The 56,554-nt window shown below is 68.5% G+C and carries 51 protein-coding genes (1 of these 51 cut by a window edge); 29 read left to right on the top strand and 22 right to left on the bottom strand.

Features of this window, described 5'->3' with window-relative positions; all coding sequences use genetic code 11:
* Positions 1-830 carry the 3' portion of a hybrid sensor histidine kinase/response regulator gene (locus QFW81_RS00245; protein ID WP_280576537.1) on the top strand. 313 nt of this gene lie to the left of the window's left edge, so 830 of the gene's 1,143 nt are visible here — the last part of the coding sequence; its start codon lies off the left edge, out of view; it ends in the stop codon at positions 828-830.
* 182 nt (positions 831-1,012) lie between these two features.
* Here the strand turns inward: QFW81_RS00245 and QFW81_RS00240 are convergent, their stop codons facing one another.
* Entirely contained in the window at positions 1,013-1,393 is a 381-nt protein-coding gene (locus tag QFW81_RS00240; RefSeq protein WP_280576535.1) for a hypothetical protein, read from the bottom strand.
* A 192-nt stretch (positions 1,394-1,585) separates the two neighbouring features.
* Positions 1,586-4,081 carry an ATP-dependent helicase HrpB gene (gene hrpB, locus QFW81_RS00235; protein ID WP_280576534.1) on the bottom strand — a complete coding sequence of 832 codons (2,496 nt, stop codon included), beginning with the start codon at positions 4,079-4,081 and terminating at the stop codon, positions 1,586-1,588.
* 195 nt (positions 4,082-4,276) lie between these two features.
* Here hrpB and QFW81_RS00230 point away from each other — a divergent pair, with 195 nt between their 5' ends.
* Positions 4,277-5,068, top strand: coding sequence for a TatD family hydrolase (locus QFW81_RS00230; RefSeq protein WP_280576599.1), 792 nt, complete (start codon positions 4,277-4,279; stop codon positions 5,066-5,068).
* 9 nt (positions 5,069-5,077) lie between these two features.
* Here QFW81_RS00230 and QFW81_RS00225 read toward each other — a convergent pair whose 3' ends face one another.
* The 4 genes from QFW81_RS00225 to QFW81_RS00210 all read right to left on the bottom strand — a co-directional run bounded on the left by QFW81_RS00225 (position 5,078) and on the right by QFW81_RS00210 (position 9,462).
* On the bottom strand, positions 5,078-6,628 hold the full coding sequence (locus QFW81_RS00225) for an OmpA family protein (RefSeq protein WP_280576532.1): 1,551 nt from the start codon (positions 6,626-6,628) through the stop codon (positions 5,078-5,080).
* A gap of 100 nt (positions 6,629-6,728) precedes the next feature.
* Complete coding sequence (gene panE, locus QFW81_RS00220; RefSeq protein ID WP_280576531.1) at positions 6,729-7,688, bottom strand: 2-dehydropantoate 2-reductase; 960 nt, start codon at positions 7,686-7,688, stop codon at positions 6,729-6,731.
* A complete protein-coding gene (locus tag QFW81_RS00215; protein WP_280576530.1) occupies positions 7,688-8,500 on the bottom strand; it encodes an ABC transporter permease in 813 nt (270 codons plus the stop codon). Before QFW81_RS00215 ends, panE begins: the two co-directional genes overlap by 1 nt.
* Positions 8,497-9,462, bottom strand: coding sequence for an ABC transporter ATP-binding protein (locus QFW81_RS00210; RefSeq protein WP_280576528.1), 966 nt, complete (start codon positions 9,460-9,462; stop codon positions 8,497-8,499). The genes QFW81_RS00215 and QFW81_RS00210 overlap by 4 nt, the downstream gene beginning before the upstream one ends.
* Positions 9,463-9,555: 93 nt before the next feature.
* On the opposite strand from QFW81_RS00210, the gene QFW81_RS00205 reads away from it, so the two are divergent.
* On the top strand, positions 9,556-10,320 hold the full coding sequence (locus QFW81_RS00205; protein ID WP_280576527.1) for a ferredoxin--NADP reductase: 765 nt from the start codon (positions 9,556-9,558) through the stop codon (positions 10,318-10,320).
* A 187-nt stretch (positions 10,321-10,507) separates the two neighbouring features.
* Here the strand turns inward: QFW81_RS00205 and QFW81_RS00200 are convergent, their stop codons facing one another.
* Positions 10,508-11,083, bottom strand: coding sequence for a hypothetical protein (locus tag QFW81_RS00200; RefSeq protein WP_280576526.1), 576 nt, complete (start codon positions 11,081-11,083; stop codon positions 10,508-10,510).
* A gap of 166 nt (positions 11,084-11,249) precedes the next feature.
* Between QFW81_RS00200 and QFW81_RS00195 the strand changes: the two genes are divergently transcribed.
* The 5 genes from QFW81_RS00195 (at position 11,250) to QFW81_RS00175 (ending at position 15,594) form a co-directional block, all read left to right on the top strand.
* Positions 11,250-11,870, top strand: coding sequence for a hypothetical protein (locus QFW81_RS00195; RefSeq protein ID WP_280576525.1), 621 nt, complete (start codon positions 11,250-11,252; stop codon positions 11,868-11,870).
* Positions 11,871-11,880: 10 nt separating this feature from the next.
* Entirely contained in the window at positions 11,881-12,081 is a 201-nt protein-coding gene (locus QFW81_RS00190; RefSeq protein WP_280576524.1) for a helix-turn-helix transcriptional regulator, read from the top strand.
* On the top strand, positions 12,078-13,595 hold the full coding sequence (locus QFW81_RS00185) for an alpha/beta hydrolase (RefSeq protein WP_280576523.1): 1,518 nt from the start codon (positions 12,078-12,080) through the stop codon (positions 13,593-13,595). The genes QFW81_RS00190 and QFW81_RS00185 overlap by 4 nt, the downstream gene beginning before the upstream one ends.
* Positions 13,596-13,669: 74 nt before the next feature.
* Entirely contained in the window at positions 13,670-14,428 is a 759-nt protein-coding gene (locus QFW81_RS00180; protein ID WP_280576522.1) for an ABC transporter ATP-binding protein, read from the top strand.
* The gene (locus tag QFW81_RS00175; protein WP_280576521.1) at positions 14,425-15,594 is read left to right on the top strand and encodes an ABC transporter permease; all 1,170 of its coding nucleotides are present in this window, start codon (positions 14,425-14,427) and stop codon (positions 15,592-15,594) included. The genes QFW81_RS00180 and QFW81_RS00175 overlap by 4 nt, the downstream gene beginning before the upstream one ends.
* Positions 15,595-15,753: 159 nt before the next feature.
* Here QFW81_RS00175 and QFW81_RS00170 read toward each other — a convergent pair whose 3' ends face one another.
* The 5 genes from QFW81_RS00170 to rpmH all read right to left on the bottom strand — a co-directional run bounded on the left by QFW81_RS00170 (position 15,754) and on the right by rpmH (position 20,882).
* Positions 15,754-16,806, bottom strand: a complete 1,053-nt coding sequence (locus QFW81_RS00170) for an energy transducer TonB (protein WP_280576520.1) — start codon at positions 16,804-16,806, stop codon at positions 15,754-15,756.
* Between the two features lie 174 nt (positions 16,807-16,980).
* Positions 16,981-18,318, bottom strand: coding sequence for a tRNA uridine-5-carboxymethylaminomethyl(34) synthesis GTPase MnmE (gene mnmE / locus QFW81_RS00165; protein ID WP_280576519.1), 1,338 nt, complete (start codon positions 18,316-18,318; stop codon positions 16,981-16,983).
* A gap of 207 nt (positions 18,319-18,525) precedes the next feature.
* Positions 18,526-20,244 carry a membrane protein insertase YidC gene (gene yidC, locus QFW81_RS00160; RefSeq protein WP_280576518.1) on the bottom strand — a complete coding sequence of 573 codons (1,719 nt, stop codon included), beginning with the start codon at positions 20,242-20,244 and terminating at the stop codon, positions 18,526-18,528.
* A 13-nt stretch (positions 20,245-20,257) separates the two neighbouring features.
* The gene (gene rnpA / locus QFW81_RS00155) at positions 20,258-20,683 is read right to left on the bottom strand and encodes a ribonuclease P protein component (RefSeq protein WP_425603939.1); all 426 of its coding nucleotides are present in this window, start codon (positions 20,681-20,683) and stop codon (positions 20,258-20,260) included.
* A 58-nt stretch (positions 20,684-20,741) separates the two neighbouring features.
* Complete coding sequence (rpmH, locus tag QFW81_RS00150) at positions 20,742-20,882, bottom strand: 50S ribosomal protein L34 (RefSeq protein WP_024892171.1); 141 nt, start codon at positions 20,880-20,882, stop codon at positions 20,742-20,744.
* A 205-nt stretch (positions 20,883-21,087) separates the two neighbouring features.
* Here rpmH and dnaA point away from each other — a divergent pair, with 205 nt between their 5' ends.
* The 11 genes from dnaA (at position 21,088) to QFW81_RS00095 (ending at position 33,562) form a co-directional block, all read left to right on the top strand.
* A complete protein-coding gene (dnaA, locus tag QFW81_RS00145) occupies positions 21,088-22,410 on the top strand; it encodes a chromosomal replication initiator protein DnaA (RefSeq protein WP_280576515.1) in 1,323 nt (440 codons plus the stop codon).
* 710 nt (positions 22,411-23,120) lie between these two features.
* Positions 23,121-24,221, top strand: a complete 1,101-nt coding sequence (gene dnaN / locus QFW81_RS00140; RefSeq protein ID WP_280576514.1) for a DNA polymerase III subunit beta — start codon at positions 23,121-23,123, stop codon at positions 24,219-24,221.
* 109 nt (positions 24,222-24,330) lie between these two features.
* On the top strand, positions 24,331-25,443 hold the full coding sequence (recF, locus tag QFW81_RS00135) for a DNA replication/repair protein RecF (protein ID WP_280576513.1): 1,113 nt from the start codon (positions 24,331-24,333) through the stop codon (positions 25,441-25,443).
* Positions 25,444-25,601: 158 nt separating this feature from the next.
* On the top strand, positions 25,602-28,049 hold the full coding sequence (gene gyrB, locus QFW81_RS00130; protein ID WP_280576512.1) for a DNA topoisomerase (ATP-hydrolyzing) subunit B: 2,448 nt from the start codon (positions 25,602-25,604) through the stop codon (positions 28,047-28,049).
* Between the two features lie 175 nt (positions 28,050-28,224).
* Positions 28,225-29,016 carry a M48 family metallopeptidase gene (locus QFW81_RS00125; protein ID WP_280576511.1) on the top strand — a complete coding sequence of 264 codons (792 nt, stop codon included), beginning with the start codon at positions 28,225-28,227 and terminating at the stop codon, positions 29,014-29,016.
* 75 nt (positions 29,017-29,091) lie between these two features.
* Positions 29,092-30,303 carry a tetratricopeptide repeat protein gene (locus tag QFW81_RS00120; protein WP_280576508.1) on the top strand — a complete coding sequence of 404 codons (1,212 nt, stop codon included), beginning with the start codon at positions 29,092-29,094 and terminating at the stop codon, positions 30,301-30,303.
* A gap of 149 nt (positions 30,304-30,452) precedes the next feature.
* Positions 30,453-31,121, top strand: coding sequence for an energy transducer TonB (locus QFW81_RS00115; RefSeq protein ID WP_280576507.1), 669 nt, complete (start codon positions 30,453-30,455; stop codon positions 31,119-31,121).
* A 78-nt stretch (positions 31,122-31,199) separates the two neighbouring features.
* Positions 31,200-31,946: a MotA/TolQ/ExbB proton channel family protein gene (locus QFW81_RS00110; protein WP_280576506.1), complete on the top strand. Its 747-nt coding sequence runs from the start codon at positions 31,200-31,202 to the stop codon at positions 31,944-31,946.
* A gap of 24 nt (positions 31,947-31,970) precedes the next feature.
* Positions 31,971-32,399, top strand: a complete 429-nt coding sequence (locus tag QFW81_RS00105) for an ExbD/TolR family protein (protein ID WP_280576505.1) — start codon at positions 31,971-31,973, stop codon at positions 32,397-32,399.
* Positions 32,400-32,414: 15 nt separating this feature from the next.
* Positions 32,415-32,831, top strand: a complete 417-nt coding sequence (locus tag QFW81_RS00100; protein WP_280576504.1) for an ExbD/TolR family protein — start codon at positions 32,415-32,417, stop codon at positions 32,829-32,831.
* Between the two features lie 323 nt (positions 32,832-33,154).
* Complete coding sequence (locus QFW81_RS00095) at positions 33,155-33,562, top strand: ExbD/TolR family protein (RefSeq protein WP_280576503.1); 408 nt, start codon at positions 33,155-33,157, stop codon at positions 33,560-33,562.
* A gap of 9 nt (positions 33,563-33,571) precedes the next feature.
* Here the strand turns inward: QFW81_RS00095 and QFW81_RS00090 are convergent, their stop codons facing one another.
* From QFW81_RS00090 to cls, 3 genes are all read right to left on the bottom strand, one after another.
* Positions 33,572-34,324, bottom strand: a complete 753-nt coding sequence (locus QFW81_RS00090) for a pyridoxine 5'-phosphate synthase (RefSeq protein ID WP_280576502.1) — start codon at positions 34,322-34,324, stop codon at positions 33,572-33,574.
* A 29-nt stretch (positions 34,325-34,353) separates the two neighbouring features.
* Positions 34,354-34,620 (bottom strand): hypothetical protein, encoded by a 267-nt coding sequence (locus QFW81_RS00085; protein ID WP_280576501.1) that lies wholly within the window; start codon positions 34,618-34,620, stop codon positions 34,354-34,356.
* Positions 34,621-34,909: 289 nt separating this feature from the next.
* Positions 34,910-36,307 carry a cardiolipin synthase gene (gene cls, locus QFW81_RS00080; protein ID WP_280576598.1) on the bottom strand — a complete coding sequence of 466 codons (1,398 nt, stop codon included), beginning with the start codon at positions 36,305-36,307 and terminating at the stop codon, positions 34,910-34,912.
* Positions 36,308-36,412: 105 nt separating this feature from the next.
* Here cls and QFW81_RS00075 point away from each other — a divergent pair, with 105 nt between their 5' ends.
* The 3 genes from QFW81_RS00075 to QFW81_RS00065 all read left to right on the top strand — a co-directional run bounded on the left by QFW81_RS00075 (position 36,413) and on the right by QFW81_RS00065 (position 39,158).
* Positions 36,413-37,513, top strand: a complete 1,101-nt coding sequence (locus QFW81_RS00075; protein ID WP_280576499.1) for a PA0069 family radical SAM protein — start codon at positions 36,413-36,415, stop codon at positions 37,511-37,513.
* Between the two features lie 116 nt (positions 37,514-37,629).
* On the top strand, positions 37,630-38,721 hold the full coding sequence (locus tag QFW81_RS00070) for an ATP-binding protein (protein WP_280576498.1): 1,092 nt from the start codon (positions 37,630-37,632) through the stop codon (positions 38,719-38,721).
* Positions 38,718-39,158: a response regulator gene (locus tag QFW81_RS00065; protein ID WP_280576497.1), complete on the top strand. Its 441-nt coding sequence runs from the start codon at positions 38,718-38,720 to the stop codon at positions 39,156-39,158. The genes QFW81_RS00070 and QFW81_RS00065 overlap by 4 nt, the downstream gene beginning before the upstream one ends.
* Before the next feature lie 213 nt (positions 39,159-39,371).
* On the opposite strand, the gene QFW81_RS00060 is transcribed toward QFW81_RS00065, so the two are convergent.
* From QFW81_RS00060 to phhA, 5 genes are all read right to left on the bottom strand, one after another.
* A complete protein-coding gene (locus QFW81_RS00060; protein WP_280576496.1) occupies positions 39,372-40,073 on the bottom strand; it encodes a 2OG-Fe(II) oxygenase in 702 nt (233 codons plus the stop codon).
* 122 nt (positions 40,074-40,195) lie between these two features.
* On the bottom strand, positions 40,196-42,346 hold the full coding sequence (locus tag QFW81_RS00055; RefSeq protein ID WP_280576495.1) for a TonB-dependent receptor family protein: 2,151 nt from the start codon (positions 42,344-42,346) through the stop codon (positions 40,196-40,198).
* A gap of 17 nt (positions 42,347-42,363) precedes the next feature.
* Positions 42,364-42,528, bottom strand: a complete 165-nt coding sequence (locus QFW81_RS00050; protein WP_280576494.1) for a hypothetical protein — start codon at positions 42,526-42,528, stop codon at positions 42,364-42,366.
* Positions 42,529-42,572: 44 nt separating this feature from the next.
* The gene (locus QFW81_RS00045; RefSeq protein ID WP_280576493.1) at positions 42,573-43,769 is read right to left on the bottom strand and encodes an amino acid aminotransferase; all 1,197 of its coding nucleotides are present in this window, start codon (positions 43,767-43,769) and stop codon (positions 42,573-42,575) included.
* A 123-nt stretch (positions 43,770-43,892) separates the two neighbouring features.
* Entirely contained in the window at positions 43,893-44,783 is an 891-nt protein-coding gene (gene phhA, locus QFW81_RS00040; protein WP_280576492.1) for a phenylalanine 4-monooxygenase, read from the bottom strand.
* Between the two features lie 157 nt (positions 44,784-44,940).
* Here phhA and QFW81_RS00035 point away from each other — a divergent pair, with 157 nt between their 5' ends.
* Positions 44,941-45,417 carry an Lrp/AsnC family transcriptional regulator gene (locus QFW81_RS00035; RefSeq protein WP_280576491.1) on the top strand — a complete coding sequence of 159 codons (477 nt, stop codon included), beginning with the start codon at positions 44,941-44,943 and terminating at the stop codon, positions 45,415-45,417.
* On the opposite strand, the gene QFW81_RS00030 is transcribed toward QFW81_RS00035, so the two are convergent.
* Both QFW81_RS00030 and QFW81_RS00025 read right to left on the bottom strand, forming a co-directional pair.
* Positions 45,380-46,342, bottom strand: coding sequence for an SMP-30/gluconolactonase/LRE family protein (locus QFW81_RS00030; RefSeq protein WP_280576490.1), 963 nt, complete (start codon positions 46,340-46,342; stop codon positions 45,380-45,382). The two genes, QFW81_RS00035 and QFW81_RS00030, sit on opposite strands and share 38 nt — an antisense overlap.
* Positions 46,343-46,609: 267 nt before the next feature.
* Entirely contained in the window at positions 46,610-47,584 is a 975-nt protein-coding gene (locus tag QFW81_RS00025) for an integron integrase (RefSeq protein ID WP_280576489.1), read from the bottom strand.
* A gap of 249 nt (positions 47,585-47,833) precedes the next feature.
* On the opposite strand from QFW81_RS00025, the gene QFW81_RS17680 reads away from it, so the two are divergent.
* The 6 genes from QFW81_RS17680 to QFW81_RS00005 all read left to right on the top strand — a co-directional run bounded on the left by QFW81_RS17680 (position 47,834) and on the right by QFW81_RS00005 (position 56,032).
* Positions 47,834-48,373 carry a DUF6966 domain-containing protein gene (locus QFW81_RS17680; protein WP_425603938.1) on the top strand — a complete coding sequence of 180 codons (540 nt, stop codon included), beginning with the start codon at positions 47,834-47,836 and terminating at the stop codon, positions 48,371-48,373.
* A gap of 70 nt (positions 48,374-48,443) precedes the next feature.
* Positions 48,444-48,950: a hypothetical protein gene (locus QFW81_RS00020; protein ID WP_280576488.1), complete on the top strand. Its 507-nt coding sequence runs from the start codon at positions 48,444-48,446 to the stop codon at positions 48,948-48,950.
* A gap of 1,728 nt (positions 48,951-50,678) precedes the next feature.
* Positions 50,679-50,999: an energy transducer TonB gene (locus tag QFW81_RS17675; RefSeq protein WP_425603937.1), complete on the top strand. Its 321-nt coding sequence runs from the start codon at positions 50,679-50,681 to the stop codon at positions 50,997-50,999.
* 1,565 nt (positions 51,000-52,564) lie between these two features.
* A complete protein-coding gene (locus QFW81_RS00015) occupies positions 52,565-52,831 on the top strand; it encodes a hypothetical protein (RefSeq protein WP_280576487.1) in 267 nt (88 codons plus the stop codon).
* 2,357 nt (positions 52,832-55,188) lie between these two features.
* Positions 55,189-55,614, top strand: coding sequence for a hypothetical protein (locus QFW81_RS00010; protein ID WP_280576486.1), 426 nt, complete (start codon positions 55,189-55,191; stop codon positions 55,612-55,614).
* A 58-nt stretch (positions 55,615-55,672) separates the two neighbouring features.
* The gene (locus tag QFW81_RS00005) at positions 55,673-56,032 is read left to right on the top strand and encodes a hypothetical protein (RefSeq protein WP_280576485.1); all 360 of its coding nucleotides are present in this window, start codon (positions 55,673-55,675) and stop codon (positions 56,030-56,032) included.
* The last annotated feature ends 522 nt before the right edge of the window (positions 56,033-56,554 follow it).

Here is a 56,554-nt window from a genome sequence, read left to right as displayed (position 1 = left end):
CGGTGGATTACGTGACCAAGCCCTTCATGCCCGAGGAACTGCTGGCGCGGGTGCAGGCGCACATCGGCCTCAAGCTCACCCGCGACCGGCTCGAGCGGGTCGCACGCGAACGCCAGGAGCTGGTGAACCTGGTCGCCCACGACCTGAAGAACCCGCTCACCAGCATCTTCTTCGCCAGCGACCTGCTGATCACCGGGCAGACGCGCGAGGACCGCATCCCGCGCTACCTGCAGATGGTGCGCGACAGTGCCGAGGATGCGCTCGGCTACATCCGCCGCTACCTCGAGACCCAGGCTTCGGCGCGCTCGCAGGCGCAGGCCGGACCGGCCAGCGCGAGTCTGGCCGAACTGGTGTCGTGGGTGGAGCAGCGCTATGCCCTGCAGCTGGAGGACCGCGGCGCGCGCCTGCAGATCCTCGCCGTCTCGGAGGCGCACGTCGCGATCGACCCGCTGGTGCTGCGCCAGGTGTGCGAGAACCTGATCAGCAACGCCATCAAGTACGCTCCGGGAAGCGACATCGACCTGTCGGTGCAGCCGGGCGCGCCCGGCTTCCGCCAGCTGCGGGTCGAAGACCGCGGCCCCGGCATCCCGGCCGGGCAGCAGGCGTCGCTGTTCAAGCCGTTCTTCCGCGCCAGTCCCGGCGACACGGCCACCGACGCGGTGTCCACCGGGCTGGGGCTGTCGCTGGCGCGCCAGATCGTGGGCGCGCTGGGGGGAGAGTTGCGGTACGAGGACCGCGAGGGCGGCGGCGCGAGCTTCGTGCTCGAGCTGCCCGAAGCGACCGAAGCCGACGAAGCGGACCTGACACCCGCGTCCGAGCCCACCGGATAGAACGCACGAACGCGATAGAACGCACGAACGCGGCGGGCGTGCCGACCGCGCTCATCGTGGGGATCGATGCGTCATCCGTCCGCGTCCGGATGACGATGCCCGCCGGCCACTGACCCGGCGGCGGGCGTGCCGGAAGCATCGGGAGGCAGGCGCCCGACGCTGGCCGGATCCGTCGTTCCGGATCAGTCGTTGCTGCTGGTGTCCGCGCGCGCGGAGGCGCGCCGGCTGCCGGCGCTGCCCGATGCCGCCTTCTTGCGCGGGGCACGACGCGCGTCGATCCGCCGCGACTGGCCCTCGATCACCGCATCGTTGGCCTCCTGCTTGCGCCGGTGGCGGTGCACGGCGTACCACGCCACACCAGCGGCCGCCGCGGCGGCGACCAGCACGGCCGGGTTGCGCCGCACCAGCGTGCCGACCACGCGCGTGCCGGCCTTGGCCGCGCCCAGCGCCGCCCCGGTCTGCAGCCACTTGCCGGCACTGCCGGGCAGCGAGGTGCGCAGGCTGTCGCCGACCTGGCCGACCAGGTCCATCATCTTGCCGGAGTACGAATCGAGTCTGCTCATGGGGATCCTGGTGCCGCGAAGGGGATGGCGCCACAGTCTGCGCCGGCTGTCGTCGCCACGATGTGAGCGGTGGACTGCGCGCGCACGATGCATCCCGCCGTGTCGGCGCGGCACCCGGCACCGTTCTTCGCGCCGACCCCCACGGCTGTCGGCACCATCGGGGCGCCGGGGGCTGCGCGCGGCATCAGGCCGTCAGGTGCCCCTCGGCTTCGCGCGGTGGGTCGCGGGCGCGTTCCAGGGGTCTTCGGGCCAGGGATGGCGCGGATAGCGGCCCTTCATTTCACGGCGTACTTCGGGATAGGTGCGTTCCCAGAAGCCGCGCAGGTCGCGGGTGACCTGCAGCGGTCGGCCCGCGGGCGAGAGCAGGTGCAGGGTGAGCGGAACGCGCCCCTCGGCCACGCGCGGGGTTTCGGCCAGTCCGAACAGCTCCTGCAGCTTGACCGCGAGCACCGGCGGCGCCGGCGAGCCGTCGTGGGCGAGCGCGTATTCGATCCGCCGCTCCATGCCCGACGGCACGCCGATGCGCACCGGTGCGAGCTGGTCGACGCGCTGGCGCAGCGGCCAGTCCACCTGCGCGCGCAGGCCGTCGGCGAAGCCATCTGCCGACAGCGCATCGAGCCGCGTCAGGCCCTGGTACAGCGGCTTCAGCCACTGCGCGCGCGTGGTTAGGAGGGCATCGTCCGACAGGTCCGGCAGGCCGAGGTCGGGCATCCAGGCGCGCAGCGACTGCACCCGCGCGCGCCACTGCCGCAGCCCGTCGCTCCAGGGCAGCGCATCGAGCCCCAGGTCCGCCACCGCGTCGGCCAGAGCGCGCGCCGCGAGGCCCGGATCGACGCGCCCGGCGGGACGCGTGTCCAGCACGATGCCGTCGAAGCGGCGCACGCGCTCGGCCACCAGCGCGCGCCGGTCGGCATCCCAGCGCACTTCGTCGCGTTCGACGAAGTGCGAGGCGAAGTCGCGTCGCAGATGCGCCTCGTCGACCGGTGCGGCGCGCAGCACCAGCGAGTCTCGCGTGTCGAAGCGCAACTCGCTGGCCACCAGCCAGGGTTCGCCGCGCAGGGTGCTGTCGTCGGCCAGCCGCGCCATGCGTCCGTTCGCCAGCAGATAGCGCTGCGGGTCGCGCGGATGCGCGCGCGCGATGCGGTCCGGGAACGCGTGTGCGAGCAGGTCGCCCAGCGCATGCGGCGGCACCTCGTGCGGTGGCGGCTCACGGGTGCCGGTGCGCCGCCGCCACTGGCGCGCGGCGCCATCGATCGTCGCCAGCGTGCCGCGGTGCGCATCGCCCGCGCGACCGGTGCGCGATGCGGCCAATGCCAGCCAGCGTGCACGCCAGCCGTCGTCGCGCTGGCGCAGCGGATCGCGCGCCTCCACCAGGGCCGCCAGATCGCAGGCCAGCGCCCGTGCGCGGTGGTCGTGCGGCGCGAGCAGCATCGCCGCCAGGCGCGGATGGGTGCCCAGCGCCAGCATCGAACGGCCCGCGGGCGTGATGCGATGGTCGCCATCGAGCGCGTCGAGGCGCTGCAGCAGGTCGCGCGCGGCGGCCAGCGCGCCGGCCGGCGGCGGATCGACGAACCGCAGGTCGGCATGGCCCCAGGCCGCCAGTTCCAGCGCCAGTCCGGCCAGTTCGACCTGCACGATCTCCGGCCGACGCTGCGGTTCCAGCCGCTGCGACGCCGGCCACAGGCGCCAGGCCCAGCCCTCGGCCACGCGTCCCGCGCGTCCCGCGCGCTGGTCGGCCGAGGCCTGGGTGATCGCGACCACGTCCAGGCGCGAGAAGCCGCTGTTCGGGTCGTAGCGCGGTTCGCGCGCCAGTCCGCTGTCGATCACCACCCGCACGCCGGGCAAAGTGACGCTGGATTCGGCGACGTTGGTCGCCAGCACCACGCGGCGGCGGCCGTCCGGCGCCGGCTGCAGCACGCGCGACTGCTGCTCGACCGACAGCTCGCCGTGCAGCTCGAGCACTTCCGCGTCGGTGTCCAGCCGCGCGAGCGCCGTGCTCGCGCGCGCGATCTCGCGCCGCCCGGGCAGGAACACCAGCACGTCGCCCGGATGCCGTGCCAGCGCCTGCTCCACCGCGCGCCGCACCTGCGCCTCCAGCGCCTCGTCGCGCCGCGCGGGCAGGTGCTCGACCTGCACCGGGAATGCGCGCCCCGCGCTCGACAGGCGCGGCGCGTCGAGCAGGGTCGCCAGCCGCTCGCCGTCGAGCGTGGCCGACATCACCACGATGCGCAGGTCCTCGCGCAGCCCGGCCTGCACGTCCAGCGCCAGCGCCAGGCCGAGGTCGCCGGCCAGATGGCGTTCGTGGAACTCGTCGAACAGCAGCGCGCCGATGCCGCCCAGCTCCGGGTCGTCCTGCAGCATGCGGGTGAGGATGCCTTCGGTGACCACTTCGATCCGGGTACGCGCGGAGATGCGCGAGTCGAACCGGATCCGGTAGCCGACCAGGCCGCCGACGTCCTCGCCCAGCTGCCGCGCCATGAACGTGGCCGCGCTGCGGGCAGCGACGCGCCGCGGCTCGAGCATCACGATCCGGCGCCCGGCCAGCCACGCCGCATCGAGCAGCGCCAGCGGCACCTGGGTCGTCTTGCCTGCACCCGGCGGCGCTTCCAGCACCAGGCGCGGATGCGCGTCGAGGCTGGCGGCGATCTGCGGCAGCAGCGGCGTGATGGGAAAGGCGGGCGTGTCCACGCGCGCAGTGTACGAGCCGGTACCCCGGCACCCGGTAGACTGCGCGACCTGCGGCCGGATGCGTCCGCATGCCGCATGTCCGCCACCGGCGCGTGACGCGGGGACCGCATTGCCGCAGGCTGCGCCGTCGCTCCGCACGCAACGCGTCGCGGCAGTCGCCGCCCTGACTCCCACACTCTTCGAATGTCCAATCCCGTGCAGCTCATCGACATCGGCGCCAACCTCACCCACGACAGCTTCGACCGCGACCGCGATGCGGTCCTCGAGCGCGCACGCGCCGCCGGCGTGGCGCGCATGGTCGTCACCGGCGCCAGCCGCGAGCATTCCCCCAGGGCACTGGCGCTCGCCCAGGCGCATCCGGGCCTGCTGTCCGCGACCGCCGGCGTGCACCCGCACCACGCGGTCGAGTACACGGCCGAATGCGATGCCGAACTGCGCGCGCTGCACGCGCACCCGGAGGTCGTCGCCGTGGGCGAGACCGGGCTGGACTACTTCCGGGACTTCTCGCCGCGTCCCGCGCAACGACGCGCGTTCGAACGCCAGCTGCAGATCGGCGTCGACACCGGCAAGCCGCTGTTCCTGCACCAGCGCGACGCGCACGACGACTTCCTCGCGATCATGCGGCAGTTCGAGGGCCGGCTCGGGCCGGCGGTGGTGCACTGCTTCACCGGCACGCGCGAAGAACTGTTCGACTACCTCGACCGCGACTGGCACATCGGCATCACCGGCTGGCTGTGCGACGAACGCCGTGGCGCGCACCTGCGCGAGATCGTGAAGAACATCCCGTCCCACCGGCTGATGGTGGAAACCGACGCGCCTTACCTGCTGCCGCGCACGCTGGCGCCGATGCCGAAGGACCGCCGCAACGAACCGGCGTTCCTGCCGCACATCGTGGCCGAACTGGCGCGCGACCGCGGCGAGGACGTGGCCGTGACAGCCGCCGCGACCACCGCGACGGCGGCGGCGTTCTTCCGCCTGCCCGACTGACCGCGGCGGTCAGGACTTCTTCACCAGCTCCACGCGGCGGTTCTTCGCCTTGCCTTCGTCGGTGGCGTTGTCGGCCACCGGACGGTCGGCGCCGAAGCCGGCGGCCGACAGCCGCGCGGCGTCGATGCCCTGGCCGGTGAGCGCGCCCACCACCGACGCCGCACGCGCGTCGGACAGGCTGCGGTTGCGCTCGGCGGTACCGGTATCGTCGGTGTGGCCCTCGACCGCGAGCACCAGCGCGGGATCGGCCTTGAGCAGCGCCAGTACCTGGTCGATCTGCGGCTGCGACTCCGGCAGGATGTCGGCCCTGTCGGTGGCGAAATTGACCTGGATCGCGACCCGGCCGTCGGCATCGAGCTGACGCTTCAGCGCATCGGCCGGCAGCAACGCGGCGGTCTGCACGAAGCCCTCGCGCTCCGCGACCACCCAGCCGGCGTCGAGATAGTCCAGGCGCGCATGCACCCAGACCTGGCGGCCGTCGGGCAGGTCGACGCGGTACACCTGCGACGTGTATTCGTCCCAGCCGAAGCCGGTCGCGCCGCTGTAGAAGCTCTTCTGGTCGAAGGTGATGCGCTCGGCAGCCTCTTTGGGGATGCGGCCTTCGAACACTTTCGTGCCGCCGGCCTCGGCCATCATCGCCTCGAGGTTGCGGCGCACTTCGTGCATGGACTGCGCGTTCTCCGTGGTCCTGACGTGCGCGGCGTAGGTCCGGCCTTCCACCTGCTCGAAGTCGCTGCCGGTCCAGAACGGATACATGTCGAAGTCGCGCTGCACCGCCTTGTTGCCGCCGTCGTAGCCGTCCGGCAGCGCCAGGTACGGGAACGTGTCCTGCCACTGCGCCATGGCCGCGAACGGCCGTTCCTCGACGATCACCATCGCGGCGCCGTGCGAATGCGTCGACAGCTGCACCCAGACGTTTCGGTCCGCCTGGCGGATGACGTGCACGGTGGTCGGCGTGTCGGCGTCCAGGTTCACGCCCTCGATGAAACCGCCCCCGATCTCGGCCTCGATCTGCGGACCGTAGTAGAGATCGCGCTGCAGCGGGCCTTCGAACACCTCTTTGGCCCCCGCCTGGACGAGTACGGCCTCGAGGTTGCGGCGCAGTTCGAGCGGCGAGAATGCCTTGTCCGTATCCAGGTCGCGGTCGATGCCGAGCAGGCTGTTCCAGCTCGCGCCTTCCACCCAGTGCACGCCCTCGCCGAGGCGGAACGGGAAGCGGGCGAACGCGCGCTGGTCCGGGCGGTTGACCGGCCCGTAGCCCGCGGGCAGCGTGAAGAACGGCAGTGCGCCGAGCGGCGCGCTGCTGACAGGAACGGTGTCGATGTCGAACGGCACGATGGCGACGGGGTTGCCCGACTTGTCCTGCAGCGTACCGGCGTCGGCGGTGGCTGCAGCAGGCGCGTCGGCCGGCGTTGCGTCGTCCGCGCCGATGTCGGGATCGACCCCGGCGGCGTCGCCATCGGAAGCGCCCTGTGCGCTCGCGGGATCCGCAGCCGCCGTCGATCCGGGCGCAGGCTCCGCGCCGCAGGCGCTCAGCACCAGTGCCAGTGCGCAGGCCATTCCTCGCGTCGAATTCCGCATTCCGCTTGCTCCTGTCGGTGGAGCGCGGAGCGTACCCGATCGTGGTGTCGTCCGGCCTCGCAGGTGCGGCGCGGCCGCGTCAGTGCGTGCCGAGCGGCTCTATCGCCTGTCCGGAGGATCGCGCGTAGCACTGCAGGTGCACCCAGGCCGCGTGCAGCAGCGGCGCCGCGATCCCGGCCGCTCGCGCGCGATGCCAGAGGTCGCCGACGATGTGCGCCGCCTCCACCCGGCGGCCGGCTTCGAGATCGCGCAGCATCGAGGCCTTCACCTCGGATGCGGGGTCGAGCAGGCCCGCGCGTGCGGTCTCGCGCGCCTGCGCCGGTACCGGATGACCGGCGGCGGCCGCGACCGCGAGGCACTCGTCGTGCAGCGCCGTCATGACGTCCGTCCCGCCCTCGACGGCCGCGATCCCGCCGACGCTGGCGCGCATCAGGCAGGTCCCGGCGGCGAGCGCGGCGAGGAAGCTGAACTTGATCCACTGCGCCTGCGCGATGTCGTCGCTCGCGCGATGCTCGATGCCGGCGCGTGCGCACAGCGCGGCGAACGCCGCCACGCGCGCACTGGTGCCGCCGTCGCGCTCGCCGAACGTGATCGAGGCCGGGCGGCCGAGGTGCGCGATCGCGCCATCGTCTGCGAGCGCGGCGCTGATGAAGCACAGGCCGCCGAGCACGTTCGCGCGGCCGAAGTGCGCATCGAGCGCGTCGTAGTGCAGCAGGCCGTTGAGGATCGGCAGCAGGGTCGTGCCTTCGCCCATCGCCGGCGCGACGGCGTCGATCGCGGCGTCGAGGTCGTAGGCCTTGCACGACAGCACGATCAGGTCGAACGGCGCGTGCGCAGCCGCAGCCGGCGACGCCTCGGCGGTCAGGGTGCGCACGGCCAGGTCGGCGTCGCCCAGCGGGCTGCGGATGCGCAGGCCGTCGCGCGAGAGCGCCTGTGCGCGCGCCGGCCGCACGAGGAAGGTCACGTCCGCGCCCGACTGCGCCAGGCGGCCGCCGAAATAGCCGCCGGTGGCGCCGGCGCCGAGCACCAGCAGACGCATCAGCTGCGCAGCCCGACGCCCTTGTGCAGCAGCCACAGCGCGAGGCTGCCGAGGCCGGCGACGAAGGCGCCCATCAGCGCGAACGCGATCCACACCGGCACGTCGCTCACGCCGAGCAGTCCGTAGCGGAAGGCGTTGACCATGTAAAACACCGGGTTGAAGTGGGTCGCGGTCTCGGCCCACTGCGGCAGCAGCGTGACCGAATAGAACACGCCGCCCAGGTAGGTGAGCGGGGTGAGGATGAAGGTCGGCACGATGGCGACGTCGTCGAACTTCTTCGCATAGACCGCGTTGACGAAGCCGGCCAGCGAGAAGATCGTCGCGCCCAGCAGCACGGTGGCGAAGGTCACCAGCGGATGCGGGATCTGCACCCGGGTGAAGCACATCGCGATCAGCAGCACGATCACGCCCACCATCAGCCCGCGCAGGACCGCGCCGGCGACGTATCCGCCCAGGATCACCCAGCCCGGCATCGGGCTGACCAGCAGTTCCTCGACGTGGCGCCCGAACTTGGCGCCGAAGAAGCTCGACGAGATGTTGCCGTAGCTGTTCTGGATCACGCTCATCATCACCAGCCCGGGCACGATGAACTCCATGTAGCTGAAGCCGCCCATGTCGCCGATGCGCGAGCCGATCAGGCCGCCGAAGATCAGGAAGTACAGCGTCATCGTGATCGCGGGCGGCACCAGGGTCTGGCCCCAGATGCGCAGGATCCGCATCACCTCGCGGCGCGCGACGGTGAGCAGCGCGATCCAGTTGCGGCGCGCGACGCTGTCGGCCGATGCCGCGGCCGCGACGGTGCCGTTGCTCATGCCGCCTGCTCCCGGCGGGCCTCGGACCCGGTCAGGCGCACGAACAGCTCCTCGAGCCGGTTCGAGCGCGTGCGCATCGAACGCACCCGGATGCCGGCGGCGTCGAGCGCGGCGAACACGCGGTTGAGGTCCATCGCGCGCGGCATGTCGATCTCCAGGGTGTGGTCGTCGCTGGCCGCCAGGGTGGCGCCCTCGATCGCGGGCAGCACCGACGGCAGCCGGCCGTCGATGTCGAACACGAAACCTTCCACGTCGAGCTTGGCCAGCAGCGCGCGCATCGGCCCCTGTTCGACGATCACGCCGTGGTCGATGATCGCCAGGTTGCGGCACAGGCTCTCGGCTTCCTCGAGATAGTGCGTGGTGAGGATGATCGTGGTGCCGGCGGCGTTGATCTCGCGCAGCGTCTGCCACATGCCGCGGCGGATCTCGATGTCGACGCCCGCGGTGGGTTCGTCGAGGATCAGCAGGCGCGGGCGCGTCATCATCGCGCGGGCGATCATCAGCCGCCGCTTCATGCCGCCCGACAGCGTGCGGCTCATCACCTTCGCCTTGTCCCACAGGAACGCGCGCCTGAGTTCGGTCTCGGCACGCGCCAGCGCCTCGGCGCGCGGCACGCCGTAGAAGCCGGCGTAGTTGACCAGGATGTCGAGCGGCTTCTCGAACATGTTGAAGTTCAGTTCCTGCGGTACCAGGCCCATCAGCCGCATCGCCGCGTCGCGCCGCGCGTGCAGGTCGACGCCAAACAGCGAGACCTCGCCGGCACTCCTGTTCACCAGCGAGGAGACGATCCCGATCAGGGTGCTCTTGCCGGCACCGTTGGGGCCGAGCAGGGCGTAGAAATCGCCCGGCAGCACGTCCAGCGAGACGCCCCTGAGGGCCTGCACGCCGTTGTCGTAGGTCTTGCGCAGGTCGCGGATCCGCAGCGCGGGCGCGCCCGTCGCCGGGTCGGAAACAGGGGTCATACCGTCGTGGGGGCCTTGGCCGCGGTTCGCGGCGAGGGGCTAGTATAGGCGCCCCATCGGCCCGCTCCCGGGCCAGAGCGTCCCACGTCCGTCTTGGCCATCGTCCAGTTTCCGCTCAAGCTCACCGGTCGGCGCATGCTCGCGCCTTCGGTGGCGCACCTGACCTTCACCCGCGACGACGGCCAGCCGCTGGACTTCATCCCGGGGCAGTTCATCCAGGTGCATTTCCACTATGCCGATGGCACGGCCACCAAGCGCTCCTACTCGCTGGCGACCATCCACGACCACGCGCTCGGACCGGGCGATGCGGTCGAGATCGCGGTGAGCTACGTGCCCGGCGGTGCGGCGACGGCGCTGTTCGAAGGCCTGGACGAAGGCGGCACGGTGCAGGCCAGCGGGCCGTTCGGCCGCTTCTGCCTGATGCCGGCCGACGACAACCGTCGCTACCTGCTGATCGGCACCGGCACCGGTGTGACGCCTTACCGCGCGATGCTGCCGCTGCTCGCGCAGGCGATGGCCACGCGCGGAGCGGAAGTGGTGCTGCTGTTCGGTGCGCGCACGCCCGAGGAACTGCTGTACGGCGACGAGTTCCGCGCCTTCGCCGACGCGCACCCGGGTTTCCGTTTCGTCCCCTGTTTCTCGCGCGAGCTCCCGGAGCCCGGCTCGGCGCAGGCGCATGCCGACGTGCGCCACGGCTACGTGCAGCAGTTCCTGGCCGAGTTCGCGCCCGATGCCGAGGGCGACATCGCCTACCTGTGCGGCAACCCGAACATGGTCGACGCCTGCTTCGAGGCGCTCAAGGACGCGGGGCTGCCGGTCCCGCGGATCCGGCGCGAGAAGTACGTCAGCAGCAAATAGCCGCGCCCGGATTCCCGGCCGCACGCCGCGCTTGCGACGCTCACACGCCATGCGAGCCATGACTCGCCACCATGGCGTGTCGGCGTAGCGCGGGAAGTACGTCGGCAGCGAGTTGCCAACAAGGCGAACCGGCTCAGGTGCGGGCGCACCGCGCCACGCTGCAGCGAGCGCTCGCGCGGGACGTCCGTCAGGGCGCTTGCGGCAGCGTCTGCAGGGCCGCCATCGACGGCGGCTCCCACTGCATGAGCGACTGCTCGACTGCGGCGCCGTGCGCCTGCAGCCACGCGCCGATGTCCAGCGCCGCCGTCTCCCCGTAGGCACGGCGCGAGCGCACGACGATCAGCCCGGCGCCGTCGTGCAACAGGAGCCTCGCGAATGCAGCCTCCGCCATCGGCCCCCCGCCCAGGATGGCCACCATGAGGTGCTCCGCCGGCTGCGCTGGCGTCGCCGGACGCGAATCCGTGCGCAGGATGACCCCGGCGCCCTGGTAGTTGGCGAGCACACCGTTCGCGAGCCCCGCCAGCGCTTCGCCATCGGTGATCTGCGGACGCGGGATCAGCGTCACCATGTCTTCCCAGCGCGCCAGATCGTCATGGCCGGGCGGCGTGTATTCGTTCTGGCCGTCCTTCGACCAGCGGTGCTCGTAGGTGACGCCGTCCAGCACCAGCGGCTCGCGCGGGGCCGCGCCCGCGATGCCGGCAACGGCCAGCAGGACGCCCGCCAGCCAGCCGTTCCACGCGCGGCTTCGGATTCCGATCGGCATGATTCCACTCCCTGGATGATCGGCAACGACTGTAGCGCACGCGGCAGGTGGCGCCGCGTGTCCGACCGGACGCGTGGGACCCGGGCGGAGCCCTTCTGTGTCAAGGTCGCTTGACACGCCAGGTCGCGCGCGCCATCCTCTGTCAAGCATCCTTGACACACCCGACATGCCGTCTCCCATCAGCCATCCCGATCGACCGGCCCGCCGGCGCGTGCGCGCGAGCGGCGTGATGTTCGCAGCGGCCGCGCTGATCGCCGGCGCCGGCATCGCCCTGCCCGTCCTGGTCCCGGGAACGCCGCGCGCGGTCGCGGCGATCCTGGTCAGCGCCGGACTGATACTGCTGGCGCTCGCGCTGGCGTGGCGCGAGGGCACGCTAGACGGCTGCGAGGCCGCGAGCCCCGCCCTGCGCCGCCGCTACATGCGCGGGCTGATGGGGTCGATGGCGGCCTACGTCGCGATCCTGTTCGCCTCGGTATGGCTGCTCCGGCAGATCGACGCGGCGCCGCTGCGGGTGGCGGTCGCGCTGGCGCCGGTGGTGCCGATCGGGTTCGCGGTGCGCGCGATGGTCCGCTTCATCCGCGACCTGGACGAGATGCAGCAGCGGATCGAACTCGAGTCGATCGCCATCGCCACCCTGACCGTGTCGATGCTGTACATGACCGGCGGCCTGCTGCAGCAGGCGCAGCTGCTGCAGGTGTCCGGCGGGGTGGCGATGATCTGGGTGTTCCCGCTGGTGTGTTTCACGTACGGTCTGGCCAAGGCCTTCGTGATGCGGCGCTATCGTTGAGTGCGCCGGCATGAGGAGCCGGATCCGCGAGCTGCGCGAAAACCGCGGCTGGTCACAAGCGCAGCTGGCCGAGCGTCTGGAGGTTTCAAGGCAGACGGTCAACGCGATCGAGACCGGCAAGTACGATCCGAGCCTGCCGCTGGCATTCCGGATCGCGGCCGAGTTCGACGCGACCATCGAATCGATTTTTTTCCCGGAGGCATCCGCATGAAGTCCGCGCTGTTCCCACTTTCCCTGATCGCCGGCGCGCTGCTGCTCGCCGGCTGCGACGGCGGCGCCCGCCAGCAGCCCGGCCCGCGCGCCGACGACCAGGGCAGGCTGCGCTACGGCGAGCTGACGTTCGAGCCCTGCGCGCTGAGCGCGCCGGGCGGCGACGCGGTCGAGGCCCAGTGCACCACGCTCGAAGTGCCCGAGAACCACGATGCGCCGGATGGGCGACGGATCGAACTGGCGATCGCGCTGGTACCCGCGCGCGGGATGGCGGAGTCCGACCCGATCTACATGATCGCCGGCGGACCGGGACAGTCGGCGCTGGAAAGCTTCCCGATGGTGCGCGACGCATTCTCGGACGTGCGCCGCAACCGCCACATCGTGCTGGTGGACGCGCGCGGGACCGGCGGGTCGAACCCCCTGCACTGCCCGGCCTTCAGCGACGAGGACATCATCGCCGACCCTGCAAACGACACGCCCGAGGCGCTGGTGCGCCTGACCGCGGCCTGCCGCGACCGCCTGCAGCAGGACGCGGACCTGCGCTACTACACCACCGGCGAGCACGTGCGCGACCTGGACCTGGTGCGGCGCGCGATCGGCGTGGAACGCATCAACCTGGTCGGTGTCTCGTACGGCACCCGCGTGGCGCAGCAGTACGCCGCGGCCTACCCGCAGCACACGCGCAGCATGGTGCTCGATTCGGTGGTGCCCAACTCGCTGGTGCTCGGCCAGGACCACGCCCGCAACCTCGAGGATGCGCTGGACGCGCAGTTCCAGCGCTGCCGCGCGAGCGAGACCTGCCTGACCAACCTCGGCGATCCGCGCCAGCAACTGAGCCTGGTGCGCGAACGGCTGCAGGCCGGCGGCATCGCCCCGGTGCGCTATCGCGACCCGGTGTCCGGCGAATGGCGCGAGGAAGTGCCGCGCTACGCGCATCTGGCCAGCCTGCTGCGCCTGTACGCCTACCAGCCCTCGATGGCGGCGACCCTGCCGCTGGTGCTGCACGAAGCCTCGCAGCAGCGCTACGAGAGCCTGCTCGCGCAGTCGCGCATGCTGAGCACGCAGATGGGCGAAGCGATGGCGATGGGCATGGGCCTGTCCGTGAGCTGCAGCGAGGACGCCTCCGAGTTCGATCCCGACACCGCGGACGACGGTACCGTGCTCGGCTCGCTGCTGGTGGAGACGCTGCGCGAGCAGTGCGCGATCTGGCCCAGGGGCAGCCGCGTCGACAGCTTCCGCCAGCCGCTGGGCGGCGACGTGCCGGTGCTGGCGATCAGCGGCGAGCTCGATCCGGTCACGCCTCCGCGCTACGGCGACGAGGTGGTGCAGACCCTGCCCAACGGCCGCCACCTGGTGCTGCCCGGCCAGGGTCACAGCGTGCTCGGCACCGGCTGCATGCCCAAGCTGTTCGCCCAGTTCGTCGAGACCACCGACGCGGCCGCGCTCGATGCCGGCTGCCTGGACCGCCTGAGCGCGCAGCCGCCGTTCGCGGGCAACTACGGCTGGGAGCCGTAGGCGCCCTCCGCCGATCCGCGCGCGATCCACCGGATCCGATCCACCGGACACATTCCACGCACCACGGGACCTCCATGATCCTCCTCGAGAACCTGCACAAGTCCTTCAAGGCCCGCACCGGCACCGTGCACGCGGTGAAGGGCGTGGGCTTCGAAGCCCGCGACGGCGAGATCACCGGCCTGCTCGGCCCCAACGGCGCCGGCAAGACCACCACCCTGCGCATGCTGTACACGCTGATGCGGCCCGACCAGGGCCGGATCGTGGTCGACGGCACCGACGTGGTCACCGATCCGACCGCCGTGCGCCAGCGCCTGGGCGTGCTGCCCGACGCACGCGGCATCTACAAGCGCCTGACCGCGCGCGAGAACATCGCCTACTTCGGCCGCCTGCACGGGCTGGACGAGGCGACCATCCGCGCGCGCACCCAGGCGATGGCGAAGACGCTGGTGATGGAGGACTTCCTCGATCGCCGCACCGAAGGCTTCAGCCAGGGCCAGCGCACCAAGACCGCGATCGCACGCGCGCTGGTGCACGACCCGAAGAACGTCATCCTCGACGAGCCGACCAACGGACTGGACGTGATGACCACGCGCGGGCTGCGCGGCTTCCTGCGCCAGCTGCGCGACGAGGGCCGGTGCGTGATCTTCTCCAGCCACATCATGCAGGAGGTCGCCGCGCTGTGCGACCGCATCGTGGTGATCGCCCACGGCGAGGTGCGCGCGATCGGCTCGCCGGACGAACTGCGCGCACAGACCGGGCTGGCCGACCTGGAGGACGTGTTCGTGCGCCTGGCCGACCTCGAAGCCGAAGCGGACATGGGGGCACGCGCATGAAGTCGATCTGGACCGTGGCGAAGAAGGAACTGCTGGACCTGTTCCGCGACCGCAAGACCGTGGCGCTGGGCCTGCTGGTCGGACCGATCGTGATGCCTGCGCTGATCCTGGGCATCGGGATGCTGGCCGAAAAGAAGATGCGCACCCAGCTCGAATCCACGCTCGAACTGCCGGTGGTGGGCGCCGAGCACGCGCCGAACCTGGTGGCCTTCCTCAAGGGCCGCAACATCGAGGCCAAGGACCCGCCGCCCGATCCCGACCAGGCGGTGCGCGACCAGGACCACGAGGTGGTGCTGAAGATCGATCCGGAATACGGCGAGCAGTGGCGAGCCAGCCGCGCGGCGCGGGTCGAACTGATCTACGACAGTTCGCGCCAGGATTCGCAGGTGCCGGTGAACCGGCTGCGCGGCGTGTTGCTCGAGTACAGCCGCACGGTCGGCGTGCTGCGCGGAATCAACCGCGGGGTCAGCCCCGAGGCCGGCTTCGCCGTGCAGATTGGCCAGCGCGACGTGGCCACGCCCGAGGCGCGCCGCGGCATGCTGCTCGCGTTCCTGCCGTACCTGCTGATCCTTTTCAGCTTCCTCGGCGGTGCGGCGCTGGTGATCGACGTCACCGCGGGCGAGCGCGAACGGCAATCGCTGGAGCCGCTGCTGGCCACGCCCGCGGCGCGCAGCGCGATCATGAGCGGCAAGATCCTCGCCGCCACCCTGTTCGGCATGCTCTCGCTGCTGCTGATCGTGGTCGCGTTCAAGCTCGCCTTCCAGCTCGCGCCCGGCCCGCTGCAGCTGGTGGACGTGTCGCTGCCGGTGATGGCCAAGCTGTTGCTGGTGCTGCTGCCGATGGTGCTGATCGGCACGACGCTGCTGACCTTCATCGCCGCCAGCGTGAAGTCGGTCAAGGAAGCGCAGAGCTACATGAGCGTGCTGATGTTCCTGCCCCTGGTGCCGACGATCATGCTGATGGTCAATCCGGTGAAGGACGAGCTGTGGCAGTTCGCGGTGCCGTTCCTGGCGCAGAACCAGATGATCCTCAAGCTCATCCGCAGCGAGGCGATCTCGCCGCAGGAATGGGGCGTGTACCTGGCCGCCGGCTTCGGCCTGGGCCTGGTGCTGTGGCTGCTGGCCGCGCGGCTGTACCACCAGGAGAAGCTGGCGATCTCGGCCTGAGGCGCGACGCCGACGCGGGCCGGCAGCGCGGGCGGAACCGCATCCGTCGCGCGCAGGCCCAATCGCACAGGACCCGCCGTGGGCGAGCGCGCCGGGTCTCCGGAAAAGAAGAAGCCCGGCATTCGCCGGGCTTCGTCGTTCCGGTGCCGCTCGTGCCCGTTACTGCGACGGGTTGAAGTTGATCGTGCGCCGGGTGGTGACCGCGGACGGCACCGGTTCGAAGCGCCAGCGACGCACGGCATTGAGCGCCTCGCGGTCGAACGTGCGCGCCGGATCGGCGCGCACCACGCGCGCGGCGCTGACGGATCCGTCGACCGCCACCGTGAATTCCACCTGCACTTCGCCACCCGTGCCGGCACGCAGTGCATCGGGCGGATAGCGCGGTGCCGGGGTGCTGATCGCGCGCAGTTCGGTCGCGCTTGCGGCCGGCCGGTTGGCCGGGGCCGGGGCCGCCGCCTGCTGCCGTGCGGCCTCCTGGCGCGCGGCCTCCTGCCGTGCCGCTTCCTGGCGCGCCGCCTCCTGCCGCGCGGCTTCCTGGCGTGCCGCTTCCTGGCTGGCCTGCTGCTGCTGCGCCAGGTCGCGTGCCGCCTGTTCCTGCGCCAGGCGCTGTTGTTCGAGGCGCTCGCGTTCGAGCTGCTGCTGGCGCTGTTCTTCCTGCTCGGCGGTCAGCTGTTCCTGCTCCGCGCGCCGGTCGGACTCAGTCTCGGCGCTGGCGATCGTGGTCTTGAGCCGCTCCACCGCCGGGTAGGAGGAATCGGTCTTCTCGATCAGCGCCAGCAGGCGGCGGGCTTCATCGAAATCGCCGCGGTCGCGGCTCTGCTCGGTCGCGATGACCGTCATCGGCAGCAGGTCGACCAGCGCGCTGGACACGCCCGCATCGGCCGGCTCCTTGTCGCGCAGGGCGAGGTAGTACTCCATCGCGTTGTCGCCGCCGGGCGCATACAGCCGGCTTTCCTGGTAGGCCTTGGACGCCGCGGTGCGCAACTGTTCGGCGCTCAGCGCCGCAACCTCGGCCGACACCGCCTCGGCCGGCGCCTGTGGCGTGGCCGGCGCGGTCGCCGCGGGCGTGCCCTCGCCTGCGGCCGGGGCGGCGGCCTCGGGCGCTTCCTGCTTGCACCCGGCCAACAGCACGCCCAGCCCCAGCGCGAGCGCGATTGCGGACGGGAGACGACGCGGCCCCCTCCGGCCCGTCGCGGTGGTGTTCGTGGACATCGATTTTCCCCTGAGATGACGGATCACGTACGCGCGTAGGACGCGACAGGCCGTGGCGTTTGTCAACTCTCCGGCCGTGGGCACGGAGTCTGAGGGGCCGGGGGCGGCGAAACTGTGACGTACTTCGCGGAAGGCGGCTGGCGCGCGGACAGGCGGCGTGGTGACGCCGCGCGTCTACTTGCCGATGCAGAAGCTGGCGAAGATGTGCCCGAGCAGGTCGTCGGGGAGGGTCCGTCCGGTGATTTCGCCCAGCGCGTCGTGCGCCAGCCGCAGGGCCTCGGCAGCGAGGTCGAGCTGCTCCGCCTGCAGCGCGCCGGCGGCATCGTGGCAGGCGACGGCGGTCCGGCGGAGCGCCTCGACGTGGCGCGCGCGCGCGCTGAAGGCGCCTTCGCCGGCATCCAACCCGGCGGCAGCATTACGCAGACGCACATGCAGCGCGTCGAGTCCGGCGCCCGTGCGCGCGGAAACGGCGAGCCCGTCGGTGGCAGGTAGTGAGCCCGCCGGCAGCAGGTCGGACTTGTTGTGCACCCGGATCTGCTGCGGCACCGCCTCCAGATCTCCGGCGAGCGCGCGCAGCCCGGCCGCCGGCTCGCGCGCATCGACCACCACCACCGCCAGGTCCGCGCGCGCAAGCTCGGCGCGTGCCCGCCGCATGCCCTCGCGCTCGATCGCATCCCCGCCCTCGCGCAGGCCCGCGGTGTCGACCAGGGTGAGTTCGACCCCGTCGATGCGCAGCGTCTCGTGCAGCAGGTCGCGGGTGGTCCCGGCCAGTTCGGTGACGATCGCGCGCTCGCTGCCGGCCATTGCATTGAGCAGCGAGCTCTTGCCCGCGTTGGGCGGTCCGACGATCACCGCGTGCAGGCCGTCGCGCAGGCGGCGCCCGCGCTCGGCGGCGGCGAGCAACGCCTGCAACTGCGCGCGTCCCTCGTCCAGCCGCTGCCGCAGCGCCTCGCCGCCGAGGGTGTCGAGCGGTTCGTCGGCGAAATCGATCGCCGCCTCCACGTGGATCCGGATCGCCAGCAGCGTGGCAGCCAGTGCGTCCACGCGCGCCGAGAACTCCCCCTCCAGCGAACGCCGCGCGGCGCGCGCGGCGCGCGCGTCCGAGGCGGCGATCAGGTCGGCCACCGCCTCGGCCTGGGCCAGGTCGAGGCGGCCGTTGAGGCAGGCGCGCTCGCTGAACTCGCCGGGCCTTGCATCACGTGCGCCGAGCGCGCGACAGCGCGCGACCAGCTGCCGCAGCACCGGCGGGCTGCCGTGCGCCTGCAGTTCCACCACGTCCTCGCCGGTGTAGCTCGCCGGCGCGGCGAACCACAGGGCGATGCCGTCGTCGATGACAACGCCCGCCTCGTCGCGGAATCGCACATGGTGGGCGTGGCGCGCGCGCAGGCGTCGGTCGCACACGGCGTTCGCGATGCGAACGGCGGCGGGCCCCGACAGGCGCACCACGCCGATCCCGCCCGCGCCTGGGCCTGTGGCGATGGCGACAATGGTGTCTGTGGGAGGCGGGGTCATCGGAGGGAATCGGGAATCGGGAATCGGGAATCGGGAATCGGGAATCGCCAGAGCGTAGCGCGAACGGGTCGCGTGCCTGCCGGGTCCGCAGCGCGCCAGTCGCGCGTCGCGCCCGGCGCCACAAGGCGCGCGAATCCCCGCCGCACGACCTGTCTCCCGCCCCACAAATGCGAAGCCCGCCGGGCGGCGGGCTTCGGAGACATCCGATCAGGCCTTGGCCGGCGGCGCGTCGGCGTACTTCTTGAGCATGTACCACTGCTGCAGCAGGCCAAGCCCGCCGTTGGTGACCCAGTACAGCACCAGGCCGGCCGGGAAGAACACCATCATCACGCCGAACACCACCGGCATCATCTGCATGATCCGCTGCTGCATCGGGTCCATGCCGGTCATCGGCGAGAGCTTCTGGGTGGCCCACATCACCGCGATGTTGAGCACCGGCAGGATGAACCACGGATCGCGCGCGGTGAGGTCCTGGATCCAGCCCATCCACGGCGCGTGGCGCAGTTCCACCGACTCCAGCAGCACCCAGTACAGGGCGAAGAAGATCGGCATCTGCAGCAGCACCGGCAGGCAGCCGCCGGCCGGGTTGATCTTCTCCTTCTTGTACAGCTCCATCATCGCGACCTGGAACTTCTGCTTGTCGTCGCCGTAGCGCTCCTTGAGCTGCTGCATGCGCGGCTGGAACTTGCGCATCTTGGCCATCGACTTGTACTGCGCCGTCGCCAGCGGGAACAGCAGGATCTTGACCAGCACCACCAGGCCCACGATCGCCCAGCCCCAGTTGCCGAACAGGCGATGCAGCTTCTCCAGCACCCAGAACAGGCCCTCGCCGAGCCAGGCCATGGCCGAGAAGCGGCTGTAGTCGACCACGCGCTCCAGCCCCGGCACCTGCTGGGCCTGGATCTGCTCGACCAGCTTCGGACCCACCCACAGGCGCGCCGAGCTGGTCGCCTGCTGCCCCGGCGCGACCACGACGGGTGCGGCCGCCATTTCGCGGATCAGGTAGCGCGGCGCGCCGCTGCTGGTGTCGGTGTCGAGCGCGATCGCGTTGCGCGCAGCGCCGTCTGCGTCGGGCAGCCAGGCGCTGAAGAAGTGGTGCTGGACGAAGGCGATCCAGGTGTTGCTGTCGGTGGCGTTGACCGGGCCATCTTCGTAGTCGGTGAACCAGCGCCGCAGGTAGCCCTGTCCGTCGCCGAACCAGGTCGCGCCGGTGAGACTGAAGGACTCGGGATTGGTCATGCCGCGCTTGACGTCCGGCGTGCCGCGCAGCAGCTGGCGATACGGGAAGCCCTGCCAGGCGGCGTCGCCGGCATTGACGACCTCGTCGCGCACGGTGACCGCGTAGTGGCCGCGGGTGAGGACGTAGCTGCGGCGGATGGTCACGCCATCGGGGCCCTGCCACACGAACGGCACCACCAGTTCGTCCTGGCCCGGCGCCAGCGCGAAGCGGCGCTCGCCGGTCGCGGGCACGAAGCCCTGCTGGTGGTTCGGCGCGGCACCGCCGGTGCTGACCCAGCCGCTCTGCGCGGCGTAGTAGCGTGCCGGGTCGTTGTCGAACAGCACCACCGGCGGGCTGCCGGGTTCACGGCTGCGCGGATAGCCCAGCAGTTCGGCGCGCACCACGCTGCCGCCATCCACCATCAGGCGCAGGACGTCGGTCTCGACCTCGACCGCGCTGGACGCCGCCGGCGCGGCGCGGGTCTCGGCGGACGCGCCGGGCGCCTGCGGCACGGCCGGCGCGTCGGGCACGGTCGCGGGCGCGGTGGCGGTCGGCGCGGCCGGCACCGCGGCCGTATCGGTCGGGGCGGCGGCCGTGGTCGTGGGCGCGGCCGGCGGCGGCGCGGCCTGTTCCTTGTTCCACTCCATCCACAGCAGCACCGCCACCATCAGCCAGGCGAGGATCAGGAAGGTGCGGGTCTGGTTCATCGGACAGGCAGGCTCATTCGCCGTGGGAACGCGGCGCGACAGGGGAAGGCGGGAATGCCGGGCGGGAATCCGCGGCCGGCATTGTGCCGTCCGCGGCTGGGGGCGGCAACGCACCGGCGCGGCGCAGCAGTGCGGTGAATGCGTCGCGCAGCGCTTGCGGCGAGGCTGCCGCGGCCGCAGGACGCGCGACCAGCACGTAGTCGCCGGCGGCCAGCACCGGCCGCAGCTGGCGGAAGTGCGCGCGCAGGATGCGCTTGATGCGGTTGCGGCCGACGGCGCGCGGATCGACCTTGCGCGAGACCGCGAGGCCGAGTCGCGACACGTCGGCGGCGTGCCAGTGCAGCGCCAGCATCGGGACGGCGACGCGGCGGCCGTCGCGGAAGATGCGGTCGAAGTCGGCGCGCGCCCTCACCCGCGCCGTTCGCGGGAAGCGCGCCATGGTCATCTCGGACAGGAGGCCCGGCCGGGAACGGGGCCGGGGGCAGGCGCGTCGCGGCTCAGGCCGAGAGGCGCTTGCGGCCCTTGGCGCGGCGGCGGGCAAGGATCTTGCGGCCGTCGGCGGTCTTCATCCGCGCACGGAAGCCGTGGTCGCGCTTGCGCTTGAGGTTGCTGGGCTGGTAGGTGCGCTTGGTGGCCATGGCGGTCTACGACGATGCGGCGGGCGGAAAGAACCGGCGATTCTAGCGGCGCGCGTCGGCACCGGTCAAGCCGGGGCGGGATCGAGACCGCGTCGCGCGGATGCGCGCCCCGGGTGCCGGTGGTAGTCTGCCCTCCCCTCGCCACCCCGACGCCCGGCCCGCACACGCGCGCCGGCCGCTCCCGTTTTCGCCGTCATTGACCGCTATGGATGCCTGGCCCCGCTGCCTCGAACGCCTGGAAGCCGAACTGCCGGCCGAGGATGTGCACACCTGGCTCAAGCCGCTGCAGGCGCGCAGCCACGACAGCCGCACCGTGCTGTATGCGCCCAATGCCTTCGTGCGCGACGAGGTCGAGAGCCGCTACCTGGGGCGGATCCGCGAACTGCTGATGCATTTCGCCGGCAGCGGCGAGGTGGCGCTCGAGATCGGCTCGCTGCCGCGTGCGGCGAGCGCGGCTGCTGCGGCAGTGGCCAGTGCGGCACCCGTGCCGCTGCCCGAGGCCTTCGCCGGGCATCTCGATGGGCACTACACGTTCGACAATTTCGTCGAGGGCCGCAGCAACCAGCTCGGTCGCGCCGCCGCCTGGCAGGCCGCGCTCAAGCCCGGCGACCGCGCCCACAATCCGCTGCTGCTGTACGGCGGCACCGGCCTGGGCAAGACCCACCTGATGTTCGCCGCCGGCAACGCGATGCGCCAGGCCAACCCGGCTGCGCGCGTGCTGTACCTGCGCTCGGAGCAGTTCTACAGCGCGTTCTTCCGTTCGCTGCAGGAGAAGAGCACCGACCGCTTCAAGCGCCAGTTCCAGCAGGTCGATGCGCTGCTGATCGACGACATCCAGTTCTTCGCCGGCAAGGACCGCACCCAGGAAGAGTTCTTCCACACCTTCAATGCGCTGTTCGAGAGCCGGCAGCAGATCATCATGACCTGCGACCGCTATCCGCGCGAGGTCGATGGCCTCGAGCCGCGGCTGAAGTCGCGGCTGTCGTGGGGGCTGTCGGTGGCGATCGACCCGCCCGACTTCGAGACCCGCGCGGCGATCGTGCTGGCCAAGTCGCGCGAACGCGGAACGATGGTGCCCGACGAGGTCGCGTTCCTGCTGGCCAAGAAGATGCACGGCAACGTGCGCGACCTGGAAGGCGCACTCAACTCGCTGGCCGCGCGCGCGAATTTCACCGGCCGTGCGATCACGGTGGAGTTCGCGCAGGAAACGCTGCGCGACCTGCTGCGCGCGCAGCAGCAGTCGATCGGCATTCCCAACATCCAGAAGGTGGTCGCGGACTACTACGGCCTGCAGATCAAGGACCTGCTGTCCAAGCGCCGCACGCGCTCGCTGGCGCGCCCGCGCCAGGTGGCGATGGCGCTGGCCAAGGAGCTGACCGAGCACAGCCTGCCGGAGATCGGCGATGCGTTCGCCGGCCGGGACCACACCACCGTCCTGCACGCCTGCCGCCAGGTCCGCAACCTGATGGAGACCGACGGCAAGCTGCGCGAGGACTGGGACAAGCTGATCCGCAAGCTGTCCGAGTAGAGGTGCCCGGCCGACGACCGGCCCGTAGCCCGGATAAGCGCAGCGCATCCGGGTCCGCGTCGACTGGGGTCGTCAACACTTGGTCGTCAGCCCGAACGGACCTGGGACGGAACGCAGACGATGCGTCGCCAGTCCGGGGCGACAGTCGGGGCGCGACGCGACGGCATGCCACGGATGACACGTCGCTCCGCGCGTCTTACGGCCCCCTGGCGGGTCGCACCCGCTCCGGCGGGCGTGGGGACACACATGCTTCGCGCGCCACCTGTTCAATCCGCTTCCTGGCGCCGGGCGACGCCGTCCATCCGGGAGCGGCCACGCTGCGGCATCGGCGGCTGGCCCGTGCGCCCGCTCCCTGCCCACACCCCCCGGCAGCGAGACCGCGAGCAGCCCCGGGGCCGATGTCCTCCATTGCGAAACATCTGTATCTCTGCGGTGGCCATGCGATGCGGCCCCGCGGTCTGCAACCTTCGCTACACTAGATCTTGTGGTGTCCGTGGACAGCGTTCGTACAAGCTGTGGACAACGCGAGGAGCTCGAATCCATCCACAGGCTGCGCGGGCCGCGGGGGACGAGTTACCCACAGCGCGGAACACCTTTAATTTCTATGTAAATCAGGCACTTGAACAACTTGTGCCCGTTGTGCAGGCCCCCCAGCACCACCGCTTTTAAAGTTCTTACCGTTCAAAAGCCTTGCTAGAAGGAACCCCCGGATGCGTTTCAGCCTGCAACGCGAAGCCCTCCTGAAGCCGCTCGCCCAAGTAGTCAACGTGGTCGAACGCCGGCAGACGCTGCCGGTCCTGGCCAACCTGCTGACCCAGGTCTCGGATGGCCAGCTCTCCCTGACGGGCACCGATCTCGAGGTCGAGATGGTCGCGCGCAGCAATGTCGACGACGCGCAGGATGGCGAGAGCACGATTCCCGCACGCAAGCTGTTCGACATCGTTCGCGCCCTGCCCGACGGCAGCAAGGTCACGCTTTCGCAGGTGGGCGACAAGATCACCGTGCAGGCGGGCCGCAGCCGGTTCACGCTGTCCAGCCTGCCGGCCAACGACTTTCCTTCGGTGGACGAAGTGGAGGCGACCGAGCGGGTCAGCGTGCCCGAGGCGGCGCTCAAGGAACTGATCGAACGCACTGCGTTCGCGATGGCGCAGCAGGACGTGCGCTACTACCTCAACGGCCTGCTGTTCGACCTTGCCGACACCCGCCTGCGCTGCGTGGCCACCGACGGTCATCGCCTGGCGCTGTGCGAAACCGCGCTCGACGATGCGGTGCCCACCAAGCGCCAGATCATCGTCCCGCGCAAGGGCGTCCAGGAGCTGCAGCGCCTGCTGGAGGGCGGCGACCGCACCGTGGTGCTGGAGATGGGCCGCAACCACATCCGGGTCAAGCGCGACGATGTGACCTTCACCAGCAAGCTGATCGACGGCCGGTTCCCCGACTACGAGGCCGTGATCCCGATCGGCGCCGACCGTGAGGTGCGGATCGACCGCGAGGCCCTTCGGGCATCGCTGCAGCGCGCGGCGATCCTGTCCAACGAGAAGTACCGCGGCGTGCGGCTGGAGCTTTCGCCGGGTCTGGTGCGGATCAACGCCCACAATCCGGAGCAGGAAGAAGCGCAGGAAGAGGTCGAGGCCGACACCAAGGTCGACGGGCTTGCCGTCGGCTTCAACGTGAACTATCTGCTCGACGCCCTGAGTGCCCTGCGCGACGAACACGTGGTCCTGCAGCTGCGCGATGCGAACTCGTCTGCCCTGGTGCGCGAGGCGAGCAGCGACAAGTGCCGCCACGTGGTGATGCCGCTGCGCTTGTGACCGACCCCCTGTTCCACGTGGAACCCCCTGCTTCGCCCGGCGCTCGCCGGGCGAAGTCGTTTGGTGGGGCTGGGTTGGTGGCCTGCGACGTTCCACGGGAAACCGCGCCATGCGTCTGACCCGGCTGACGGCGCGCGGGGTGCGCAACCTTGCGCCGCTGGAACTGCTGCCTTCTCCCGGGCTGAACCTCGTGCTTGGCGCCAACGGGGCGGGCAAGACCAGCCTGCTGGAAGCCGTGCACCTGCTCGCATACGGCCGTAGCTTCCGCGGGCGGGTCCGCGACGGACTGATCCAGACGGGGCTGGGCGCATTGGAGGTGTTTGCCGAGTGGGAGGAGCCGCACGACGTGCGGCGGCGTGCGGGATTGCGCCACGAGGGTCAGGCCTGGACCGGGCGACTGGATGGCGAACCGGTCCAGCAGCTGGGGGACCTGTGCGCGGCACTGGCGGCCATCAGCTTCGAGCCGGGCAGCCATGCCCTCGTCACCGCCGGCAGCGAGGCCCGGCGGCGGTACCTCGACTGGGGCCTGTTCCACGTGGAACGTGATGGAGACCAGGCGTTTCGTCTCGTCTGGCGCCGTTATGCGCGTGCGTTGAAGCAACGCAATGCCCTGCTCAAGCAGCGTGCGCGATCCGACCAGCTGGACGCCTGGGATGCCGAACTGGTGGCCGCGGCCGAGCAGCTCGATCGACAGCGCAGCGCGTATGTCGAGCGCCTGCAGCCGAGGCTCGCGGCGTTGTCGATCGAACTGGTCCCGCAGTTGGGGGCAGGCCGGTTCGAGTACCGTCCGGGCTGGCGTCGCGACCAGATTCCGCTTGCGGACGCGCTGCTGCTGGCGCGGGAGCGGGATCTGGCCACCGGCTTCACGTCGGTCGGTCCCCACCGCGCGGACTGGCGCATCACGCACGAGGCCCGACCCGCCGGCGAGGCCCTGTCGCGCGGGCAGGCCAAGCTCACCGCGCTTGCCTGCCTGCTGGCGCAGGCGGAAGACTTCTCCGCGCAACGCGGGCACTGGCCGGTCTTCCTGCTCGACGACCTGGCCGCAGAACTGGACCAGGCCCATCAGCAGCGGCTGCTGGAGCGACTGCGGCAAAGCGGCGCCCAGGTGTTCGTGACCGGGACGCAGGCGCCGGCCGCCCTGGAGCTGGAAACAGGCGCGTCCGCCGTGTTTCACGTGGAACACGGGCGGGTCATGCCGCTGCCGAGCCCGCCGCCGCCCTGAACGCCAGCCTGGAGGGGGTGCCCGGGCGCCCGCCGACCCTCCCTCACGACGCGGGTACGACGTGCCCCCACGCGCTATAATCCCGCCTCAGTCCCAATAACTAATGTGTCGCGCCGCGTGGCGCTTCCTGCGCGCCGCGCGCCGTCACGGTGGTGCGAATGACCGAACATCCCGAAGTGCCCGGCGGCGAGCCCGCCCAGACCTACGACTCCAGCCGGATCACCGTGCTGCGCGGCCTGGAGGCCGTGCGCAAGCGTCCCGGCATGTACATCGGCGACGTCCACGACGGCACCGGCCTGCATCACATGGTGTTCGAGGTCGTCGACAACTCGATCGACGAGGCCCTCGCCGGCCACGCCGACGACATCGTCGTCACCATCCACGAGGACGGTTCGGTCTCGGTCTCCGACAACGGCCGCGGCATCCCGGTCGACATCCACAAGGAAGAGGGGCGCTCGGCGGCCGAGGTGATCCTCACCGTGCTGCACGCCGGCGGCAAGTTCGACGACAACAGCTACAAGGTGTCCGGCGGCCTGCACGGCGTGGGCGTCTCGGTGGTCAATGCGCTGTCGTCGAAGCTGATGCTCGACATCTGGCGCGACGGTTTCCACTACCAGCAGGAATACGCGCTGGGCGAGCCGGTGTACGCGCTCAGGCAACTCGAGGCGTCCCCCCGCCGCGGGACCACGCTGCGCTTCTGGCCGGCGACGGAGATCTTCACCGACACCGAATTCCACTACGACATCCTCGCCAAGCGCCTGCGCGAACTGTCCTTCCTCAACTCCGGGGTGAAGATCACCCTGATCGACGAGCGGGGTGAGGGGCGGCGGGACCTGTTCCAGTACGAAGGCGGCATCCGCAGCTTCGTCGAACACCTCGCGCAGCTGAAGACGCCGCTGCACCCGAACGTGATCTCGGTGACCGGCGAACAGAACGGCATCACCGTGGACGTCGCCCTGCAGTGGACCGACGCCTACCAGGAAACGATGTTCTGCTTCACCAACAACATCCCGCAGAAGGACGGCGGCACCCACCTGATCGGTTTCCGCTCGGCGCTGACGCGCACGCTCACCAACTACATCGAGCAGAGCGGGATCGCCAAGCAGGCCAAGGTGACGCTGTCGGGCGACGACATGCGCGAAGGCATGATCGCGGTGCTCTCGGTCAAGGTGCCGGATCCGAGCTTTTCCTCCCAGACCAAGGAAAAGCTGGTCAGTTCCGAGGTCAGGCCTGTCGTTGACAGCACGTTCGCTGCACGTTTGGAGGAGTTCCTGCAGGAACACCCCCAGGAAGCGCGCGCCATCGCCGGCAAGATCGTGGACGCTGCCCGCGCCCGCGAGGCCGCGCGCAAGGCCCGCGACCTGACCCGCCGCAAGGGCGCGCTCGACATCGCCGGGCTGCCGGGCAAGCTCGCGGACTGCCAGGAGAAGGATCCGGCGTTGTCGGAGCTGTTCATCGTCGAGGGCGACTCCGCCGGCGGCTCGGCCAAGCAGGGCCGCAACCGCAAGAACCAGGCGGTGCTGCCGCTGCGCGGCAAGATCCTCAACGTGGAACGTGCGCGCTTCGACCGCATGCTCGCCAGCGCAGAGGTCGGCACGCTGATCACCGCGCTGGGCACCGGCATCGGCAAGGACGAGTACAACCCCGACAAGCTGCGCTACCACCGCATCATCATCATGACCGACGCGGACGTGGACGGCTCCCACATCCGCACCCTGCTGCTGACCTTCTTCTACCGGCAGATGCCGGAACTGCTCGAGCGCGGCCACGTCTATATCGGCATGCCGCCGCTGTACAAGATCAAGCAGGGCAAGAGCGAGCTCTACCTCAAGGACGACAGCGCGCTGGACGCGTACCTGGCCGGCAACGCGGTCGAGGGCGCGGCGCTGGTGCCTGCGACGGGTGAGCCGCCGATCGAGGGCGCCGCGCTGGAGAAGCTGCTGCTGGCCTACGCCGGAGCGCGCGACGCCATCGCGCGCAATGCGCACCGCTACGACCCGCTGCTGCTCGAGGCGCTGATCGACTTCACTCCGCTCGATCCCGCGGCCCTGAGCGCGAATACCGACGAGCGGCACGAGCTCGAAGCGCTGGAGCAGCGGCTCAACCGCGACGGCCTCGGCCGTCCGCGCTACCGGCTCGAGTGGCAGGCGGCGCGCGAAGGGCAGCCGGCGGCGCTGGTCTCCCATCGCAGGCACATGGGCGTGGAGCTGGTGCAGGTCCTTCCGCTGTCGGCGTTCGAGGGCGGCGAACTGCGCGCGCTGAAGGAAGCGGCCGCCCTGCTGCACGGTCTGGTGCGCGATGGCGCCCAGATCCTGCGCGGCAACCGTGCCCAGCCGGTGGCGAGTTTCGCCCAGGCGCAGGCCTGGCTGCTGGAGGAGGCCAAGAAAGGCCGTCAGATCCAGCGCTTCAAGGGCCTGGGCGAGATGAACCCGGAGCAGCTCTGGGACACCACCGTCAACCCCGACACCCGCCGCCTGCTGCAGGTACGGATCGAGGACGCGGTGGCCGCCGACCAGATCTTCAGCACCCTGATGGGCGATGTCGTCGAACCGCGCCGCGAGTTCATCGAGGACAACGCGCTGAAGGTCGCCAACCTCGACGTGTGACGCGCCGTGACACCGGCGCGCACCCGGCCGTCACGGGTCAGGGTGCAGGCTCGCGTCTGGACGAATCGCAACGGACCCTGCGACCCGCGCATCGCCGCCATCTGGCGGGCGCGGTTGACGAAAAATTAAGACGGCCGCCGCCAAACTCGCGGCCTTCGCTTACGGAACAGGGTCAATGAAGCACGCTTTCGCCATGCTGGTCATCGTCGCCTCGCTCGCCGCGTGCGCGACCACGACCTCCTCCACGGGACGCACCCAGTACGTGGGCGCGGTTTCGCAGGAGCAGCTCGACCAGCTTGGCGCACAGGCCTTCAGCGAAGCCAAGCAGAAGGGCCCGCTCAGCAGCAACGCCAGCCAGAACACGTACGTGCGTTGCGTGGTCAACGCCCTCGTGCAGCAACTGCCCGCCGGCCAGCGCTCGATGGCCTGGGAAAGTGCGGTGTTCGCCGTCGACGAACCCAATGCCTACGCGCTGCCCGGCGGCAAGGTCGGTATCAACACGGGGCTGTTCAAGGTCGCGAAGAACCAGGACCAGCTCGCGGCCGTGGTCGCGCACGAGATCGGGCACGTGGTCGAGCGCCATCACGACGAGCGCATCACCCGCCAGATGGGCGCGGCCGGCGCGGTGCAGCTGCTCGGCGCGGTGGCCGGCGACTATGGGCAGCTTGCCACCCAGGGCGGCAGCGCGCTGGCCCAGACCGGGTTTCTGTTGCCGGGCTCGCGCGTCCAGGAAAGCGAGGCCGACGTGGTCGGCCAGCGGATGATGGCGCAGGCCGGTTTCGACCCGCGCGCCGCGGTCGCGCTGTGGCAGAACATGATCGCCGCCGGCGGTAGCCGGCCGCCGCAGTGGCTGTCGACCCACCCGGATCCGCAAAGCCGCATCTCCGAACTCCAGGCGCGCGCCAACCAGCTGGTGCCGACCTACGAACAGGCGCGTGCCGCCGGCCGCCGGCCGGCCTGCGGCTGACCGCGCTGCATCCCAATTACGAAACGATCCGTTCCAACCCTGCCGCGGATTCGCGGCACGAGCCAAGGTGAGCCCATGCCCAAGACCAATCTTCCGACCCGCCTCCTGACCGCGATGATGGCCACCGGCCTGATGGTGGCGACCACCTCGGCCCTGGCGCAGAGTTCGAGCCGGGCCGAAGAAAGGCGTGCCGAACGCGCCAGCAAGGGCGAGGGCGAAAGCGTGGAACGGCAACCGCGCTTCCCCGATGCGACCCGCGAGGAACCTGATACCAAGCCGTCGTCGCGTTCCAGCAGTACGCGGCTGGGCAAGCTCTCGGACGCGTACGAAGCACAGGACGTGGCGCAGACCCAGGCCCTGGCCGACGAGATCATCGCCGACCCGAAGTCCAACGCGTACGAGAAAGCACTGGCGGGGCGTATCGCCGGTGCGCTGCTGATCGGCCAGGACGACGCCAGGTCGCTCCAGTACCTGCAGGGCGCGCTCGAGGCCAATGGCCTGGGCAACGAAGAGCACTACGAGGTGATGAGCATCGTCGCCCAGCTGCATGCGCAGGAAGAGCGCTATGACCAGGCCCTGGCGACGATCGAACAGCTGCAGACCGAGACCCGGACGCAGGACCCGGACATCGCCGCGATCAAGGGCAACATCCTGCTGCGGCTGGAGCGCTACCCGGAAGCGATCGCCACGCTCAAGCCGCTGGCTGAATCCCCTGAGGCCAAGTCCGAGTGGCGCCAGATGCTGATGGCCGCATACGCCGACTCGGGCCAGGGCGGCGAGGCGACGAAACTCGCCGAGCAGATCGCGTCCAGCACGCCCGACGACAAGCGCTCCCAGCTCAACCTCGCCGCCACCTACCTGCAGACCGAGCAGTACGACAAGGCGGCAGCGGTGTACGAGGCGCTGCGTGCGCGCGGCGAGCTGACGGACGAACGCGAGTACCGCAACCTCATGGCCTCCTACCTGAGCCTGGACGACGGTCAGGCGAAGGCGATCGAGGTCATCAATGAAGGACTGGAGAAGAACATCCTCAAGCCCGACTACCAGACCTATGTCGCGCTCGCGCAGGCACACTATTTCGGCGAGCCGCAGCAGATCGACCAGGCGATCGACGCCTACGGGAAGGCTGCGCCGCTGGCGCCCAACGGCGAGACCTACCTCAACCTGGCCAAGCTGCTGGCGAACGAGGGGCGCCTCCCCGAGGCCAAGCAGGCCGCGCAGCAGGCGATCGACAAGGGCGTCAAGGCGCCGGACGAAGCCAAGCGCATCATTGCCCGCACCCAGTAACACGTTCGAGTGACACAATCGGGACAGGACACCGGTTGGTATCGCGCCAGCGGATTGGTATAAGCTTGGAAGTTCCCGTCGCCGAAAACCGGCGGCGGCATGACACGACCACGGGCAACCCGCTGCCCGGCCAGACTTGAGTTCAACGCATGACCGACCGCTTGCCGACGACCGACAAGAAAGACGAAGACGAAGGTCTGGACTGGGCGCGAATCGCCGGATTCACCCTGGTGGTGGCGATCCACGCCGCGGCCCTGTTGCTGCTGCTGGCGCCCGCCACGCCTCCCCAAGCCGAACAGCAGGACGACGATGCCACCCGCGTGGTGATCATCGAGCCGCCGCCGCCTCCCCCGCCGCCGCCGCCGCCGCCGCCGGAGCCGCCGAAGCCGCAGCCGATCAAGGAGCTGGTGCCGCCGCAGCCCACGCCGCTGCCGCCGCCGCCCGAAGAGCCGCCGGTGGTGTTCGACGACCCCTCGCCGGTCGACACGCCCGCGCCGCCGCCGGCACCGCCCGCGCCGCCCGCGCCGTCGCCTGACATCGGTGCCAGCGTGGACATCTCCTCGCGCAACATGAACCCGCCGCAGTACCCGCCGTCCGCCCTGCGCGCCGGCATCCAGGGCACCGTGATCCTGGTGGTCAGCGTCGATGCACAGGGCAACGTCACCGACGTGTCGGTGGAAAAGTCCAGCCGCAATCGCGACCTCGACCGTGCGGCGATGCAGGCCGCACGTCGCTGGCGCTTCAATCCCTCGATCGTCAACGGCCAGCCGGCCGCCGGTCGGGTGCGCGTCCCCGTCGACTTCAACCTCGGCGGCTGACCGGCCAGCTCCAACGCATTTCCAACCGCTCCACCCGTTCCACTTCCTACACTCAACAACATCTAGAAGGTAAGCGTCATGCTGCAGGAAACCACCGCCGCCCCGGTGACCGGAGGCAACAACGCCGAGGCCCTGACCCAGATGGGCTTCGCGAACCTGATGGAACACATGACAGTCGTGAACTGGATCGTGTTCCTGGTCCTGGTCCTGATGTCCGTGCTCTCGATCTACTGGATCATCTACAACTTCATCAAGAACATCCGCCTGAAGAAGAATTCGGACCGGGTGATCGCCACGTTCTGGGAAACCCCGAACGCGCAGGACGCGATCCGCTTCATGGAAGAGCAGCCCAAGAGCGAGCCGTTCTCGAAGGTCGCGCTTGATGCCGCCCAGGCTGCCGCGCACCACCAGCGCCACGATGGTTCGCGTCTGGCCGAGTCGCTGAGCCGCTCCGAGTTCGTCGACCGCGCGCTGCGCCAGGCCGTGACCCGCGAGTCGCTGGGCCTGGAAGCCGGCCTGACCGTGCTCGCCACCGTCGGTGCGACCGCGCCGTTCGTCGGCCTGCTCGGCACGGTGTGGGGCATCTACAACGCGCTGATCCGCATCGGTGCCACCGGCCAGGCCGACATCGGCGCGGTCGCGGGTCCCGTGGGCGAGGCGCTGATCATGACCGCGATCGGTCTGGCCGTCGCGATCCCGGCGGTGCTGGGCTACAACTTCTTCGTGCGTCTGAACCGCAGCACGAACAACAAGCTCGACACCTTCGCGCACGACCTGCACGACTTCTTCGCCACGGGCTCGCGCGTCGGCGACGTCGCCCGCTGATCGAACCACTGACGGAGACTCGACATGGCCTTCAGTTCAGGCGGTGACAGCGGTCACGACAAGGTCAACGCCACGATCAACATCGTGCCGCTGGTCGACGTGATGCTGGTGCTGCTGATCATCTTCATGGTCACGGCACCGCTGATGGCGCACAAGGTCAAGGTCGACCTGCCGGAGGCGAACCTCGACGAACGTCCAGAGACGGCGCCCGCGGCGCCGCCCCTGACGATCGCGATCACGTCGAACGGCAACCTGTACCTCAACGACCAGCCGGTCACGATGGACCTGCTCGACAGCACGCTGGCGGTGGAAGCGCAGAAGACGCCGCAACCACCGGTCAACGTGCGTGGCGATGCGACGACGCCGTACCGGACCGTCAACGAGGTGGTCAACCTTGCGCAGGCCAAGGGCATGCGCAAGGTGGGCTTCGTCTCGGCCCGCGAAAAGAACTGATCCGGAGAACGCACGATGGCTTTTTCATCAGGTGGTGGCGATGGCGCGCCGATGGCCGACATCAACATCATTCCGCTGTGCGACGTCATGCTGGTGCTGCTGATCATCTTCATGGTCACCGCGCCGCAGGTGTCCTATCCGATCGACGTCGACCTGCCGCAGCGTTCGCTCAATCCGCCCGAGAATCCGGTGGAACCGCCGGAGCCCATCCGCCTGCGGATCGACGCCGGTGGCACCATCTACTGGAACGACAGCCCGACCCCGGTCACGGCGTTGCGCCAGATGATGGACGCCGAGGTCCAGCGCGATGTCACCAACCAGCCGACGCTGGAGATCGACATGAGCGAGGATGCGGAGTACGGGATCCTGGCCAAGGTCCTGGCCTCGGCCAAGAACGCGCACATGCAGAAGATCGGTTTCGTCAAGAAGTAACCGCACGACCGACCGGCGTCGCCTGCAGCGCGCCGGCCGCTTACCGAAACGCAAGTTTGAACGCCGCCTCCGGGCGGCGTTTTTTTTGTCCGGCTTCCGGGGAGGCGTTCGCGGACTGTGGGTCGTGGACCGGAGCGGCTGGCCTTCTCTGCCGACCTGCCCATGGCCGTGGCCTGATCCGGCGCCCGCCAGCCTCACCGGGATGCCGGCGGCCGGCCCACGACCATCTCCGCCGGACAGACGCTGCGACCTTCGTCGGGATTGCCGCCGCGACTGCCGCGGCGTAGCGTCGGAGCCGTGTCCACCCGCGCAGGAGGTGTGTCATGGCATTGCGCAACCCGTCCGACCGGGCGCCGCCCGCGATGGCCGAGATCAACATCATCCCGCTGTGCGACGTGCTGCTGGTCCTGTTGATCATCTTCATGGTGACCGCCCCGGCGCTGTCGCACCAGATCGACCTCGACCTGCCGCAGGACACGATCAGGCCGGTCGCTCCGCCGGATCCGGTCGACCTCACCATCGACGCTGCCGGCCAGCTGGCCTGGAACGGCAACGCGACCGATCTTGAGCACCTGCCGGCCCTGATGCGCGAGGCCGCAGGCACCGCCGCATCAGGCCAGCCGTTGCTGCGCATCGATGCGAGCGGCGATTGCGACTACCAGGCGGTGGCCAGCGTGCTGGCCGCCGCCCGCAATGCGGGACTGACCAACATCGGGTTCGTCCGCCGCTAGAACGCAGGCTCAGCGCCCCGAGACGATCGCGAGGTAGCGACGCACGGTCGTGGCCAGCCCGTCGTACAGGGCTTCGCCGATCAGCGCATGGCCGATCGAGACCTCCTCCACGCCCGGCACCGCGTCGAGGAAGGCGCCGAGGTTGGCCTGGCTGAGGTCGTGCCCGGCATTCACCGCCAGCCCGGCAGTGGAGGCCGCGCGCGCCGTGGCGGCAAAGGCGGGCAGGACGGTCCCGGCGTGCCCGGCGGCGAAGGCCTCGGCGTAGGGGCCGGTGTAGAGCTCGATCCGCTGGGCGCCGATGGCGGCCGCGCGGGCGACGTCGCTGCCGGCGTCGGCGAACAGGCTGACCCGGCATCCCAGAGCCGCCAACCGCTGGACCAGCGGCTCCAGCCTCTCGCCGTCACGGACGAAATCGAAGCCGTGGTCCGAGGTCAGCTGGGCATCATCGTCCGGCACCAGGGTCGCCTGCGCCGGGCGCACCCGTTCGCACAGTGCGATGAAGCCGGCATAGCCGCTGCGCTCCGGGGCGAACGGATTGCCCTCGAGGTTGAACTCGACCCCGTAGGCGCGACACACCTCCGCGAGCGCGAGCACGTCGTCGTGACGGGTATGGCGCGCGTCCGGGCGCGGATGCACGGTGATGCCGTGCGCGCCGGCCTCCAGGCAGGTCCGCGCCGCGCGGACCAGGTCGGGTTCGTCGCCGCCGCGCGAATTGCGCAGCACCGCGATCTTGTTGAGGTTGACGCTGAGGCGGGCGCTCACGTGCCGTCGTACCTGCGGCGGACCACCGGTCAGGGCGTCCGCGGGTCTTCCATCGCCGGCGCCGGCTCAGCGCGGCGGGCCTCGGCCAGCTCCCGCAACCGCTGCAGTTCGCGTGGGTCGAGCATCTGCACATCATCGCGGCTGCGGGTGTCGATGCGCTGCGCGAGCAGGCCCAGGATCCAGAGCCCCAGCAGCACAAGCGCCGCGAGCAGGCTGACCACCACCACCGCCATCGACGCGGTCATGAAGGCGATCGCCAGGGCCGCGATCGCGAGCAACAGGAACAACCAGGGCATGGGCAGGCTCCGCTGCTGGGACACCGGCCAAGTCTACCCGCAAGCCGCGGCGAAGGACGCCGCCGGGGCACCGCCTGCCGCCGCTGGTCCAGTGGGTGGTGCCGGGGGAGTCGCGCGTCCCACGACGATGCGGGTGCGCGTCACCGGGTCCTGCTGGCCGGATTGCGTGCTTCCCGGTGTCGCGCGAAGGCGGACCGCGCGGCTGCCGGCTGCAACCGCCATGGGCTCGACCGCTAGAGCCCGGGTGCCAACCGGCGGGCCAGCCGCACGGGCCGACCTGGCGGGGAGGCTACAGCAGCGGCGACAGCAGCCGGGCCAGCGCCTCGGGCAGCCGCGCGGTCAGCAGGCCGCGATGGCGCCCCTGGCGGACCCGAGGCGCATGCGCGAGCTCGCCCTCGATCAGCTGCGCCAGCGACGCCGCGAGCGCGGCGTCGTCGAACAGCACCGACACCTCGAAATTGAGCCGGAAGCTGCGATGATCGAAGTTGGCGCTGCCGACCACCACCAGGTTGTCGTCCACCAGCAGCGCCTTGGTGTGCAGCATGCGCGGGCCGTACTCGTAGATTTTGACCCCCGCCACCAGCAGTTGCCCGAAGTACGAACGCGCCGCCAGCGTGACCAGGCGCGAGTCGCTCATGCGTGGCACCAGCAGGCGCACGTCGAGCCCGGCCAGGGCGGCCGAGGTGAGCGACATCATCGCCGCCTCGCCGGGCACGAAATAGGGCGTGGTGAGCCAGACGCGCCGCCTGGCCGCGTGGATCGCGCCGACGTGGGCGCGATGGATCGCTTCCCAGGGCGAGTCCGGTCCCGAGGTGACGACCTGTGCGCGCACCGGCCCGCGCGGCAGTCCGGGGGTCTGTCGCGCGACCTCGCCGATGAAGTCGCGCTCGCCGGTGGCATAGGCCCAGTCCTCGACGAACACCTGCTGCAGTTCGCGCACCACGTTTCCTTCCAGGCGCAGGTGCAGGTCGCGGTACGCGGCCGCGTTGACGGACTCGTTCTGGTCGTCGGTCACGTTCATGCCGCCGGTGTAGCCGATGCGGCCATCGATCACCACGATCTTGCGGTGGGTCCGCAGGTTGGTCCACGGCCGTTGCCAGACGCGGCCGAAGCGGGTGGGGTGGAACCAGGCCAGTTCGCCGCCGGCCTCGACCAGGGCGCCGAAGCAATGCCGCGCGCCCGACGCGCCGATCGCATCGAGCAGCAGGCGCACGCGCACGCCCGCCCGGGCGCGCTCGACCAGCGCGTCGCACAGCGCGTCGCTGCTGTGGCCGCCTTCCCAGATGTAGTACTCCAGGTGGATGTGGTCGCGCGCGCTGCGGATGTCGGCCACCAGGGCCTGGTACTTGGCCGCGCCGTCCACCAGCAGGCGCACGTCGGTGGCGGTGGTCATCGGCAGTTCGGTGGTGGCGCGCGCCATGCGCGCCAGCTCGGCGACCTCGTCGTCCTCTGCGAACGGCTGCGCCGGCAGGGCGCCGCGCACGCGCGCACGCCGCAGCCGCTGGCGTTCGATCCGCTGGGGGCCGAACACGTGGTAGACCAGGAATCCCACGTAGGGCAGCAGCGCCAGTCCCAGCAGCCAGCTCAGCGTGGCCACCGGCTCGCGCTTCTGCAGGACGATCCAGCCGCCCAGCAGCACCAGGTACAGCGCCCAGCCCAGGGTCAGGTACAGGCGCAGGTAGGGCATCCCGGCCAGCGCGTCCCAGCCCTGCTTGAACACCTCGAGGATCGGCACGGCGGCTCCATCGTCGCGACCGATGCGACGCCCGGGGCGTAGGCTAGCCGGATGTCGATGGCGACGAAAGCACGCGCGCCGGCGACCGCGCCGCTGAAGGGCCGCGGCGCGGCGTCCTACGTGCCTGGCCGTTTCGAAACCGCCACCACCCACGCCGAAGACGACGGCTGGGACAGCCTGCAGCGCCGCGACGAGACCGACCCGGACCCGCACCCGGACACCCGCGTCCACGAGGAACGCGCGCGCAGCGTCGTCAGCCGCAACGATTCGCCGGACATCGGCTTCAGCCAGTCGGTCAATCCCTACCGCGGTTGCGAACACGGCTGCGTGTACTGCTTCGCGCGTCCGTCGCACGCCTACCTCAACCTGTCGCCGGGGCTGGATTTCGAGACCCGGCTGTTCGCCAAGACCAACGCCGCCGAGCGCCTGCGCGCAGAGTTCTCGCGCAAGGGATACCGCTGCTCGCCGATCGCGCTGGGGATCAATACCGATGCCTACCAGCCGATCGAGCGCCGCTACCGGATCACCCGCAGCCTGATCGAGGTGATGGCCGAATACCGCCACCCCTTCAGCCTGATCACCAAGAACGCACTGGTCACGCGCGACCTCGACCTGCTCGCGCCGCTGGCGGAGCAGCGCCTGGCGACGGTGTACTTCTCGGTCACCAGCCTCGACAACCGGCTGTCGGCGAAGATGGAGCCCCGCGCCTCGGCGCCGCACGCGCGCCTGCGCGCGATGCGCGAACTGGCCGCGGCCGGCGTGCCGGTCGGGGTGATGATGGCGCCGGTGATCCCGGCGCTCAACGACCACGAACTCGAGGCGATCCTCGACGCGGCGTACACGGCCGGCGCGCGCGCGGCGGGGCATGTCCTGCTGCGGCTGCCGCACGAGCTCAAGGACGTCTGGCGCGAATGGCTGCAGCTGCACCATCCCGATCGCGCCGCGCACGTGATGAGCCTGGTGCGGCAGATGCGGGGCGGCCGCGACTACGACAGCGCGTTCGGTTCGCGCATGCGCGGCGAAGGCCCGTTCGCGGACCTGATTGCGCAGCGGTTCGAGCGCACCCGGCGACGACTGGGGTTCACGCGCCTTCCCGCGCTCGACACCACGCTGTTCCGGACGCCCGCGGCCAGCGGGGACCAGGGCCAGCTGTTCTGAACCGCAGTTGTGCGGCCGGCGCAACGCTGGCGCGTTCAGCGCGCTTGCACCGGCCCTGCACGGCGATGTTCCGTAGACTGTCGCCCGTGCGTCCTCCCGCGTCCTCCTCTGCCGCCGTGGAAGCCCTGTCCCCGACCGTGTATCGCCAGGCGTTCGACGGCGTCGACGCCGCGCTTGCCGTGCTGTCGCCGCATGGCGAATGGCTGTCCGCGAACCCCGCCCTGTGCCGGCTGTTCGCGCGTACCGCGGAGACGCTGGTGGGCACCCGGGCGCATGAGCAGCTGTTCGAGCCGTCGCTCCGCGACCGCATCGCCGCACTGTGTGCGGCGCCGCCGGCAGATCCGCTGCAGCGACAGGTCCTGGCGAGCGAGGAGGGCGCAGGCCCCGATCCCGCCTCCGAAGGGTCTGCCGCCTGGCGGGTCACGATGACCCGGCTTGCCGCGGACGGCGCCTGGCTGATGCAGTGCGAGGACATCGTCCCCGAGCGGCGTCGCGCGCGACAGGACGCGGAGGCGGCACGGCTGCAGGAGCACATCGCGCACGGCCTCTCGCATGACCTGCGCGCGCCCCTGCGCGGGATCGCCGGCTTCGCTGCCCGGCTGGACGAATCGGCGGCCGTGGCCGAGGCCGGCAAGCCCGACCTCGCGCGCATCCGCTCGGCCGCCGTGCGCGCCGAACGCCTGGTGCAGGCGCTGCTCGAACTGCTGCGCGCGTCGCGCCAGCCGCTGCGGACACGCGAGGTCGACGTCAGCCTGCTGTGCGAGTGGGTCGCGGCCGAACTCCAGGACGAAGATGCCATGCGCGCGGCCACCGTCGAGGTGCCCGCGGGCCTGGCCGCGCACGGCGACGAGCATGCGTTGAAACTGCTGTTGCGGCAGGTGCTGCACAACGCATGGAAATTTTCGGCCGCACGCGAGCGGGTGGAGATCACCATCGAGGGGGTGCGCGATGGCGATCGGCTGCGCCTGTCGGTGCGCGATCGCGGCTGCGGTTTCGACATGCGCTATGCTGACAAGCTGTTCCTCCCGTTCCAGCGCCTGCATGGCGCCGAACAGGGCGGCGGCGACGGGCTCGGCCTGGCGATCGCGCAGCAGGTGGCCGCGCGCCACGGCGGCCGCATCTGGGCCGAGTCGCATCCCGACGAGGGCAGCACCTTCTTCATCGAACTGCCGGCGGGGGCCGGCGAGGGCGGGGAACACAGGCCATGAACCAGAGCGACATCCTGCTGATCGAAGACAACCCCGACGATGCGGAACTGACCCGCATCGCCTTCGCACAGGCCGGGATCGATCGCCAGCTGGTGGTGGTCCGCGACGGGGCCGAGGCGCTGGACTACCTGTTCGCACGCGGCACGCACGCCGAACGCGACGCGCACGCACTGCCGGCGATCGTGCTGCTCGACCTCAACCTGCCCAAGCTCGACGGGCGCGAAGTGCTGCAGGCGATCCGTGGCGATGCGCGTACCCGCACGCTGCCCGTCGTGGTGCTGACCACCAGCGACGAGCCCTTCGACGTCGAAGCCACCTATGCGCTCGGCGTGAACAGCTACATCCGCAAGCCGGTCGCGTTCGAGCAGTTCGTCGACGTGGTCAAGCAGATCGGCCTGTACTGGCTGGTGCTCAACCAGCCGCGCGTCGCCGGCTGATCCGGGAGCCATGGCGCCGGTTGTTCCTTCTCCCGCCTGCGGGAGGAGGTGCCGAGGGCCGATGAGGGCGCGCCGCACTTGCTGGACTCGCGTGGCGATGCAATCTCCCGGATGCGCTGCGCTTATCCGGGCTACGCACGGTGGGATTCATGGAGAGTGCGGTCAGTCGAGGCGACCGCTCGCAGCTGAAGGCCGACCGCAGCCGCCTGCGCCTCAGGCGGGATACAGCGCTTCGGCGCGCTGGAACAGGATCCAGCTGGTGGCGATGAACTTGTCGCCGCCCTGCGGCCGGTTGCCGCGATGGGTATGGGTGAACGCGGTGGGCGCCAGCAGCAGGTCGCCGGTGCGCGGCACGACCTTGCGCTGCTGGAACAGGAACTCGGTCTCGCCGGCATCGAAGCCGTCGTTGAGGTAGACCGTCCACAGCAGGTGGCGGTGCAGCGTTTCGCAATCCGCCGCGCGCGGGAACAGTTCGCAGTGCCAGTACGGATAGCCGCCTTCGCCGGCGCGATACCACTGCAGGTTGATCGCGCCCGGACGCAGGCAGGTGCGCGCCAGCTGGCCGAGTGCGCGGTCGTCGAGTGCGGCGATGTCCTCGGCCGACAGGCGGCGCAGGCCGCCCTGGCCATCGGGCTGCTGCAGCATCAGCGGCGCCACCAGCGCCTGCGGATACTTGCGCAGGTAGGCCAGCAGCCCGCCGTAGACGGCGACGTTCAGGGCCTGGGCGACCTCGGCCCAGTCCGCGCGGTCGCTGATCGACAGGTCGCGGCTGCGCTTGAGTTCCGGGTACACCCCGCCGCCGACCTGGCCGGGCGAGAGCGCGTCGCTCGCGCGCATGCGCGCGACGATCGCATCACAGGCCTGCGCATCGAGCGCGGCGGGGAAGACCTCGATGAAATCGGCAGGCGCATCCATGCCTGGATTCTAGCCGCCGTGCGCGACGCGGGCGATGGCGGGTGCGGGCCAGGTCCCGATCGCCCGTGCGGACGGTGCACCACGTGGCCAGGCCACACGGCCGCGTCGGTTGCGCAGGATCCTCAGTCCATCCCCGACTGCCAGTCCCAGCGCAGCCCCAGCAGCAGGCCGCGCCCCGGGGCCGGCTCGTAGTAGCGGCCGTTGCCCTCGTTGACGATCACCGAGCCGATGTGGGCATGGTCGAACACGTTGTCGACGCGCGCGAACGCCCGCCACCTGCCGCGCGCCGTGTTCCAGGAACGTGCCGCTTCCGCGTTCGCGATCGCATGGCCCGGCGCCTGCTCGCTGCCGGTGTCGTTGACGCCGATGCGGTCCACGGCGACCGCTTCGAGCGCCAGCCGCCAGTCGCCAGGCTCCCACTGCAGCCGCGCCGAAGCCTGGCGGCGCGTGGTGCCGGGGATCGATGCGCCCGCGGGGACCTGCACCGAGGGATCGGTGCAGCCTGCGCCGGTGCAGATCGGGAACGTGTCGCGGAAGCGGGCGTCCAGCCAGGTCGCGGCGATCGCCAGCGACCAGTCGGCGCCGAAGGGCAGCACCGCGGCGATCTCGGCCCCCTCGCGGCGCGCGCGACCGACGTTGCGGTAGCTGCTGCGCCCGCCGACGTTGCGCGCCACCGCCAGTTCGTCGTCGGTGTCGGCGCGGAACAGCGCCGCCTCGATCTGCACGCCGCCCGCGGTGCGCCACTTCGTGCCGAGCTCGACATTCGTGCTGGTGGCCGGCGCGAGGTCGAACGCCAGGCCGGCGCCGCCGTCGGCGCGGTAACCGAGCTCGTTGAAGGTCGGGGTTTCGAAGCCGCGTCCCGCCGAAACGTAGAGTCGCCAGTCGGCATGCGGCGCGAACGTCAGGCCGAGCACCGGGGTGGTCTCGGCGTAGTCGACGCGGCCGCTGTCGTCGGGATTGTCGGCGCTGACGTAGCCGTCGCGGGAGCGGAAGCGCACCTGGCTGTGGCGCACGCCGGCGAGCAGCGACCAGCGCGGCGCGAACTGCCACCACGCCTGCGCATACCGGTCGACGTTCTCCACCCGGTTGCGTTCGTCGCGTCGCAGCGCGCCGCGCACGCCGAGCGCGTCGCCGACGAAATTCTCGTAGCCGCGACGATGCTGGCGCTGGCGGTCGGCATTGGCGCCGGCGGTGAATTCGAGCGTGCGCCCGGCCAGGCTGCCCGCCCAGCGCCAGCGCAGGTCGAGCCCGCCGTAGTCGTTGTCCAGGTCGATCACGCCGCCGGAACTGAGCGGATTGGACTGTGCGCCCACCGGCACCGACAGGAACTGCTCGATCTCGCGCCGGCCCGCGTACGCCATCGCTTCCAGTGCATGGCCGCCGCCGAGCGGCTGCTCGAGACGCAGGCCGAGCTGGTCCTGGCGCGCGGACTTGCGGGTGCCGTACTGCAGCGCCACGGCGGTGGCCTGGCGCGGGTCCGCGCGCACCTGTTCCGCGGTCAGCCCGAGCGGATCCTGCGCGTCGGGGGCGTCGAAGTGGTTGCCCACCAGCTGCACGCGACCACCGCCCGGCAGCGCCGCGTGCAGCTTGGCGTTGAGCGAGGTGCGGCGCGCGGCGCTGTGGTCGCGCCAGCCGTCGGTCTCGAAGCGACTGGCGGCAAGCGCGCCGCCGAGCATGTCGCCGGCGCCGCGCACGCTGGCCGACAGCACGCGGCTGTCGTCGCGCCCGGCGCTGGCCTGCACGTGGCCCTGCGTCGGGTCGACGCCGTCCGCGCTCCAGATCTGCACCACGCCGCCCGACGAGTTGCCGTGCAGCGCGGAGAACGGGCCGCGCAGCACCTCGATCCGCTCCGCGCCGGCGAGACTGAAATGCGAGACCTGGCCCTGGCCGTCGGGCATCGTGGCCGGGATGCCGTCGGCGTATAGGCGCAGGCCACGTACACCGAATGTGGAGCGCGCGCCGAAGCCGCGGATCGACAGCTGGGTGTCCTGGGCGAAGTTCTGGCGTTCGCGCGCGGCCAGGCCGGGCACGCCGTCCAAGGCTTCGGACACGCTCACGCCGGGCCTGGCGGCGGTGCCGTCGAGCGTGACCACGCTGAGCGACGCGGGCACGTCGAACGCAGGCACCGACTGCAGGCGCGCCGAGGTGACCTGCACGCGATCGAGCGTCACCGCGTCCGCCGTCGGCTCCACCGCACGGGCCGCCACGACGGGCAGGACGGCAAGCATCGCCACCGCCAGCAGGGCGACCCGACGCGCGCGACGGCGCGACATGGCGCCGACCGCGCGCATCAGAGCAACACCGGGAAGATCGTCATCGCCGCGCAGTCTCCGCGATGGGACATGAAAACGCCGTGGCCATGATCGTCGCAGACGACACGCGGGCCGTGCGAGGTCCATGCCTGCCGTGCGTCGAAGCGACCGCATGCTGCGACGAACGGTGGCGGCAGTTCCATCGCACGTCCATCGCAAGCGCGCATATGGCCCGCGCGCGCCGCTGTCAGCTGACGGCCGCGACCGCCTTCGCCACGTAATCGAGGTTGTCCGCACTCAGCGCCGCCACGCAGATGCGGCCGGTGCCGACGGCGTAGATGCCGAACTCGTCGCGCAGCCGTTCGACCTGTGCCTTCGACAGGCCCGAGTACGAAAACATGCCGGCCTGGCGCGCGATGAAGTCGTACTGCGATGCGCCGTTCGCGGCGAGCCGCTCCACCAGGCCGGCGCGCAGGGCATGGATCCGCGTGCGCATCCGGCCGAGCTCTTCTTCCCACTGCATCCGCAGCGCCGGATCGTTGAGCACGCCCGCCACCAGCGCGGCGCCGTGCGTGGACGGGCTGGAATAGTTGGCGCGGATCAGGCGCTTGACCTGCGACTGCACGCGCCTGGCCTCGTCGGCCGAATCGCTGACCACGGTCAGCGCGCCGACGCGCTCGCCGTACAGCGAGAACGACTTCGAGTACGAACTGGCGACCACGAAGTTGCGGATCGGCGAGGCGGCGAGCAGCCGGATCGCCAGCGCGTCCTCGTCGATGCCGCGGTCGAAGCCCTGGTAGGCCATGTCGATGAAGGGGAACAGCCCGCGCTCGTGCAGCAGCGCGACCACGCGCTCCCACTGCGCCGGCGTGAGGTCGGCGCCGGTGGGGTTGTGGCAGCAGGCGTGCAGCAGCACCACGGTGCCGGGCTCGAGCGCGACCAGGTCGGCCAGCATGCCGTCGAAATCGAGGCCGTGCGCCGCGGCGTCGAAATAGGTGTAGTCCACCACTTCGAACCCGACCGCGCCGAACACCGCGCGATGGTTCTCCCAGCTCGGGTTGCTGATCGCGATGCGCGCGGCCGGCAGCGCCTTCTTCAGCAGTTCCGCGCCCACGCGCAGCGCGCCGCTGCCGCCGATGGTCTGGGTGGTGATGGCGCGGCCCTCGCTGACCAGCGGCGACTCGCCACCGAACAGCAGGTCGCGCGTGGCGCGGGTGTAGTCGGGCAGGCCGTCGATCGGCAGGTAGCCGCGCGGCTTGCTCTGTTCGGCCAGCTGGCGCTCGACCTGCTGCACCGCGCGCAGCACCGGGATGCGCCCGGCCTCGTCGTAGTAGATCCCGACGCCGAGGTTGACCTTGGTGGCGCGGGTGTCGGCGTTGTAGGCCTCGGTCAGGCCGAGGATGGGATCACCGGGAACGAGCTCGAGCGGGGCGAAGAAGGACACGGCGGCAGTGGTCGCAGGCAGGAGGGAAGGGGGCCGCGCACGCGGCGAAAAACCGCGTGAGTCTAGCAGCCGTGCGTGCGCCCGGCCCGGTCGTTGCGGACGGAACCGTCTCGGCGCCCGCGCTCAGACGTCGCCGTCGTTCGCCCAACCCTCGCCCGTGCCGCGCTGGAACACGGTGTCGGTGTCCAGCACATCGCCCGCGGCGACCGACGGCTGCCCGGCCACGCGCGCATAGATCGGAGTGAAGTCGGGCGCGGTGGCGTCGATCAGCTGCTGGAAGCTGTCGATCACGAAGTAGGTCTTCTGGTAACTGTCGATGCGGTAGCGGGTGCGCATGATCCGCTCCAGGTCGAAGCCGATGCGGTTGGGCGCGGCGCTTTCCAGCGCGTGCAGCGATTCGCCCTTGGACGAGACGATGCCGCTGCCGTAGATGCGCAGGCCGCCGTCCTCGCGGATCAGGCCGAACTCCACCGTGTACCAGTACAGCCGGGTAAGCGCCTGCAGCGCGTCGGGACCGATGCCGTGCGCCTTGACGCCGCCCTGCCCGTAGGCCTGCATGTAGTCGGCGAACACCGGGTTCATCAGCAGCGGCACGTGGCCGAACAGGTCGTGGAACAGGTCGGGTTCCTCGATGTAGTCGATCTGTTCGGGCGTGCGGATCCACCAGGTGACCGGGAAGCGGCGGTTGGCCAGGTGGTCGAAGAAGTCGAGCTCGGGCAGCAGGCCCTCGACGCCGATCAGCTGCCAGCCGGTGGCCTCGCCCAGCACGGCGTTGAGCTCGGCGTATTTCGGGATCGCGTGCGGACTCATGCCCATCGCGTCCTGGGCCTGCAGGAACTGCGCGCTGGCGCGGCCCACCAGCACCTCGCGCTGGCGCGCGAACAGGGTGGCCCAGGTGGCATGGTCCTCGGCGCTGTAGTCGTCCCAGGGCTGCTCGACGATGCCGGTGGCGTAGACGGGCACCTTGCCCTTGTCGGTGTGCAGGTTCTCGACGCGGCGGGGCGGGGCGGACATGGCGATCTCCAGCGCGGGGTGGCCGTCGGAGCGGCCGGGATGGCGAGCGGCGACCCTTGAAGCGTAGCCGCATGCCTGCGCAACAGGCTTGCAAAGTTGCGCGCACAGGCCGAATGGGCGCAACATCATTGCCAGTCTGCCGCATTCAACGCACGAAATGACCGCAATCGCACTCGACCGCACCGATCTGCAGCTGCTGGCCGAGCTCCAGCGCGCCGGCCGCCAGACCAATGCCGAACTGGCCGAACGCGTGCACCTGTCGGCCTCGGCCTGCCTGCGCCGGGTGCAGCGGCTGGAGCGCGAGGGGGTGATCGCCGGCTACCGCGCAGAACTCGACGGTGAACGCCTGGGGCTCGGGCTGCAGGCCTTCGTGCGGGTGCAGCTGGCCAGGCACGATGCGGGCTCCGTGGCCACGTTCGCCGAACAGGTGAACCAGTGGCCGGAGGTGGTCGCCTGCCACGCGCTGACCGGCGACATGGACTACCTGCTGCACATCGCGGTGGTCGACCTGGAGCACTTCTCGCGCTTCCTGCTCGACCGGCTGCTGGCGCAGGCCGGCGTGGCCGACGTGAACTCCAGCTTCGTGCTGCGCACGGTCAAGGCGTTCCGGGGGCTGCCGCTGCCGTCGGGGTGATGTCGGAGCGCGTGCCGCCCGGCTCGCGCCCGCGATGGGCGCTGCGGAAGGTCTCGATCGCGCCGCGGTCCTGCAGGGTCACGAACACGCTGCGGCCGTCGGCGCCGCCGAAGGCGAGATTGGTCGGCTTCGACCCGGTGAGGACCACCTCGCGCAGCAAGGCGCCCTGCGGCGACACGATCGCCACCGTGCCCGCGCCATAGCGCGCGATGTACAGGTTGCCGTGTTCGTCGGCGCGCATGCCGTCGAGGCCATGGGCGTCGAAGGCGATGAGCAGGCGCTTGCCGGACACGTGGCCACGCGCATCGATGTCGTACGCCCAGATCCGACGTTGCTGACTTTCGTTGACGTAGAGATGGCGGCCATCGGGCGAGACCTCGATGCCGTTGGTCGTGCCCATGCCGGTCTCGAGCAGGTGTGCGCGGCCGTCGCGGTCGATGCGCCACAGCTGGCCGTCGCCATGCGACCAGCGCGGGTCGCTGGCGTAGAGGGTGCCGTCGGGCGCGATCGCGAGATCGTTGGGCTGGTGCATGCGTGGATCGTGCGAATGTACCGCCACCGCACGCGTGCGTGGCTCGATCCGCAGCACCGCATGGCCGGTGTAGTCGGCGACGTACATCCATCCGTCGGCGTCGAAGACGACACCGTTTCCGGTGCGCCCCGCCGGCAGTTGCACGAACAGTTCCGCGCGTGCGTCGCCGCTGTCACCCGTGACGCGACCGATCGTGCCCTCGCGCGCGAAGTTGACCGCGTACAGCACGCCGTCCGGACCGGTGGCGGGTCCTTCGATGCCTGCGGTGAACGTGCCGTCGACCACATGGTCGGTCGCGACGTAGAGCGGCACCGACATGGCGGGTGCAACGATGGCCGCGAGGATGAGCAGGAGCCGTCGCAGCGGTCCCGGACGCAGTTCGATGGTGGGCATGGCGCGCGACGCTAGCATGCGAATCGCGCGCTGTCGGCAGATTCGCGTCGATTGACGGGCGTGTCATTCAACGCAGCCACCCTTGCGCCATGCACCGGACTTCGGAGCCGTGCGTGTGCGCATCGAGCGGACGCAATGCCGCCATGCCATGCCCGATGCATGGCCGAATCGGCGGCGATGCGGGTCGACGGCACACGCCATCCGGGCATCGACCCTGGGACGCATCTGCCCGTGCCCGCGTCGACCCCAATGCCCCACGACAGCCGCTCAGCGGTCCAGCGGACTCAACACGCCGCCCGCGCCGCGGTTCAACACGTGCGTGTAGATCTGGGTGGTGGCGACATCCTTGTGGCCCAGCAATTCCTGGATCGTGCGGATGTCGTAGCCGGCTTCGAGCAGGTGCGTGGCGAAGGAGTGGCGCAGGGTGTGGGCGGAAACCGGCTTGTCGATGCCTGCGCGCAGCCGCCCGCGCCGGATCGCCCGCGACAAACTCGCGTCGTCCAGGTGGTGGCGCCGCTCGGCGCCGTCACGGGGATCGAGCGACCGACGCATGGCGGGAAACACGTACTGCCAGGCGAACTCGGACGGCGCCGCCGGATACTTGCGCGCCAGCGCATGCGGCAGCCAGACCGCGCCGAAGCCCGCGTCCAGATCCGCCCGGTGGAGCACGCGGGCGCGCTCGACCTCCTCGTGCAGCGGCGCGACCAGCGAGGCGGGCAAGAGGGTCCGCCGGTCTCGCCCGCCCTTGCCGTCGCGCACCGTGATCTCGTTGCGTCCGAAATCGACGTCCTTGACCCGAAGCCGCAGCGCTTCCATCAGCCGCATCCCTGTGCCGTACAGCAGCTGCGCGACCAGACCCGTCCGCCCGTCCATGCACGCCAGCAGCGACCGCACCTCCGCCTGCGACAGCACCACGGGCAAACGGGCCGGACGCTTTGCGCGCACGACATCCTCCATCCATGGCAGCCGCTCCCCAAGCACTTCGCGATAGAGGAACAGCAGGGCGGACAGGGCCTGGTTCTGGGTGCTTGCCGCCACCTTGTGGCGCACGGCGAGGCGGCTGAGGAACCACTCGACCTCCTGCCCACCCAGTTCCCGCGGGTGGCGGCGCCCATTGGCCAGGATGAACCGGCGTATCCACCCAAGGTAGGCACGCTCGGTCCGCAAGCTGTAGTGATGCACCCGCAACTTCCGGCGAACTTCGTCGAAAAGCCGCGGCCCACGCCCGTCCCTGGCGTCCATGGTTATCAGGCGCTTCCGTCGTGATAAGAAATATCCGCCGTTTCCGACGGGCCAGGAGTCAGCATGCCGGAACGGACCGAGGACCAGAAAGCCGGCTAACCCCTTATCCCGGGTAGGAAATCACCGAATTGACCGGTGGGAGACGAGGCTGAATACTCGGCGCTACACCCCGCTTGTGGGGTCTACTAGGTGTTAGGCCGCTCGGGCCAAGCATCAATCGCTGTGCTGGCTTCAGCTGCTGCACCTGGCATGCGCAAGCCTGCCACTCCAGTTGCACTCACAGCAAGTTGGTTCCCGACCGGTCCTATGGGCAAGCCGTTGGCTGGCGGCATTGCGCGCAGCAATGTCCTTCCCGCACCTGTGTGGGGCCAGCTTGCCGCGGCTGCGGTTTGGGGTACAGTTTCGGCAACAGGGCCCGGCAGTTCCGTCGCCGGCGCCCTAACTATTCGTTCAAGCCGAACCGGCTTCGCCGGTCGGCTTAACTCAGTTGTTAGGTGCCACATGGATCATGTCACCGATCTAGAAGAGAATCTCGCAGCAATGGCTGGACTGTTGGCTGCCGCTGGCGAGGACAAGTGGCGCAAGTACATTGCAGACTGTCAGTTGCGTGTCGCCTCAGGGGACTATTCTGGTGTTGAGAAGCTTCTACTCGCTTATGGCGGCATGGGGTCGCTAAACGATGTGCAGGGTGCCTCGGACTCAGACCACATCGCACTACACACTGTGCTATCACGGTCGTATGACCTTGCTGTTGCCATACGGCGGGCACGTGACCGGGCTGGCACCTAACAATTCATTCAAGCCGACGCCGCTTCGCGGCGCGGCTTAATTCTGGTGTTAGACCTAAGTACCGAGCAACATGGCTACTGAGAGAAGTGACAAGCTGTACGAGGCGGCACGTGACGCCCAGCAGAAGTTTGATTACTTCATCTTGGGCGTGATCGGCGCCGTGTGCGCTTTCATCGGACAGTCTTTCCGACCGCAAGAGCTCGGATTAAACCCCAGCTCGCTTGAGCTCTTGGCAGTCTTGACGCTCTTTGGCGCAGGAGTTGCCGGCTTCAAGAGAATTGAGGCTACGAATCGCGCCGTAAAAATGAACAGCGGCTACTTACGCTTCCAAGAGTTGCGGGGCGCGATAGTCTCGTCGCAAGGCGCACCATTCATCAACACTGCAACTGGGCGCGTCTACTCCCATCAGGATGCCGCATCTGAAGTGGCTGCACTAGATTCAGTAATACCCAAAGCTAAAGTTGACCTAGACAAAGCAGGTGATGACAGTCTGTCGGCCTACAAGTGGCGGAATCGCTTGTTGGTGGCAGGGTTCATCCTTTTCATAGGCTCGCGCGTGTGGAGTGGCTATGTTTAGGTCTAACAATTCGTTCAAGCCGAACCCGCTTCGCGGGTCGGCTTAACTCAGGTGTTAGGCCACACATGAAAGCACTCTTGCTCTTGATAGTGGCAATAGCTTTCACCGGCTGCTCGACACATCCACCGAGCAATCTCACATCATTGTGTGGCGGTGGAGCACAGGAGCAATGGCAGGCTGCGGTCGCCCCGCCACCGGATGCAGCCGCTCTTGAATCACTTGCAGATTCAAGTCCAAACTTCCCTGCGGGAAAGATGGACTACCCAATTGAGCAGTGGTTCTCCACCTCTGCCGGTGATCTGATGCTCTGTAGGAGAGACAAGAGTTCTTGCATGGGTGAGTGGTGGCAATTCCAGTATTCTGACGGCAAGACGGCCATATCCAGACAGGATGCATGGATTTGCGTCACTGGTGTGTGGCCTAACAATTCATTCAAGCCGACGCCGCTTCGCGGCGCGGCTTAATTCCGGTGTTAGGCACCCATGACACATCAGTCCGCTACTGAGGAACTTGACGCCTGCGGTTACCTGTACTTGGAGGAAATATCGGAGCCGTATGTCAATGGGCTTCGCCTCGTCCTTAGCGAGGGAATCGTCGCGGATAGAACTGAGACTTTGACTATCGGCAACACAGAAATCTCAGATATTCGCCCCGTTGAAGTGACTGACGCCTCGAGGTGGTTTGAGGTTGTGTGGGAAACGTACATCAGCTACTCCGTACGCAATGAGTCTTTCTGCTCCTGGGATAAGACGGAGGAGTGGTCCGGCAACGCTTTTCGGACCTACACTAAGTCCAAGTTCTTAGACTTTGTCTCCTCCGGAACTTTCGCTAGCAACGACTACCCCGGGCCATTTGTTCACTATGAGATTGTCTGCTCAGACCATGTTGTTGACGTTGCCTCAGAGCACCCACCGACGGTTCGTCGCGTGGATGCCTAACAATTCATTCAAGCCGATGCCGCTTCGCGACACGGCTTAATTCAGGTGTTAGGCCCCGCATGGAAAGACTCGGCTGCTCAGAATGCACCGGCATTGCAATCGACCAGCAGATCCGCACGCCGGGCGAGCTGAGGCGCACTCTCTTGATTCTTTCTAGTGAGATTTTCCGCGGGGCGCTTAGACAGGAGCCTTCAACTACTGAGCGTGGTCTCAATCAGCCCACCGTCCAAGATCTGCTGGCTCATCCGTATCCAGACGTTTTTCGTACCAGCTTTTGTTGCACGCACTGCGGTCAGCGTTTCCAACTGTCGTGCGAGGCTTATCATGGTTCCGGTGGGCGCTGGTCAGTGCAACCGGCTGGGGCCTAACAAATCATTCAAGCCGAACCCGCTTCGCGGGTCGGCTTAATTCAGGTGTTAGGCCGCTAAAAGCAGAGCCAGCCAATGGTGGCTTCGCCTCGTTTGCCAGTTCGCCTCTTTCGCCACTCAACTTGTGCTTCGGTCAGTCTCTCGTCGCGCGGGAGAGTGCATCGTCCGGTGGCTCGGCTTCGGGCGCCTCGGCGTCAGCTAGGCCGCGCGGGCAGGCGGACCCGTCGTGGGGCTAGCCTTTGCTTCGGCAGCTGCCAGCTGCCAGCGGACAGTGCGTCGTCACGCGCCGGCGTTCCCGGCCACACAGGCATCCGAAGCAAAGGCCTTGCGTGCCTCCTCCCTGTCGTCGCATGCTGCGGCCTAACTACTCGTTCAAGCCGATGCCACTTCGTGGCACGGCTTAACTCAGGTGTTAGGCCGCTATGACCGCTCTCGGCTGGCTTCTAACCCTCGCTCTAGTCGGGTCGGGCTCGGCTGGACCTTGCGCTGGCTTGGACCCAGAGTTGCTCGTATGCCCGGCACCAGAGGCGCCGCGGATCACTGAGCTGACACGTGGCGAAGTGACGCTGGAGCTGTCAGTGGCAGCGGACGGATCTGTCACGACGTCGCGGGTGCAATCTGCGTCTGGTCATCCTGCTTGGATCGCGGCTGCTCAGCAGGCGGTCTTGTCTTGGCGCTACCGGCCCGGGTCTGCGAGCAGCACGCGGACAGTTCCATTCGACTTCAAGTACGCGGACGACTAGTCGCGGCCTAACGAGTCGTTGCAGCCGACGTTGCATCGGCGCTCGGCTTAGGCGGCAGGTAAAGCTTGCCACCTAAGCCAATCACCGCTACAACGCAGCTGAACTCTGGTGTTAGGCCACATGGCAAGCACTCGGGCTTGGGTACGTACAGAAGACTGCGGGCAGCTGCTTGCATTGGTTCTGTCCGCGCTTGAGGATCAAGGTTCAGTAGTCGTACTTGAGGGCGAGCTCGCGGAGGTTCCACTGCCGCTTCATCTTGAGTGCGATCTGCCCTCAGGCTTTGTCCATCAGGCACCCGAATCATCTGACTGCTTGGCGCTCACGCTCAACAATGAGGCATCCGGGCAAGTTATGGCGGCTCTATTCGGTGCATCCAAACGACTTGAGCAAGTAGCCTCTCTGCACGTGTATCGGCATGGAGTGCTCGCTTTTCTTGCCGCAGACTCGTTTCACCCAGAGTGCATATCAGTTCAGTCAGGTGCCCCTGATGGTTTCGTACATCAACTCGTGGCCGCTGGTGTTGCTGTACCGTATGTGGCCTAACAGTTCATTCAAGCCGAACCCGCTTCGCGGGTCGGCTTAACTCAGGTGTTAGGCCGCTATGCAAGCAGAGCCACTGTTCGCAATCACAGACAACTACGAGCTGATCGCACTGCATCGCTCACTCTTTGAAGCTCAGTTCACCGTTGAGCCGCATTCGCGCGATGTTCCCGGCAGTCCTCTTCTTGCATCCTTAGCAAATCGAGTTGTAGATGCCCTTACTCAGCAAGATCCTCGATGGTCGGAGTGGCGCATCGCAGCCAACCACCCGGACAGAGTTCAAATCGTTCGTCGCCGGCTCCCCGAGGAGCACGGCTGGTCGGGCATGTCGCAGGCGGAGAGAGAAACGCATGTTCGCAACCATCTTGCCCCTCTCATCCCGGATAGTGATCTTTTGCACTCCCTGGCCAGTGACGCGGCCTAACAATTCATTCAAGCCGAACCCGCTTCGCGGGTCGGCTTAATTCAGGTGTTAGACCTCATGAAAAGCATCCTGGCAATCGTCACACTCTTTGCAGGATCGGCATCCGGCTCAGCTTCTGCCATCTCAGACAGTGAGCTTAATCTCGGAGGCGTGGCGCTCGGTGACTCAGAGGCACAGGTGCTAGCTGTGCTTGGCCCAGCGCCAAAGCAATCTGACACTGGCGAGGGTATCGCGCTGGAGTACTCTGACCTCACTGTTCTCGTTGGCTGGTTAGAGCAGCAGGCTCCGGACAAGCAGCGCCGCGTCCTCCAGCTCACGGCAACCGGATCTAGGGCTTGCACGCCGTCAGGCCTCTGTCCGGGCGCGCCGATGTCAAAGGCCGTAGCTACTTACGGTCAACCTGTTCAAGCCAAGCGGGAGTCTGGTAGCTTCCTCGAGTACTACAGCAATCAATCATCTTGTTGGCTTCAGGTAGGCACTTCGGGCGAGACCATCCGTTCAATCAGTGCGGTGTGCCAGCCATGAGGCCTAACAATTCATTCAAGCCGAACCCGCTTCGCGGGTCGGCTTAATTCTGGTGTTAGGCGCCACTGGAGAGATCATGTTCGCCGAAAGAGGTCCAAACGAAAGCGTCTTCTACTCCGGTGGCAACATCATTCGACACACAGTTGTGGAGGGCGACGATTTAACCCTCCGCTCCGGAGATCAAGACGTTCTGGTTCGCAACGTCTCAATACTCGGTCCAGACCATTACAGAGGAACGATCTACGGGTTTGAGCCCAGTAGAGTCACAGAACTCAATGGACTTGAGCTTGACCAGGAGATTGAGTTCTATGACAAGAACATCTTTGCCGTACGCGGCGCCTAACAATTCATTCAAGCCGATGCCGCTTCGCGGCACGGCTTAATTCAAGCGTTAGGCGGCTATGGAGCTCTCAATGGGACTGACGGTTCTTCTTCTCGCTATCCTGCTTGCCGCTAACATCTTTGCCTCAGTGGTCATATTTCGTGTGCCTATGCTCTCTCCTTCACAGCGTCGCCTGCAACTCGCCTTTATATGGCTCGTTCCTCTGATTGGCGCCGTGATATGTGCAGCAGTCGCTTACGCGCAATCCGTCAGGACAACCTCACCCAGCACAATAGACGCCCTCTATCTAGACTCCGATCCTACCGTCTTTGATGGTCTAGTCGCTGGCAACAGGGGCAGCGGTGATGATCCTGGCTTAGGCGCCGGCGGGGACGGTGACTAGTGTCGCCGCCTAACAATTCATTCAAGCCGAACCCGCTTCGCGGGTCGGCTTAATTCAGGTGTTAGGCATCATGGAAACCATATCGGATCTCCAAGAAAAACTTAGAGGCATCAACACCTACGACGACTTCTTTGAGGTCCGGCGGACAATGACCGGATACTCAGAGGAGACTGTCTTTCGGTCGTTATGGTCCCTCGCCGTTCGGCGCGCTGGGGACGAATCCACGCGCATGGCAGGGTACATGCTTGCGGAACTCCAACCAGATGCCCAGGAAAGCCTTGAGTCCCTGCTCTCGCAAGTTCACGCCTCAGAACTTGATGCCAGCAACCGAATAGTTCCCTTTTATTTGATATCGCAGTTTGGAAAGCACGTTGTGCTGCAAGCCTGCGCTAGATTCATTGGAGCCTTACCCCAAGGCTCACCGCGATCGAGAGTAGATGCTGTGCTCTATTGGGCAGGATTTCCCGCCTCAGACCTTTGCAAGCACTTCCACGACTGGGAGGCGCGCGACATGTACGGGGTGCCGGATGATGCCTAACAATTCATTCAAGCCGAAGCCGCTTCGCGGCTCGGCTTAATTCAGGTGTTAGGCCGCAGAAATGCGCTCTAGATCTTCTCGCTCCAACGCTCGTCCTGTTCGTGGTGCTCCCTGCCAAAAGGCGCTTCCGCTAGTTCCGTGCAGCGCGCCGGGTCGGGACTGTGCAGGTCGGCTTCGGACCGTCGGATCGCGCCAGGCAATCGGAAGCTGCGCGGGCGCCTTCGGCAACTTCCAGGACAGTGCCCGGGCCGGCGCGTGCAAGCGACGGCAGCTTCGGGGGCATCTAGAGCAACAGTCTTGCAGCTCCTCACTGGCCGGAGTAGCGTGCGGCCTAACTAGTCGTTCAAGCCGACGCTGCTTCGTTACACAAACCACATGGCAGGTACAGCTTGCCATGCGGTTTGCTCCACTACGCAGCGCGGCTTAACTCAGGCGTTAGGGGGCATGTGTGAGTTCTCCAGAAGACCAACTGCTCTATAAAGACCTCACGCGCGAAGACGATGTTGGTTTGGTGCTACGCGGGCACTTGCACATAGAGCACCAGCTCATGGAGATTGCTCGAATTGTCCTTCCCTTCGGAGACAGGTGCGATTGGGGAGTGTTCTCCTACCGCACCAAGGTCGAACTAGCGTATGCCTGTGGACTTCCGCAGGACGCCCGTGACGTTCTGCTAAAGCTAGGGAAGCTCCGCAATGACTTTGCTCACAAACTAGATGCAAGCATTACCAAGCAACTAGCCTTGGACCTTTACAACAGTCTCTCTGACCGGCATCGGGAAGGGTTGAAAGAGTCGTACAAGGTCATGATGGAAAAGCCAACATTCTCTCCGGCGAGCCTCGAGCCAAGGGACCTTCTGACGCTTGTACTGCTGAATATGCACTCGGCTACAAAAGCGGCAGTCTTGGCGCTACAGGCCATGCCCCCTAACAATTCATTCAAGCCGAACCCGCTTCGCGGGTCGGCTTAATTCAAGTGTTAGGCCTCATATGATGCATTCCGAGTTCCGCTTTACTCGTCGCGGCATGAGCACTCTGTACGACGTGACTGTCCGCTTAGAGGCAGTTCCTTCGGACGCATTCTCGGCCTGCCTCGGCGCTGGTATCACGTCGCAGGCGCTGAGCCATGTAGCTGTTCTTGCGGGAGTTGAGGCGGCGCATCGAGCTGCGCCCTCGGGCACACCTATGGCTGTGACGGTCGTGGACGTGATTGACCACTCTGGTGTTACCGGCGATCTTGGGTACAAGATCTGCGCGGAGGCGGCCATGTATCACTTACTCGGGCGTCCGGAGAAGGCTACATCTCCAGGGCACGTACTGGGTGAGGCCTAACAATGCGTTCAAGCCGAACCCGCTTCGTTACGCCAACCACATGGCTGAGAAAGCCTGCCATGTGGTTGGCTCCACTGCGCGGGTCGGCTTAACTTAGGTGTTAGGCGGCATGGACACGTTCGATGCACTGGCGGAATGGCTTCTCCTGGCATCGGCGGCGGCCGTGCCGTGGCTCGTTGCTCGGTTCATCCGTACCAGTCCGCGCTGGAAGCGAGTGCTCGCTGTCCATCTAGTGTCGCTTGCCCTTGGCCTAGCGATCTTGTCCGCTTATGCCTACTGGCCGCACATCTTCGTAGACCTCCGGCTTGGGCTGCTAGGCTACGACCAAGGTGGAATGAGTCAGAGTGAGCGCTCCGCAGGTGTTGAGCCAGAGCACCGCGAGATTGCAGCACATCTCTTCAATTCAACAATGGGTGTCGGCTGGCCGCTTCGAGTGGCTGTCTTGTTGGCCGTCTACGTTCCATACTCCCTGGCGGCAGGCTTCCTGGGTATGTTGCTGTTCAAGTCGGGCAGGCGGCCAGGCTATGCCGCCTAACAATTCATTCAAGCCGAACCCGCTTCGCGGGTCGGCTTAATTCAGGCGTTAGGCGCGCATGGTCGTCATCCGACAACACGGAACCAACAGCGAGCTTTTTGACATCTCGAAATTTCTCGTGGACGTCGACCGGTTCGTGAAACCAGATTCCTGGCACATCACCATCGATGACTGCATGGGCGATCGCGCTCTCGAGATTGAGCAGCTGACGGCTGTAGGCCTGTCAATGTCGGATAGAGAGTTCCGCGCACTGTATCGCGGCATCTATCAGACAATTGAGGGGCGCTTCATTGGCCTAGCTGGGGGTGAACGCGTGTTTGAGCTGCTGGCGGTCGACTCGTCGTTCTGGGAGGTGACTGGCTCACCAGCCTTTGAATCGCATATGCTCGCAACTTACGGGGCGTGGCAGCGCGCCTAACAATTCATTCAAGCCGACACCGCTTCGCGGCGCGGCTTAATTCAGGCGTTAGGTGCTTGTGGACAGTGCATCGCTAACCGATAGGACGATCCGCGAGGTACTCACGCCTTTGTGTGAGCCCGTACATCCCGCATGGATGGACGGAAACACCACGCCTCTTGCCACATCCATGGCGGTGCTTCGGCTAGCCGATGGGGACCTGATCATGCTGGCTCCCTGTGAGGTAGAGCCGGAGCCTGGCAAATATCCTTCACTCGGGCTCTCTGTGGAGAAATGTGATCCAAGCGCTCTGCAATGGGTTCGGAACGGCAACACCTACTCAATGCAATCCCTCCCTGACGCAGTCGGACTGCTGCCGTTCTCTGTATTTCACGTTGAGGAGACGGATCCACTCGGCGAGGGAGCGGTGAGTGAAATTGCACTGATTTGTAATGACCCAGTGATTTCCTGCTCAGGTGCTACCTTTTGAAGGAGAGCACGATGAGCCAAGTGATGGACGAAGAGATCAAGCGTTGGACGGCC

The organism is Luteimonas kalidii (assembly GCF_029887935.1).
Lineage (GTDB): Bacteria > Pseudomonadota > Gammaproteobacteria > Xanthomonadales > Xanthomonadaceae > Luteimonas > Luteimonas kalidii.
The sequence above is the reverse complement of the archived record's forward strand: the minus strand, read 5'-3'. Positions and strand labels throughout refer to the sequence as shown.

What these genes read in the sequence shown, in the direction of transcription:
- QFW81_RS00240 (WP_280576535.1), bottom strand. Translation starts at nt 1,393, where the DNA reads ATGAGCAGACTCGATTCGTACTCCGGCAAGATGATGGACCTGGTCGGC.
- QFW81_RS00225 (WP_280576532.1), bottom strand. Translation starts at nt 6,628, where the DNA reads ATGGCCTGCGCACTGGCACTGGTGCTGAGCGCCTGCGGCGCGGAGCCT.
- panE (WP_280576531.1), bottom strand. Translation starts at nt 7,688, where the DNA reads ATGCGTCTGCTGGTGCTCGGCGCCGGCGCCACCGGCGGCTATTTCGGC.
- QFW81_RS00215 (WP_280576530.1), bottom strand. Translation starts at nt 8,500, where the DNA reads ATGAGCAACGGCACCGTCGCGGCCGCGGCATCGGCCGACAGCGTCGCG.
- QFW81_RS00210 (WP_280576528.1), bottom strand. Translation starts at nt 9,462, where the DNA reads ATGACCCCTGTTTCCGACCCGGCGACGGGCGCGCCCGCGCTGCGGATC.
- QFW81_RS00200 (WP_280576526.1), bottom strand. Translation starts at nt 11,083, where the DNA reads ATGCCGATCGGAATCCGAAGCCGCGCGTGGAACGGCTGGCTGGCGGGC.
- QFW81_RS00195 (WP_280576525.1), top strand. Translation starts at nt 11,250, where the DNA reads ATGCCGTCTCCCATCAGCCATCCCGATCGACCGGCCCGCCGGCGCGTG.
- QFW81_RS00190 (WP_280576524.1), top strand. Translation starts at nt 11,881, where the DNA reads ATGAGGAGCCGGATCCGCGAGCTGCGCGAAAACCGCGGCTGGTCACAA.
- QFW81_RS00185 (WP_280576523.1), top strand. Translation starts at nt 12,078, where the DNA reads ATGAAGTCCGCGCTGTTCCCACTTTCCCTGATCGCCGGCGCGCTGCTG.
- QFW81_RS00180 (WP_280576522.1), top strand. Translation starts at nt 13,670, where the DNA reads ATGATCCTCCTCGAGAACCTGCACAAGTCCTTCAAGGCCCGCACCGGC.
- QFW81_RS00175 (WP_280576521.1), top strand. Translation starts at nt 14,425, where the DNA reads ATGAAGTCGATCTGGACCGTGGCGAAGAAGGAACTGCTGGACCTGTTC.
- QFW81_RS00170 (WP_280576520.1), bottom strand. Translation starts at nt 16,806, where the DNA reads ATGTCCACGAACACCACCGCGACGGGCCGGAGGGGGCCGCGTCGTCTC.
- mnmE (WP_280576519.1), bottom strand. Translation starts at nt 18,318, where the DNA reads ATGACCCCGCCTCCCACAGACACCATTGTCGCCATCGCCACAGGCCCA.
- yidC (WP_280576518.1), bottom strand. Translation starts at nt 20,244, where the DNA reads ATGAACCAGACCCGCACCTTCCTGATCCTCGCCTGGCTGATGGTGGCG.
- rnpA (WP_425603939.1), bottom strand. Translation starts at nt 20,683, where the DNA reads ATGGCGCGCTTCCCGCGAACGGCGCGGGTGAGGGCGCGCGCCGACTTC.
- rpmH (WP_024892171.1), bottom strand. Translation starts at nt 20,882, where the DNA reads ATGGCCACCAAGCGCACCTACCAGCCCAGCAACCTCAAGCGCAAGCGC.
- dnaA (WP_280576515.1), top strand. Translation starts at nt 21,088, where the DNA reads ATGGATGCCTGGCCCCGCTGCCTCGAACGCCTGGAAGCCGAACTGCCG.
- dnaN (WP_280576514.1), top strand. Translation starts at nt 23,121, where the DNA reads ATGCGTTTCAGCCTGCAACGCGAAGCCCTCCTGAAGCCGCTCGCCCAA.
- recF (WP_280576513.1), top strand. Translation starts at nt 24,331, where the DNA reads ATGCGTCTGACCCGGCTGACGGCGCGCGGGGTGCGCAACCTTGCGCCG.
- gyrB (WP_280576512.1), top strand. Translation starts at nt 25,602, where the DNA reads ATGACCGAACATCCCGAAGTGCCCGGCGGCGAGCCCGCCCAGACCTAC.
- QFW81_RS00125 (WP_280576511.1), top strand. Translation starts at nt 28,225, where the DNA reads ATGAAGCACGCTTTCGCCATGCTGGTCATCGTCGCCTCGCTCGCCGCG.
- QFW81_RS00120 (WP_280576508.1), top strand. Translation starts at nt 29,092, where the DNA reads ATGCCCAAGACCAATCTTCCGACCCGCCTCCTGACCGCGATGATGGCC.
- QFW81_RS00115 (WP_280576507.1), top strand. Translation starts at nt 30,453, where the DNA reads ATGACCGACCGCTTGCCGACGACCGACAAGAAAGACGAAGACGAAGGT.
- QFW81_RS00110 (WP_280576506.1), top strand. Translation starts at nt 31,200, where the DNA reads ATGCTGCAGGAAACCACCGCCGCCCCGGTGACCGGAGGCAACAACGCC.
- QFW81_RS00105 (WP_280576505.1), top strand. Translation starts at nt 31,971, where the DNA reads ATGGCCTTCAGTTCAGGCGGTGACAGCGGTCACGACAAGGTCAACGCC.
- QFW81_RS00100 (WP_280576504.1), top strand. Translation starts at nt 32,415, where the DNA reads ATGGCTTTTTCATCAGGTGGTGGCGATGGCGCGCCGATGGCCGACATC.
- QFW81_RS00095 (WP_280576503.1), top strand. Translation starts at nt 33,155, where the DNA reads ATGGCATTGCGCAACCCGTCCGACCGGGCGCCGCCCGCGATGGCCGAG.
- QFW81_RS00085 (WP_280576501.1), bottom strand. Translation starts at nt 34,620, where the DNA reads ATGCCCTGGTTGTTCCTGTTGCTCGCGATCGCGGCCCTGGCGATCGCC.
- cls (WP_280576598.1), bottom strand. Translation starts at nt 36,307, where the DNA reads ATGCCCTACCTGCGCCTGTACCTGACCCTGGGCTGGGCGCTGTACCTG.
- QFW81_RS00075 (WP_280576499.1), top strand. Translation starts at nt 36,413, where the DNA reads ATGGCGACGAAAGCACGCGCGCCGGCGACCGCGCCGCTGAAGGGCCGC.
- QFW81_RS00065 (WP_280576497.1), top strand. Translation starts at nt 38,718, where the DNA reads ATGAACCAGAGCGACATCCTGCTGATCGAAGACAACCCCGACGATGCG.
- QFW81_RS00060 (WP_280576496.1), bottom strand. Translation starts at nt 40,073, where the DNA reads ATGGATGCGCCTGCCGATTTCATCGAGGTCTTCCCCGCCGCGCTCGAT.
- QFW81_RS00055 (WP_280576495.1), bottom strand. Translation starts at nt 42,346, where the DNA reads ATGTCGCGCCGTCGCGCGCGTCGGGTCGCCCTGCTGGCGGTGGCGATG.
- QFW81_RS00050 (WP_280576494.1), bottom strand. Translation starts at nt 42,528, where the DNA reads ATGGAACTGCCGCCACCGTTCGTCGCAGCATGCGGTCGCTTCGACGCA.
- phhA (WP_280576492.1), bottom strand. Translation starts at nt 44,783, where the DNA reads ATGTCCGCCCCGCCCCGCCGCGTCGAGAACCTGCACACCGACAAGGGC.
- QFW81_RS00035 (WP_280576491.1), top strand. Translation starts at nt 44,941, where the DNA reads ATGACCGCAATCGCACTCGACCGCACCGATCTGCAGCTGCTGGCCGAG.
- QFW81_RS00030 (WP_280576490.1), bottom strand. Translation starts at nt 46,342, where the DNA reads ATGCCCACCATCGAACTGCGTCCGGGACCGCTGCGACGGCTCCTGCTC.
- QFW81_RS00025 (WP_280576489.1), bottom strand. Translation starts at nt 47,584, where the DNA reads ATGGACGCCAGGGACGGGCGTGGGCCGCGGCTTTTCGACGAAGTTCGC.
- QFW81_RS17680 (WP_425603938.1), top strand. Translation starts at nt 47,834, where the DNA reads ATGCGCAAGCCTGCCACTCCAGTTGCACTCACAGCAAGTTGGTTCCCG.
- QFW81_RS00020 (WP_280576488.1), top strand. Translation starts at nt 48,444, where the DNA reads ATGGCTACTGAGAGAAGTGACAAGCTGTACGAGGCGGCACGTGACGCC.
- QFW81_RS17675 (WP_425603937.1), top strand. Translation starts at nt 50,679, where the DNA reads ATGACCGCTCTCGGCTGGCTTCTAACCCTCGCTCTAGTCGGGTCGGGC.
- QFW81_RS00015 (WP_280576487.1), top strand. Translation starts at nt 52,565, where the DNA reads ATGTTCGCCGAAAGAGGTCCAAACGAAAGCGTCTTCTACTCCGGTGGC.
- QFW81_RS00010 (WP_280576486.1), top strand. Translation starts at nt 55,189, where the DNA reads ATGGACACGTTCGATGCACTGGCGGAATGGCTTCTCCTGGCATCGGCG.
- QFW81_RS00005 (WP_280576485.1), top strand. Translation starts at nt 55,673, where the DNA reads ATGGTCGTCATCCGACAACACGGAACCAACAGCGAGCTTTTTGACATC.